We start from the raw sequence: 55,463 nt of genomic DNA on the forward strand, positions 1-55,463 counted from the left end.
CGTCTGGCAGGTCCGCGGCGCGCCGTCGAGCACCGTGCTCAGCTGGGCGCAGGTCGCCGAGACGGCGTCCGGCGGCAAGCTCACCGCCGACGTCTGGTTCGGCGGCGGCAAGCCGACGTTCCCGTTCGGCGCGCACCTGGCCGTGGTCGAGGTCGACACCGAGACCGGCAAGGTCGAGCTGCGCCGGATCATCGCCGTCGACGACGCCGGCCCGATCGTCAACCCGCTGACCTTCCGCGGTCAGCGGCACGGCGGGCTGGGCCAGGGTGCGGCGCAGGCGCTGATGGAAGTCGTCACCTACGACGATGACGGCAACCCGACGACCGCGACGCTGGCGGACTACTCGTTCGTCACCGCCGCCGAGCTGCCGGACTTCGAGCTGGTCGACATGGCCACCCCGACCGACCGGAACCTGCTGGGCGTCAAGGGGATCGGCGAAGCGGCGACGATCGGCTCGACGCCCGCGGTGCACAACGCCGTGGTGGACGCGCTGGCCGAGCGCGGCGTCAAGCACCTGGACATGCCCACGACCCCGATCCGGGTCTGGGCCGCACTCGAAGAAGCTCGGAAGGGAAACGCGCGGTGAAGGTTTCGATCGAGGTCAACGGGCAGCCGGTGGCCGAGGAGGTGCCGGACCGGACGTTGCTGGTGCACTTCCTGCGCGACACCGCCGGGCTGACCGGCACGAACATCGGGTGCGACACGACGTCCTGCGGCGCCTGCACGGTGCTGCTCGACGGCGAGTCGGTCAAGTCCTGCACGGTGCTGGCCGCGCAGGCCGACGGCCACGCCGTCACGACCGTCGAGGGACTGTCCGAACCGGACGGTTCGCTGCACCCCGTGCAGCGGGCGTTCCGCGAGCAGCACGGCCTGCAGTGCGGGTTCTGCACGCCGGGGATGATCATGGCGTCGGTGTCGCTGCTGGCCGACAACCCGAAGCCGACCCGCGACGAGGTGCGGGCCGGGCTCGAGGGGAACCTCTGCCGCTGCACCGGATACCACAACATCGTGAGCGCCGTGATCGACGCGTCGGGACAGGAGGTGGACCGGTGATCCCCGCCGAGTTCCGCTACGAGCGCGTGTCCACAGTGGACGAAGCGGTGGCCCGGCTCGCGGCGCTGGGCGACGAGGCGAAGGTCCTCGCCGGCGGCCATTCCCTGCTGCCGCTGATGAAGCTCCGGCTGGCGGCACCGGAGTACCTGATCGACATCGGACCGGTCGACGAGCTGCGTTTCGTCCGCCTCGACGGCGACGACGTCGTGATCGGCGCGTTGTCCCGGTACGGCGACCTCGCGCGCGACCCGGTGCTGCGGGAACACGCGCCGCTGCTGGCGCACGTGTCCGGCGAGGTCGGCGACCGGCAGGTCCGCCACCGCGGCACGATCGGCGGCTCGCTGGTCCACGCGGACTCCGCGGCGGACCTGCCCGCGGCGGTGCTGGCGTCGGACGCGGTGCTGGTCGCGCGCGGCTCGGCGGGGGAGCGGCGGATCCCGGCGGCGGAGTTCTTCCTCGGCCCGTTCACGACGCCGCTGGAGCCGGACGAGCTGCTGACGGAGATCCGCCTGCCGGCGCAGACCGGCCAGGACTGGGGCTTCGAGAAGTTCACCCGCCGCGCGATCGACTGGGCGATGGTGGGCGTGGCCGTGGCGGGCGGCCGCGTCGGGCTGGTGAACATGGGCGGAGTCCCGCTGCGGGCCACGGCGACCGAAGCGGCGCTGGCGTCCGGATCGTCCGTCGCCGAGGCCGCGGCTCTGGCGGCGGAAGGCACGTCGCCACCGGACGAACCCCACGCGACGGCCGAGTACCGCCGTCACCTGGCCCGGGTCCTGACCCGGCGGGCCTTGACGCACTGATGGCGTTGCGGTCCTGACTTCCGGGGGAGGGTGGCCACCCTCCCCCGGATAGTCCGGCGCGCCCTCGCTCGTCGGCTACCGTTGACGTCGGCAAGTCGTGCGAGGTCGGCGAATCGGGAGCGTCCGGTGAAGCGCAGTTCCGTGAGTCTGCAGGACCTGATCCGCCGTCGGCAGGCGGGTGGGTTCGTCGGCCGTCAGGAGGAACTGGGGCAGTTCCAGGACAACCTCCGCCTCGAGGTCGACGACGTCCGGCGCCGGTTCCTCTACAGCATCCACGGCGACGCCGGCATCGGAAAGACGTTCCTGGTGCGGCAGTTCGCGAGGCTGGCCCGGGAGCACGGCTGCTTGACCGCCTACATCGACGAATCCGTTTACGACATCCCCGCCGCCCTCGAGGCGATTTCGGTGGCGCTCGCCCAGCAGGACGCGCCGTGCAAGGAGCTGGTGAAGCGGGCGGAGACCTACCGGAAACACCAGTACGAGCTCGATGCGGATCCGGCGGCGCCGGAAGGCCTTTCGTCGGCCTTGACGCGTTCGGCGGTGCGCATCGGTCTCCGGGCCGCCGAGGACATCCCGCTGGTCGGGCCGTTCGCCAAGGAGCTGAACACGGACGCGGTCGCCGGGCAGGCCGACCGGCTCCGGTCCTACCTCACCAGCAAGTTGCGCAACCACCTCGACGTGCGCCTCATGCTGTCGCCCGTCGAGGTGCTCACGCCGTTGTTCGTCGCCGACCTCGGCGAGATCGCGGCGGAGCGGCCGATCGTCCTCTTCTTCGATACCTACGAACGGACGGGCGTCTTCCTCGACGCCTGGCTGCGCACGCTGTTGTCCGGCCGCTACGGCGACCTGCCGGCGAACCTGGTCCTGGTCGTGGCCGGCCAGCACCCCCTGGACGTGAACACCTGGGGCGACTACCTGAGCATCCGGTCGAACATCGCCATGCAGCTCTTCACCGAGGCAGAAGCGGTCGAGCTCCTGGCCGCGCGAGGTGTGACGGACAAGGGCGTCATCGACGTCGTACTCGGCCTCACCGGGCGGTTGCCCGTGCTGGTCGCGATGCTCGCCGAAGCGCGGCCCGGCAACGTGGAGGACGTCAGTGACCCGAGCGACAACGCTGTCGAGCGGTTCCTGAAATGGGAGAGTGATCCCCGGCGGCGGACAGCGGCCGTGCTCGGTGCGCTGCCGCGCCGGCTGGACAAGGAGACCTACGCGGCGGTGACCGGTTCGGCCGCGGTCGAGGAAGACTTCGCTTGGCTGCTGGGCCTGCCGTTCGTCGCCGAACGCTCCGGCGGCTACCGATACCACGACGTGGTCCGCAACGCCATGCTTCGGGTCCAGCGGCGGCGTTCCTCGGCTGACTGGCGCACGCATCACGAGACGCTGGCCGCGCACTACCGCGTGGTTGCCGAGTCCTTGGAGTCCGCGGACGACGGGCAGGACGAACGGGTGCAGGCGCTGTTCCTCGAGGAGACCTACCACCGGCTTTGCGCCCAGCCGTCCGCCGCCCTTCCCGCCGCCCTCATGAGCCTCGTCGACGCCGTCGACGGCAATCCCGAACTCGTGCCACCGTGGACGGCGATGATCCGGCAGGCCGGCGAAGACAGCGGAACGCCTGCGCTCTCACGCCGTGGTGAAGAGCTGACGGGCCTGTATGCCGATGAGGCAGGCGACCGGCTGGGCTTCTACACGAACCTCGCGGAGGACACGTCGCTCGATGACGAGCACCGTGCGCTCGCGTACGAGAAGCGCGGCAGCCTCCACTTCGGCCGCCAGGAACACGAGAAGGCGCTGGAAGCCTTGGCCCGGGCGATCGACCTCGATGGAAGCCGGCTGTGGGCGAGAGCTTTCCGGGGTGACACCTACCGGGTGATGGGCAGGTTCGACGAGGCGGTGGCCGACTTCGACCACGTCATCGACCAGGACCCGGAAAACGACTGGGCACTGGCTTGCCGCGGCGCCGCTTACCAGGAGGCGGGCCGGTTCGACGAGGCTATCGCGGACCTCGACTCCGCACTGCGCATCGATCCCGAGGACACTTGGGACATCGCCATGCGGGGTGAGACGTATCGCCTGATGGGGAAGCTGGACGAAGCGCGTGCCGACTTCGACCGTGCACTCGAGGCCAGCCCCGATTACCGCTGGGTTTTGGGCAGCCGCGGTGTCCTGCACCGCGACGCGGGCCGGGTCGCCGAGGCGCTCGCCGACTTCGACCGCGCCCTCCAGCTCGAGCCGGAGTACCTCTGGGCCATCGCACATCGGGGCGAGACCCACAGGGTGATGGGACACCGGGACGAGGCATTGGCCGATTTCGGGCGAGCTCTCGCGATCAGGCCGGAGTATGAATTCGTGCTGGCCTGCCGCGCCCAGGTGCACTTGTCCTTCGAGCGCCACGAAGCCGCTCTCGCGGATCTGGACCGGGCGATCGAGCTGAGTCCCGACTACGGCTGGGCGCTGACCGAACGCGGGAGCCTGCAGACGTTCCTGGGCCGCCACGAGGCGGCGCTGGCCGACTACGGCCGGGTCCGCGAGCTCCACCCGGACGGCACTTCGGTGCTCGACAAGCGTGCGGCAACTTACCGGGAGATGGGGCGATACGACGATGCTCTCGCCGATCTCCAGGACGTGCTCCGGCGTGAGCCGAAGGACGCCTGGGTCCGTTACCAGGTCGGGTTGGTGCGGTGGCGGCAAGGCGACCGGAATGCCGCGACCGCCGATTTCGCCGCGGCCGTCGAGCTCGAACGGGAACTCGTCGACGCGGCTCCGCGCGACGCGTGGCGTGCGTTCAACGTGGCCGTATACCTGGCCGCGGCCGGCAGCCATGACGAAGCCACGGCGCAGCTCCGGACAGCACTCGAGGGCGAGCACGACGCGGATGACGTCCAGTCGGCGATCGACGACCTGGAAGAGCTGAGCAGGACGACCGGACGCGACGTCGGAGAGGGCGTGTCGATGCTGCGGGCCGAGCAGCGCCGGCGCCGGTGATCGCGACGGCCGATTCCCGCGAGTCTTCTCCTCGCGGCCGCGGCAGGATCGTCGGTGTGAAGACGGAAACCCTTGCGCACACGGCCATCGAGCCCGGCATCCTGTACTTCGGCACCCCGGTCGTCCTGATCTCCAGCGAGAACGAGGACGGATCGGCGAACCTCGCCCCGATGTCGTCGGCGTTCTGGCTCGGCTGGCGTGCGATGCTCGGGCTCGGCGCCCGCTCCAAGACGGCCCAGAACCTGCTGCGCACGCGCGAATGCGTGCTGAACCTGCCTTCGGACGCGCTCGCCGCGGCGGTCGACCGGCTGGCGATGACGACGGGTTCGGATCCGGTGCCGGCGGGGAAGGTGGCGCGTGGGTACTTCCACGTAGCGGACAAGTTTTCGCGGGCGGGCTTGACTTCCGTTCCGTCGGAGACCGTTGTCCCGCCCCGGGTCGCGGAGTGCCCGGTCGCGATGGAGGCCGTCGTCGAGGCGGTGCACCCCGTCGCCGACGACGATTCTTCGCAGCGTGGGGGAATCGTCGCCGTCGAAGTCCGGATCCAGCGGGTGTTCGTGCACGAGGACATCCGGGTGCCGGGGAGCCCGGACCACATCGACCCGGATGCCTGGCGGCCGTTGATCATGAGCTTCCAGAAGCTCTACGGGCTGGGGCCGCAGGTTCATCCGTCCACTCTGGCCCGGATTCCCGAGCGGCTCTACCGCGGGCCGGACATCGACCGGGCCCGGGCGGTCACGTCGCGTCGAGCCGGGTGAGCAGCGGCGCCAGCGTCCGGATCCCCGCCGTCACCGCGGCGCGGCCCTTCGCCGAGCTCACCGGCGGCTGCTGCGTCATCAGCACCACCACGTACCGGCCACCCACCACCCCGGTCGTGTTCAGCACCAGCGCGTTCCGCAGGATCATCCACCCCTGCTTGATCTGCCACGAACGCCCCGGCAAGCCGTCCGGGATCCCGAAGTACTGGTCCCACCCGTCGTCGGCCGGGTTGCGCGCGTCGCCCAGCGCCGCCAGCAACGGCGCCGCCACGTCGTCGGGCACCTCGTCCAGCAGGTACTCGTACGTCGCCACCACGTCGTTCGCCGTCGTCTTCGCCATTCCCCACTGGGTCGGATCGGCCGGCGGCGTCGTGTGGGAGAGCCCGATCAGCGCCGCCGTGCGGGTCACGATGGCGTTGCCGCCGTTCTGCTCCCAGAACGCCGACGCGATCGCGTCGTTGCTGCCCTCCAGCATGTCGGTCAGGTCCTCGACGGCGTCCGCGTCCGGCAGCGCCCAGCCGCCGTCCGAGCGGACCTCGTCGATCGCGATCAGGAGCTTGACCACCGAGGCCGTGTAGTACGGCCGGTCCGCGTCGAGGGAGGCCAGTTCCTTGCCGGATTCGCGGTCGTACAGGACGAACCCGACACTGGTGCCACGGGACGCCGCCGTCACCGCGTCGCTCACCTCGCGAGCGACCGACGACAGGTCGGGGTACGGGACCTCGGACGTCGAGGCCACCGGGCTGACCTCCGTGTCGTCGGGGGTATCGGGAGCGTCCGGGGCACGCGGAGAGGTCGCCGCCACCGTCGCCGCCCGGTGCCCGTCGACGACGACCACCACCCCGGTCGTCAGGACGGCCGCCGCCAGCCCCGCGCTCGCCACGATCCACCGGATCCGTCTTCCCATGCCTGGTCAACGCCCGGCGGTCCCGGATCGACCTGTCGTTTCGCTGTGTCTTGCTGTGGGAATACTGTGGCCGCCGCCGGGCGTAGGTCATGGTGTGAGCGACTTGAAGATTCTCGTGGTGGGCGCCGGCGCGACCGGTGGGTACTTCGGTGGACGGCTGCTGCAGGCGGGCCGCGACGTCACCTTCCTGGTGCGGCCGGGCCGGGCGAAGCTGCTGCGGGACCGCGGCTTGCGCATCACCGGACTCGGTGAGGACACCGTCCTCGAACCGGCGCTCGTGGAGACCGGATCCCTCGACGGGACCTACGACCTCGTGCTGCTGGCCGTCAAGGCGACCGGTCTCACCTCGGCCATCGACGATTTCGCTCCCGCGGTCGGCCCCGGCACGCTGATCCTCCCGTTCCTCAACGGGCTCGCGCACCTCGACGCGCTCGACGCGCGGTTCGGCGAGGACGCCGTGCTCGGCGGGGTCGCCAAGGTGCAGACGACCATCGACGACGACGGCGCGATCCGGCGGCTCGGCCCGCTGCAGAGCCTGGACTACGGCGCTCGCACGGAACCCGCGCCCGGAAAGCTCGCCGACGTCGACGCCGCGCTGAAGAACGCCGGGTTCGCCGCCGCCCTGGACGAGCGGATCACCGAGTCGATGTGGGCGAAGTGGGTGTTCATCGCCGCGATCGGCGCGGTGAACAGCCTGATGCGCGGCACGATCGGCGACGTCGTCGCCGTGCCCGGCGGCACGGAGTTCGCCGAAGCCGTCGTGGCCGAAGCGGCCGCGGTCGCCGAGGCGGCCGGATACCCGGTGCCCGAAGCGGGTCTCGCGGCGACGCGCCGGGCCGTCACCGACCCCGGGACGGGTGGATCTTCGCTCTACCGGGATCTGCTCGGGGGTCACTCGGTCGAGGGCGACCAGATCTTCGGGGATCTCACCGCGCGTGCCCGTGAGCTGGGCGTTGCCGTGCCGCTGCTCGATCTCGTCACCCTCCAGCTGCGCGTGCACCAGCACCGCATCGGGTGATCCGGTCACCGAGTGCGCTTTGCCCGCGCAGGCCGGTGATCGTGGTCTTTCGGGCACCCGCGTGGCGGCGCCGACGCGGGGTCCGCGGGCACTGATAACCTTCGGCAGGAAAGTTGCTTGAGGGTTTGACGGCTTGGATTCCACAAGAAGCAGCGAGGGGAAATGGCGGACAGGTTCGAGTTCGTCCTCGAGGTCGTCGAAGCCCTCGTCGTCGGCCGGGCGACCGGTGGCGACGTCCGGCGCTACCCGTTGCGCGCGGGCAACCTCCCGACGGACCCGGTGCGGTTCGTGCGGGTCGCGCGCCAGGTCTACGACGCGCTCGAGGAGCGACGGCTTTCGGTGTCGGGCGAACTGCACCCCGGGGTGCGGACGGCGTTCGAGCTGCTGGCCGAGCCACGCGTTTCGGTTGCGGTGAGCGGGATCGACGGCCTCGGCGCCGACGTCGCCGTGCTGGTGGTCACCGACGGCGCCCAGGCGCTCGGCATCACCCAGGCCCCGGACACCGACGAGCTGCTGTTTTCGCTGTTCGCCGACGAAGAGCTGGTCGAGGTCGTCACCGGCGTGCTGCCCCCGGCCCCGGCCGCGACGACCGGCAAGCACGTCGTGCACCGCGCCGCCGGGCGCGAGGTCTCGGCGATGACGGCGAAGCGGCTCGCGGACGCCGAGTTCGACGAGGAAGAGACCGACGCCTTCGGCATGATCGAGGTCAAGGCCGTGGTGCGACCCGGCCGGCGGCCGCCGTCGCCGAAGCCGTCGGACGTCGCGGTGCTCGAGCGGGTGCTGGCCGAGCCGCGGCTGGGCGGCGGCCACATCGCCGTCACCGCGCAGAGCCGGCGCGGCGAGCGGCTCGCGGGCGAACCGCTGAGCTGGCTGGACACCGCCGACGGCCGCTACCTCGTGCACACCAAGACCGGCGAAGCGGGCGAACTGACGGCCGAGTACGTACCGGCCGGCCGCGCCGACCTCGCGCGCGCGATCCGCGAAGCGATCGCCGCCGTCTACTGACCGGGAAGGAACAGCTTCTGATGACGGAAGAGACCGAGGCGACGGCCCAGGCTCTCCAGGCGACGATGCAGCTGCAGTCCGCCACGACGCCCGAGACCAAGGCGCTGGCCGCCGTCCGCGTCGGCCTGGCGGGTGCCCAGCTGAAGCGGCTCGCGCAGTCCGGCGGCTTCGCCATCGACGACACCACGGGCAACCAGCTGATCGAGGCCCTCGAAGGCGTGCTCGAGTCCCTGGAGCAGCGCTGGGCGAACCTCCAGCGGCTGCACGACGCGCCCGCGATGAGCCGGACCGCGACCGGCCAGTGGGTTTCCGCGCACATGGTCAGCACTGCGGCCGACGAGCACGGCCTGGTGACCCAGCTGCAGGCCGCGCGGCAGGAGTTCCCGACCTACATCGAAGCCATCAAGCTGGCGAAGCAGAACTACAAGTCCCGGGAAGAGACCACGCGCACGACGCTGACCTCGCTCCCGACCGCCGACCAGAGCTGAGGGAGACCGAGACCGTGGCACCCACCGCCGAGTCCGTCTCGGACCCGTCGTCGCCGGACTACGACAAACGCAGTCCGCTCTACGACGTGACGGCCGATCCGTCGTCGAAGTACTACGTCGGGCCGCTGAAGACGGACAACACACCCTCGGGTGACGAGATCCGCGAGATGGCCACCCAGCAGATCGACGACGAGATCCGGGCCGGCTGGCTCGGCCCGGCCGTCGACCCCGTGCTGCGCGACAAGAAGATCCAGGAGCTGTACCAGCAGCACCTGGACAACGCCAAGCACGGCCTCGACGAGGGCCTGACCATGCGCGAGAACGGCGGGGCGCCGCGCACGCTGTGGGCCAACGCGAGCCACGAGCAGATGAACGACGCCATCACGCAGGACGCCAACCCGGCGACCGTCGCGGAGACGTCGGAGGAGTGGGTGGCGGTCGGCAACGACCTGGGTACCCACCAGAAGACCCTCGGCGACGCGATCAACGCGAGCACCAGCAACTGGCAGGGCGACGCCGGTGACGCCGTCCGCGAGCACCTCGCCGGCGTCGGCAAGTGGCTGGGCGCGACCGCGCAGGGTGCCACGCTCGCCGGCCGCCAGCAGGAGATCCACTCGCAGGCGCTCAACGAGACCCAGCGGCAGATGGTGGCCAATCCGCCGGTCCAGTTCGACCTGCAGTCCACCAACCAGAAGCTGATGTCGATGACGGACCCGGTGCAGTACGCCGCGGCCGCCGGCGAAGCGATGCAGACCTACCGGGCGCAGACGGCCGCGCGGGACCACGCGGCGCAGATCATGACGCAGTACGACGACACCATCGGCGGCGCGGTCGCGACGCCGCGGTTCCCGGCTCCGCCGAAGCTGCCGTCCGCGACGGCGCGTTCGGCGACCAGCCCGGCTTCGGGTGGCGCCGGTGCCGGAGCGAACGCTTCCCCGTTCCTGACGGCGCGCTCGGCGACGGATCCGGCGCTGGACCCCGAGGCGGCGGCCCGGCAGCGGGCCGGTCTCGACGCGGCCGCGCTCGATGGCTCGGGCGGCGCCGGGGGCGGCGGCGCGGGCGGCAGCGGCGCCTTCGGCGGCGCGGGCATCCCCGGTGGCGGCTCGGGGGCCGGTGGCTCCGGCTTCTCCGGCAGTGGCATTCCCGGTGCCGGCGGCTCCGGCCCGGGCGGTTCCGGGTTCTCCGGCGCGGGCATCCCCGCCGCGTCGGGCGGCGGTGGCGCGGGCGGCGGCAGCTTCACCCCGCCGAACTTCGACGTCCCCGGCGGCACGCCCGGCGGTGGCAGCTTCACCGGCGCGGGCATCCCCGGCTCGTCGATCCCGATCGGCGGCGACTCGACCACGTCGTCCGGCTTCACGCCGTCCGGGATCGGCGGCGGTGGCGGGGGCACCGGCGGCAGCGGCTTCAACCCGGGATCGATCCCCGGGATCCCGGACACCTCGGGCGGGGGCGGCGGCGGTATCCGCGGCGGCGGCGGTATCCCCGGGTTCACCCCGCCGGGCATCGACCCGATCACCGGCCTGCCCACCGGCACCGGCCCGGGCGGCATCCCCGGCGGCGGTAGCGGCATCGGCAAGATGCCGACCATCGGCCGCGGGGGCGGGATCAACGGCGAGAGCATCGCGAGCCGGCTCGGCGGCATCGGTGGCGGCGGCGCCGGCGGCGGTTCACTGGGCGGGATCGGCGGCGGTGGCGCGGGTGCCGGTGGTGCCGGCGGCGGCGTGCGGGGCACGGGCGCGGGCAGCCTGGGCGGCGGTGCCGCGTCCGGCGCGGCCGCGGAGGCCGAAGCGGCGGCCATGCGGAACGCGGGTGCGGCGGGCGGCAAGGCCGGTGCGGCCGGCAGCCCGGGCATGGGCGGCATGGGAGCCGGCCGCGGTGGCAAGAAGGAAGACGACAAGGAACACAAGTCGGCCGACTACCTCGAGAGCGACGACCCGAACTTCTTCGCGGGCGAAGAAGCGGTGGCGCCTCCGGTGATCGGCGACTGGAAGAACCAGGATTGGAAGTGACCGCATGACGGCCGGCGGCTTCGAAGTCGAGCCCGACGAGCTCGTCGCGCACGCGAGCCACGTCGAGGGCCTGGTGGATCGGCTCAGCACGGCGGCTTCGGCGGCGGACTCGGCGATGTCGGATCACGCCTACGGGTTGCTGTGCGCGTTCCTCCCGCCGATCATCCGGCCGACGGGTGAGAAGGCGAAGGAAGCGCTGGACGCGTCGTCCGAAGGCGTGCGCGGCCTGGCCGACAACGTCAAGACGGCGGCGCAGTCCTACCGCGACGGCGAAGAGGGCAACGCCCAGCCGTTCGAACGGCAGCTCACGGCCGCGCCGCGCGCGGTGGAAGCGAAGGTGCGGACATGACGGGCCCGAACAACGGCCTGGGGGACCTGATCCGGGACCCCGACGAGGCGATCCGCCGGATGGACGACTGGGCGGCCGGGTTCGCGGCGAAGGCGGAGCGCTACCAGGCCGCGCAGGAGGAGACCGAACGGCTGCGGCTGACCGCGAGCAGCGGCGACGGCGCGGTCAGCGTCACCGTCGGCGCCGACGGCACGGTCACCGACCTGACGTTCAGCAACAAGATCAAGTCGTTCCCGCTGGACGAGCTGTCCCGGACGATCCTCACGACGATGCGCCGGGCCCAGTCCGGCATCGCCGAGAAGGTGGCGGGCGTGATGTCCGAGCGGCTCGGCGACGAAGACCGCGAGACGCGGACACTGCTGCTGGACAACCTGCGCGGCCGGTTCCCCGACCCGGACGAGCCGGACGAGCCGCAGCCGCCCGTCGAGCCGCCGCCCGCGCCGCCGCAGCCGCCGTCCCCGGCCGGTGGTGCCGGAGCGCCTCCGGGGGCGTCGCCGCGCCGGAGGGCCACCGACCCGGACGAACAGGACAACAACCCGTGGTGACCCCCGGAGCCTGAAGACGCGGCCGGCCGGGCGGCATTGCTCGACAGACGGCGTCCGGGGGTCGACACTGGGCCGATGACCGGCCTGATCACCGGCAGCCGTGTCCGCCTGCGCCCCGCCGCAGCCGCGGACGCCGCCCGGTTCGAGGAGATCCTGTCGCACCCGGACGTCGCCCGGTGGTGGGCGGACGCCGAGGAACCGGTGGCCACCCAGGTTTCGTACCTGCTGGACCCCGATGACGGCACCACGACGTACGCCATCGAGCACGAGGGCGTCGTCGTGGGCATCGTGCTGGCCTTCGAGGAAGCCGACCCCCAGTACCGGCACGCCGGGATCGACATCGCGGTCCACCCGGACTGGCAGGGCCGCGGCCTCGGCTCGGACGCGATCCGGACGCTGGCCGGGCACCTGTTCTCCGTGCGCGGGCACCACCGGGTGGTGATCGATCCCGCGGCGGACAACAAGTCCGCGATCCAGCTCTACCAGTCACTCGGCTTCCAGCCGGTCGGCACGATGCGCTCCTACGAGCGCGGTCCGGACGGCAGCTGGCACGACGGGTTGCTGATGGACCTGCTGGCCGAAGACCTCGTCCCCGCACTAGCCGGCTCATGAGCGCGGCTCCGGCCGAGGCGACTCGGCAGCTGCGGCGGGTCGCCGTCGCGAGCGCGATCGGGACCACGATCGAGTGGTACGACTACTTCATCTACAGCACGGCGACGGCGCTCGTGTTCGGCAAGCTCTTCTTCACGACGCTCTCCCCGGCCTCCGGCACCCTCGCCGCGTTCGCGACGCTCGGCGTCGGGTTCCTGGCCCGCCCGGTCGGCGGGATCCTGTGGGGCCACTTCGGCGACCGCGTGGGCCGCAAGGCGATGCTGGTGCTGTCCCTGCTGCTGATGGGCGTGGCGACGGTCGGCGTCGGCCTGCTGCCCACGTACTCCGCGATCGGTGTCTGGGCCCCGATCCTGCTGTTGGTCCTGCGGCTGCTGCAGGGCCTGAGCGCGGGTGGCGAGTGGGGTGGCGCGGCGCTGATGGCGGTCGAGCACGCGCCGGAGGGACACCGCGGCCGGTACGGCGCGTTCTCCCAGATCGGCGTCCCGGCCGGGCTGATCCTGGCGCAGCTGATGTTCTTCATCCTCGGCCGGTCCCTGACCGACGCGCAGTTCGCGGCGTGGGGCTGGCGGGTGCCGTTCCTGGCGAGCATCGTGCTCGTCGGCGTCGGCCTGGTGATCCGGTTGCGCATCGAGGAGTCACCGGTGTTCGCGCGGCTGCGGGAAGAAGGGGCGCGCAGCAGCCGGCCGATAGTCGACGTCTTCCGCGAACGGCCCCGGGCGCTGCTGGTGGCGTCGGGCAGCTTCATCGCCAACACCGCGATCGGGTACATCTTCCTGGCGTACCTGCTGTCCTACGGCACGTCGGTGCTGAAGATCGACCGCACGACGCTGCTGGTCGTGGTCATCGTCGGCAGCGTCACGTGGTTGGTGAGCATCCTGGTGACCGCGGCGTGGTCGGACCGGGTCGGCCGCAAACCGGTGTACCTGGCCGGGTCGATCCTGCTGGTCGTCTGGCCGATCCCGTTCTTCCTGCTGGTCGACACCAAGGCCACCGGCTGGCTGATCGTGGCCGTCGTGGTGCTGAACATCGGCCTGGGCGCGACGTACGGGCCGCAGTCGGCGTTGTTCGCGGAGCTGTTCGAGCCGCGGTACCGCTACAGCGGCGCGTCGTTCTCCTACGCGGTCGGCGCGGTGCTGGGCGGTGCCTTCGCGCCGTTGATCGCGACGAAGTTGCAGGCTGTCACGGGGACTTCGTTCTCGGTGGCGCTCTACCTCGTCGGGGTGGCGGTGCTCAGCCTGGTCGCGGTGCTGTTCATCCCGCGCTCACAACCGGTCTAGGCGGACCGCGGCGGCCATCCGCTCGTAGCCCGCGTCGCCCGGGTGGAGGTGGTCACCGGAGTCGTACGCCGGGAGCATCCGCAGCGGGTCGGCCGGGTCGCGGACGGCGGCGTCGAAGTCGACCACGCCGTCGAAGACGCCGCCGGTGCGGATGAACGTGTTCACCGCGGTGCGGGTCGCTTCGAGCGTTTCGTCGTAGACGCGCCAGCCCTTGAACGGCGTGAGCGTGCCGCCGAGGACGCGGATGCCGCGGGCGTGCGCCTGCGTCACCAGCTGGCGGTAGGCCGAGGTGATCGCGGCCGGGTCGGTCTGGTGCGGATCCTGCTGGATGTCGTTGATACCTTCCAGCACGATCAGCGTCCGCACGCCGCCGACGCTCAGCACGTCGCGGTCGAAGCGGGACAACGCGTTCTGGCCGGCGCCCGACCCCGGCACGTCGAGCAGCAGCCGGTTGGCGCTGATGCCCGCGTTGAGGACGCCGAACCGGCCGTGCAGCCGGTCGGCGAGGTAGTCCGGCCAGCGGTGGTTGGCCCCGGCGGCCGAGCCGACGCCGTCGGTGATCGAATCGCCGAGCGTCACGATCGAGGCCTCGGCCCCGCCCTGGACGTCGACGCCGGAGACGTAGTGCCACACCGACGTCTGCTCGGTGTAGGGCGCGCCCGACTCGCTGCCGGCGAAGTCGCCCGCGCGGGTGAAGTACGACGTCTGCGACGCGGCCGGGTGGTAGGTGACGGGCCCGGACTTCGTGGGCACGTAGGTGGTCACGAGCAGGTTGGCGTCGGCCGGGATCCGGACGCTCACCGGGTCGCTCAACGCTTCGGCGCCGGCCGGCACGACGACGCTCGCCGCGCCGCCGAAGGTGAGGGACCGGAGCGTGCCGGGCACGGCGTCCGGCCCGGTGCCCTGGACGGCGATCGTGACGTGGCCGAAAGTCAGGGGAGAGGCGCCGAAGGCGTTCGAGAGGTGCACGCGCGCCCGGCCGCCACCGGCGCTGCTGTGCACGACGTTGCGGATCGAGAAACCCGGGTAGCCGTCGGGGGTGTTGGCGACGCCCGACGCGGGTGACGCGGCCCACGTGCCGACCCAGCCGCCGACGGCGTGCTCGGCGACCGCCTGGACAGCGCTTTCCGGGTTCGCACTCCCGGACGTCGTGAGGATGCCCAACCCCGCCAGAAGTGCCGCGCTCACGGCCAGAAAGCGTCGCATGCACTCACAGTGGCGCGACTGCTCCGGACCAGGGACCGCTGATCAGGTGACCGAATCGGACAAGATCCCGGACAGTGCGGGGCGGGCCCGTCCGGGATTCTGGGGATGCCGGACGGGCCCGCGCGAGGTGGCCGTTGCCGCGACGGCCGCTCGCCGGAGTGGCCCGGTTCCGATCGGGCGGAGGCTGGCCCGGATCGGTGCGTCGTAGCGACTCCGGAGGGCGTGTGCGAGACGCCCTCACCCAGAGCACGGCCACCGGCCCGGGGCGGTTCAGTCCCTTCGCGAGGTTTCTCGCCCGGTCACCGCCAGGGAACGCCCAAAACCGTGAATGGCCCACGGAGGGACTTCAAGTCCCTCCGTGGGCCATTCACGGCTTTCGCGCGGGCGGCTCAGGCCGCGGCCGGAAAGCCTCCGCCGAGTGCGCGGTGCCCGGCGTCGGTGAGTTCGGCGGGGGCCCACTGCCCGACGGCGGTGACGCCGACCGCGCGGATCAGCCCGGCGCGGGCCAGGTCGTGGGCGGTGTTCTGGTCGCAGCACGACAGCCCGTCCACGCGGAGGTCGGGTTCACAGCTGCAGCGGAGCTCGGCGCGCCCGTCGCCGACCGCCTTGAGCATGGCGATCGCGCGGCGGCTCAGCGCGTTCGGGTAGGGGGACATCGGTCTGGCCTTTCGGTGCGCGGCTGGGTTCTGGCGGCGAGCGCTGCAGCTCTCACCGATGACTACGCGCCGGACGTGAGCGAGGTTCACTTCGATCGCCTCTTGACAGCGGAAGGCGCAGCGAGCAGGGTCATTCATCGGATGAATCAGCTCCGCCACCGACAGAATGCCCTAACAGGGCGGAACTCTGTCGCCATTCCGCCGTAGTCATCCGATCCCTGGAGGTTCAGTGACGACCTTCCCTCGCCGTCAAGCCCTCGGCATCGCCCTGGGTGGTGCCGTCGCCCTCGGCGCGGCCGGCCTCACCCCGGCCGGTGCCGCCGTGCCCGTGGACGCCGCCCCCGACAGCCCCGGCACCCCGATCGTGCCGCCCCCGCCACCCGTCCCGGTCGCGCTCGACGCCTGGTTCTCCAACGACGGCATCGACAGCGCTTCGGCCGCCGGCGGTGATTTCGACGGCTCCGGCTACACCTTCCCGGCCGAGCACCTCCCGGTCGGGCGGACGGCGACCGTCGGCGGCGTCCCGTTCACGCTCGGCTCCGCCGCGGCGGGCGCGAAGAACAACATCGCCGCCACCGGCCAGACGATCGACCTGCCGAAGGGCCGGTACTTCGTCGCCTACTTCCTCGTCGCCGCCAGCTACGGCACCACCGGCGGCACGGCGACCGTGCACTACGCCGACGGCAGCACGAGCACCGGCTCCCTGTCCGGTCCCGACTGGTACACCGGCACCGGAGCCCTCGTTTCGCCGTTCCGCTACGCGCCCGGCGGGGTCGTCGACACCAACCCGGTTTCCCTGGCCACCGGCCAGGTCTGGGTCGACCCGGCCCGCGACGCCGTCGCGCTGACCCTGCCCACCACGGCCACGCCGGCGCCGAACGTCTCCAGCCTGCACGTCTTCGCGCTCACCCTGCAGCCGGTCGCCGCCGGCCGCTCGGCGCTGATCCTCGACGGGCGCTCGACGGCCAACCTCCTGACCGACGGCGGTCCGCAGGCCGCCGAGGCGACCGTCGTGAACGCCGGAACGGTGTGGCTCGGGGCGCGCGACAAGATCACCGTCACGGTCGACGTCCCCGGTGGCCGCACGACCGTGCCGGCGACCATCCGCGCGCTGGCGCCGGGGGAGCAGGCGACGGTCCGGCTGGGGCTCGCGCCGAACGCCTCCGTGCCGCCCGGGACCACCACGAACGGCCAGGTCCGCGTGACGGCCGGGCGCGGCACGCTCGCCACCCAGCAGGTCCCGATCACCCTCGGCGTCCCGGACTTCCGGCCCACCGACGCGTCCCTGTCGACGCACCGCGCGCCCTACTGGTTCACCGACAGCAAGTTCGGCATCTTCATCCACTGGGGCGTGTACGCCGTGCCCGCGTGGGCGCCGGTCGGCCAGCAGTACGCGGAGTGGTACTGGCAGAACCAGCAGGACCCGAACGGCGCGACCTACGCCTACCACAAGGAAAAGTACGGCGAGGACTTCGGCTACGACGACTTCATCCCGATGTTCACCGCGAAGAAGTTCGACCCGCGCACCTGGCTGAACCTGATCGCCGACGCGGGCGCCGAGTACTACGTCCTCACGTCCAAGCACCACGACGGCTTCGCGTTGTGGGACACCAAGGTCAGCGACCGCAACTCCGTCAAGCTCGGCCCTCGCCGGAACATCATCGCCGAGCTGTTCGCGGCGTCCCGGAAGTACACCCCCCAGCTGCGCAACGGCCTGTACTTCTCGCTGCCGGAGTGGTTCAACCCGGACAACCCGTGGATGGGCCACGCGCCGCGCAACCCGTACACCGGCGCGGCGCTGCCCTACACCGGGTACACCGCCGGGAAGGACTTCGTCCGCGACTACCAGGCGCCGCAGGTGCTCGAGCTGATTTCGGAGTTCGACCCGGACGTCCTGTGGTTCGACATCGGCGGCGTCAACGACAGCCGGACCGTGCTCACCGAGTACTTCAACCACGCGAAGAACCGCAAGCGCCCCAAGGACGTCACCTACAACGACCGCGGCGGCATCCCCGACCACGACTTCACGACGCCGGAGTACACGACGTACCCGAATACCGTGGTGGCCAAGTGGGAGGCGAGCCGCGGCCTCGACCCGTTCTCCTACGGCTACAACCGCGCGACCCCCGACGACCGGTACATGACGGCGGAGGAGGTCGTCCGGACGCTCGTCGACATCGTGTCGAAGAACGGCAACTTCCTGCTGGACATCGGCCCGGACTTCGACGGCACCATCCCCGACGTCATGCAGAAGCACCTGCGGGACGCGGGTGCGTGGCTGAAGGTCAACGGCGAGGCGATCTACGGCACGACGTACTGGTCGCGGATGGCCCAGCTCGGCGACCTGCGGTTCACGGTGAAGCAGAACGAGGCGTTCTACGTGCACTCGCTGGTGGCGCCGGGCAGCCGGCTGGTCGTCGACGCGCCGGTGCCGATCCGCTCGGGTGACCGCGTCACGCTCCTGGGCTACCGCGGGACCCTGCACTGGACGGTCGAAAACGGCTCGCTGGTGATCGACGTCCCGGCCGCGGCCCGGCAGGCGGGCCGGTTCGCCTGGACGTTCAAGATCGCCTGGAGCTAAAGATCCGCGTTCTTGCCGATGTACAGCTCCGCGAACGCCGCCGCGGCCGCGGGCGAACCCAGCAGGCGACGCATCCGGGCCTCCGCGATGCGCGCCGCGAACGGGTTGTCGCCCGTGGCCGCGGTGTGGTGGAAGATGTCGGACAGCCACAGGGAAAACTCCTGGTACTGCCACACCAGCGGCAGGCACGCGGCGGAGTACCCGGCCAGCCCGGTGGGGTCGCCGGCGTACTGCGCCTGGTAGGCCTCGGCGAGCAGGAACGCGTCGTGCAGGGCGAGGTTCATGCCCTTCGCCGCGATCGGTGCGACCAGGTGCGCCGACTCGCCCGCCAGGTGCAGCCGGCCGTGCGCCATCGGCTCCACGACGTAGTTGTGCATGCCGAGGATCCGCTTCTCGATCAGCTTTCCTTCGGTGATCGGGCCGTCGGGCACGGCCAGGCGGGCCCGCAGCTCCGTCCAGACGCGCTCGTCGGGCCAGTCCGCTTCGGTTTCGCCCGCCGCGGTCTGGAGGTAGAACCGCGTCACCGCGGGCGTGCGGGCCATGTGCGCGCCGAAGCCGCGCGGGTGGATGCCGAACAGCACGCCGTCGGCCGACGGCGGCGCCTCCGCGAGCAGCGCCAGCCAGCCGATTCCGTAGTCGTGGTGGGACTTCACGGTGGATTCCGGGGGCAGGTAGCCCTGTGATACCCCGCGCGCGCCGTCGCAGCCGGCGACGAAGTCGCAGTCGAGCCGGTGCTCGCCGTCCGCGGTCCGGAACGTCACGGCGGGGGAATCCGACGTCAGGTCGTGCAGCCGGACGTCGGAGACTTCGAAGACCGCGTCGCCGCCCGCGTCGGTGTACTGCGCGAGCAGGTCGGTGACCAGGAGTTGTTGCGGGTAGACGAAATGCCGTTGCCCGGTGACGTCGCCGTAGTGGAAGGTGTGCCGCCGCCCGGCGAACCGGAACTCGAACTTCTCGTGCCGCGGTGCCGTCGCGACGAGCTGCTCGCCGAGCCCGCGCTGTTCGAGCCCGCGGACGGCCCACTCCTCGATGAACCCGGCGCGCGGCCGCTGTTCGATGAACGCCCGGCTCTCCCGTTCGAGGAGCACGCAGCCGATTCCCGCCCGCCGCAAGAGGTTCGCCACCGTGAGTCCGGCCGGGCCCGCCCCCACCACGGCCACCGCCGTGCGCCTCGCCACCATGTGCCCGAGGGTAGCGCGAACCGGGGTCAGTAGAACTGCCGCAGCTTCGGCCAGGCAGTCGACCACGGCTCGGTCAGCGTGCACAGCGAGAGAAGGGTGCCGTTCTCGTCGTTGTCGACGCCTTCGACCGTGCGGTTCTTGGCCACCGCGCGGCATCCGGTGATCAGGTGGGCCGCGGGCGAGTCGCGCTCGTGGCCTCCGACGAGCAGTACCGGGCCGACCAGCCGGTCCGGCGGCGGACCCCAGTCGGCGTAGGACATGTGCGGCGAATAGGGCTGGGGCAGCCCGCGCGCGGGTCCGTAGTGCTCGAGCGCGCCGGCCTCGCCGTAGTTCGAGGTGACGATCACGGCCGTGTCCCGCTCGGTGGCCGGGATGCTCGCCCACGCGCGGGCGACGGCGTCGGTGAACTCCGGCCAGCCGACCTGCTCGCCGGGCTCCTTGTTGACCGCCAGCACCGGGCCCAGCGCGGTGGCCGGCAGCACCGGGAGTCCGATGAGGACGGACACCGCGACGCACACCGCCGTGGCCACGCCGGTCAGGGCCCGCGCCACCGTGCCGACCCGGGCCAGCCACGCCAGTGCGGGCTCGGCACCGAGTGCCACCTGCGGCAGCAGCAGCGGCACCGAGTAGTACGGCTTCCCGCCCAGCGCCAGCAGCACGACGCAGACCACGGGGTAGGCGATCGTGAGGGCGCGGGCCCAGCGCACGCGGTCGTCGGACAACGTCCGCCGGAGCCCGGCGATCCACACCGGCACCAGCACCGGCGACAGGTAGACCAGCTGCATCGGCACGAACAGCACGCGGTTCTCCACGCCGTCGTCCTCGCTGATCCCGCCCGCGACCGTGAGCATCGGCCAGCCGTGCGAGGCCTGCCAGAGCACCGTCGGCGCGGCCAGCACGACGGCGACACCGATGCCGGCGGCGAGCCACCAGGTCCGGAACACCCGGCGCGGCCCGGCGACGGCCACTCCCACGCCGAGCCCGGCCAGCAGGAGCAGCACCAGCCACTTGTTCGCGAGGCCGACCCCGGCCGCGGCGCCGACGGCGAGCCACCACCGGCCGTCCCCGGTGCGCAGCAGCCGGAGCCCGAAGAAGGTGACGAGCGACCACAGGAACGTGTCCGCGGTGTTCGTCGCGAGCATGTGCGTCACGGCCAGCACGTACGTCGAGAGCGCGGTCGCGACCGCCGTGAACAGCTGCGCGCGGCGACCGCCGCCGAACTCGCGCGCCATCAGCGCGACGACCACCACCGTCGCCATGCCGAGCAGGGTCGCGACGACCCGCAGTCCCATCGGGGTTTCGCCGAACAGCGCCGTCGACGCGCGCGCGAGCCACGGCGTGATCGGCGGGTTGTCGACGTAGCCCCAGTCCGGCCGTTTGCCGGCGGCGACGAAATACAGCTCGTCGCGGTGGAAGCCGTAACGTCCGGACAGGACGGTCAGCACCACCGCCTGGACGATGACGACGACGCCCACCGGCAGCGCGGCGAACCGCGGCAGCGCGGACCACCGGGCCTCCGGCCCGGGCCGGGGGCTCCGCCACCCGGACCCCCGAAAAGCTCGTTGTCGACCAGCCCCCATGGCAATCCCCCTCGGCGTGCCCGGATGCTACGCCGGTGATCACGCCCGCGGGAGCGCTCCGACGTATTCGCCGCCGGCGTCGGCGACCAGCTCGGCGATCGACTGCGCGCGCCGGATCGGGGTGAACTCCACGTGTCCGCGTGCGGACACGGTGAAGCCGTGGACGGCCGGGCGCGGCAGCGTGTTGTAGGCGTAGTGCGCGCCGAAGTAGTAGGCGCCGGTGTCGTGGGCGACGACGAGGTCGCCCGGTTCCAGCAGCGGCAGCGGTCGTTCCTTCGCCAGGAGGTCGCCCGCGAAGCACAGCGGCCCGGCGATGTCCTGTGCGACGTCCGGCCCGGTCTTCGGCCGGCCCGCGGCGTCGAGCGCGGTCAGCCGCAGCGGCCAGTGCTCCGGCTGGAGCACCGTGCGGGCCGCGACCTGCGCACCCGCGTGCGTCACGGCGATGGGCCTGCCACCCGCGACCTTCGTGTACTCGACGGTGCTGACGAGGAAGCCGTTCTTGGCCAGCAGCGACCGGCCGAACTCGGTGACGAAGGTGTAGCGCCCGTCGGCGAGGGCCGGGACCTTCGCCAGCAGCGTCGCGACGTACTCGGCGTAGGTCGGGCCGGGGTCCTCGGAGGCGAAGTTCACCGGCAGCCCGCCGCCGAGGTCGAGGCTGGTGACCTGCCGGCGCCCGGCTCGGGCGTTGATCTCCTCGGCCAGCCCGTGCACGGCGGCGACGCCGTCGGCCATCAGCTCCGGCGGGCAGCCCTGCGAGCCGACGTGGACGTGCAGCCGGGTCAGCCACGGCCGCCGCGCGAAGGCCTCGACGACGCGGGTCCGGTTGTCCCGCAAGGGGATGCCGAACTTCGACGTCGTCGTCGCGGTGCTGGTGTCGCCGATCCGGCCCGCGCCGACCTGGGGGTTGATCCGCAGGCCGAGCACCGAGCGCGGACTGTCCCCCACGAGGTCGTCGAGCCGGGCCAGCTCCTGGAAGTTGTCGGCGTTGACCGCCGTGCCTTCGGCGAGGGCGTGCGCGAGCTCGGCGACGGTCTTGGCGGGGGAGTCGAGGACGAGCCGCGGACCGCGGATGCCGGCGGCTTCGGCGACGGCCGTCTCGCCCGGGCTCGCGACCTCGGCGTCGACCCCGAGGTCGGCGAGGTACCGCAGGACCGGCGCGAGTCCGCACGCCTTGGCGGCGACGGTGTGCTGGACGCGCCCGAGCGGCGCGAACGCCTTGGCCAGGTCTTCGACGGCTTCGCGGATCCCGGCCAGGTCGACGAAGCCGGCCATCGGGTCGAGGAGGTGCTGGTCCGCCGCGGCGGCGAGGGCGTGGAGCTTGCGGTCGGTGCGGTTCACCTCCCCAGTCTTGGGCCGGATCCGGCGGGCGGTCCAAGACTTCGTCCTTCCCGATCTATAGGCCGGTCCTATAGTGGCTGGGTGGACCTGCGCCGATGGCACTACTTCGCCGTGCTCGCCGAGGAGATGCACTTCACGCGGGCGGCCGCGCGGCTGTTCGTTTCGCAGCCTTCGCTGAGCCAGCAGATCCGGGCGTTCGAGGCGGAGCTGGGGGTGGCGCTGCTCGACCGTTCGGGCCCGCGGTTCGCACTGACGGAGGCGGGCCGGGTGGCGGCGGAGGAAGCGCGGGAGCTGCTCTCCCGGCTGGACCGGGCCCGCGGCGTGATCGCGGCGGCGGGCCGCGGCGACGCCGGACGGCTGCGGATCGCGTACACGCGTTCGGCACCGGGCCCGCTGGCCGGCGACCTGGTGGCGGCGTACCGCGCTGCTTACCCGGACGTCTCGCTGGCGTTGGAGACGGGGTGGACGAGCTTGAACCTGGCCCGCCTGTCGGCGGGCGAGATCGACGTGGGGTTCGTCCGGCCGCCGGTGGTGGCGCCGGGCATCGAGGTGGCGGTGGTGGGGTCGGAGGAGGTGCTGATCGCGGTGCCGTCGGACCACGCGCTGACCCGGCGGCGCGGCCGGCTGCGGCGGGAGTGGATCGCCGAGGAGCCGGTGGTGTTCTGGCCGCGCGAGAACGGCCCTGGCCAGTACGACGCGATCAGCGCGCAGGTCTGGCCGGGCGGGGTGCCGCGGATCGTCCGGGAGGAGCCGGAGGACGAGCAGCTGATGCGCGCGGTCGCGGAGGGAGCGGGGATCGCGGCGGTGCCGGAGCACCGCGCGCGCGGGTTGAAGCGGCGCGGAGTGGTCCTGCGGCGGGTGGCGGAGCCGGTGCCGGTGATCGACCTGGGGGTGGCTTGGCGGGCCGGGACGGCGGCGCCGGTGGTGCGGGCGTTCGTGGAAATGGCGCGCGGCGCGCAGGGGTAGGCGCGGCCAGGACTGCTCAGCGCCGGTCCGGACGACAACTCCTCCGCGCGCCGACCGCGAAGCCGCGCGGGCCCCTCTCGGCGACCCGGATCACCCGGGCAGGGGTACCCGCGCGGCGTATGATCGCGGGCGGACAGGAGGGTTTCGCATGCCAGGCCACGAAGTCACCGACCGCATCGCCGACCTGATCGACGAGGAGCACCGCCTGCGCACGGGCGCCCTCCACCACGGTGGGCTCACGCCCGCCGAACGCCTCCGGCTCAAGGACCTCGAACGCCAGCTCGACGAGGCCGTCGACCTCCTCCACCGCCGCCAGGCCCTATCCGCCTTCGACGACGACTGACGGCGACCGGACGACTGACCGCGCCCATCGGCAACCGCCAACGCTCGTCGACCGGACAAGTCGGCTCAGCTGTGCCGCAGCAAGGCTCCGAAGCCCTCCCAGAGATCCAGGCGCTCGTCCAGCACCACGACCTCCGCACCGGTGGCGACCGCCGCGAACGGGATCGCCTCGTCCGCCCGGCGCTGCTCCGGATCGGCGACGCCGAGCGCCTGCAACCCGGCCTTGCCCACCGCCACCTGCGTGGGCTCCGGCCCGGCGAACACCGACGTGGCGCCGGGGGAGCCGACGAGCAGGGTGGCCACGTTGGCCTCGGCCAGCGCCGTCGTCACGGCTTCGAGGCCGCTGACCGCCAATCCCGACTCACGGCCCGACTCCGCCCGGAACTTCTCGGCCACGTCGTCCAGGCTCGCCAGCCGGCGGCCGGCCAGCAGCTCGTGGACCCGGCGGTCCAGCTCCTCGCGGGACGAGCCCGGCGCGCGGCTGCCGCCCTCGACCTCGGTGGTGATCCGGCGGACCGGCTCCGGCAGCCGTTCGTGCAACGCCGTGCGCGCCTGTACCTCGCCGGCCAGGACGACCAGCTCGGCTCGGGAGCGCTCGGCTGCCTTCGCGACGTGTCGCGCGATCTCCTCGAAGTTCTGCCGGGCCGTCTCGCCGGTCTGCTTGTCGCGGTGCGCCGGACCGCTGCCGCCCTGGACCTCGAGCGGGTCCACGCCTTCGACCGTCTCGGTGCGCGGCGTGCCCCGGCCGTGCTCGGTGACTTCGGCGCCGACCTGGTCGGTCACGACGACGAGGTACGGCAGCGTCTCCGCCTCGTGCGTCGCGAGCGGGAGCAGGTACGGCAGCGCCGAGAACCGGACGATCTGCTCCGGCGGCGGCGCGGCCAGGCGCCGGTCGAGCAGCACCGAGCCGTGCGCGGCGACGATGCTGCGGCCAGCCTTGCCGACCGGCGGCTCGCTGCCGACGACGGCCTGCAGGACGGCGTGCACCGTCTCGGCGTCGGCCCGTTGGTCGCTCAAAGCCGCTTCGATCTCCTTCAGCCGGATCGTGAGCTGCTTGGCGGCGTCTTCGGTGTCGTGCGACTCGTCGAAGTGCACGGATGCGAACGGCCCGCCGGCCGTGGTGAGGTCGCGCAACGCGGATGTGTCCACAAGGGACTCCCTTCAGCGTTTGGTGGGCAACAGCTCCTGGAGCTTGGTCTTCATGCCCTGGGTGAACAGGTGCCAGGCGTTCGGGTCGCCCTTCAGCACCGCTTCGGTCATCGACTTCAGCTGCTCGGCCGTGGCGTGCGGCGGGATCGGCGGGACCTCGGGGTCGCACCGCACGTCGAGCACCGTCGGCACGCCGGCGCCGAACGCGGCCGACCACGCGTCGCCGAGCTGGTCCGGGTCGTCGACGGCGATGCCGCGCAGCCCGATGCCGCGCGCGAAGTCCGCATAGGACACTTCGGGCAGCGACTGCGACGCCTCGAACTTGGGTGCGCCGCCCATCGCCCGCAGCTCCCAGGTGACCTGGTTGAGGTCGCCGTTGTGGAACACGCAGATCACCAGCCGCTGGTCGGCCCAGAGCTCCCGGTAACGGGCGATGGTCAGCAGCTCCGCCATGCCGTTCATCTGCATGGCGCCGTCCCCGGTCAGTGCGACGACGGGCCGGTCGGGATGGGCGAACTTGGCGCCGATCGCGTACGGCACCGCCGGGCCCATGGTCGCCAGCGTTCCGGACAGTGAAGAGCGCATCCGGCCGCGGATCCGCAGGTTGCGGGCGTACCAGTTGGTGGCCGAGCCGGAGTCGGCGGTGACGATCGCGTCGTCGGGGATCCGCTCGGACAGCTCGTGCACGATCCGCATCGGGTTGACCGGGTCGGCTTCCAGCATCGCCTGCCGCACCACGGTCTCGTGCCACTCGGCGACGTTGTGCGCCACCTTGCCCTGCCACGACGTGTCGCTCTTGCGCTCCAGCAGCGGCAGGAGCCGTTCGAGGGTGCTCTTGGCGTCGCCGAGCAGGTTCACCTCGGTGGGGTAGCGCAGGCCGAGGAACCGCGCGTCGACGTCGATCTGGACCGCCCGCGCCCGCCCGAACTCGGGCAGGAACTGGGAGTACGGGAAGCCGGACCCGACGATGACCAGCGTGTCGCAGTCGCGCATCAGCTCGTAGCTGGGCCGGGTGCCGAGCAGCCCGATCGCCCCGGTCACGTACGGCAGGTCGTCGGGCAGGACGTCCTTGCCCAGCAACGCCTTCGCGATCCCGGCGCCGGTCAGCTCGGCGAACTCGCGCAGCTCGGTGACGGCGTTGCGGCCGCCCTGGCCGACGAGCACCGCGACGCGCTCGCCCGCGTTGATCACTTCGGCGGCCCGCGCCAGCTCGTCCGCGGGCGGCACGACGCTCGCCCGCGGGTGGAACGGCGGGCTGGACGGCACCTGCTTGAACGCGTGCTGCGGCGCCGAGTATGTCTCCTCCTGCAGGTCGGCGGGGATGATCACCGCCGTCGGCGCGCGCTGCGCGATCGCGGTGCGCATCGCCCGGTCGAGCGCGTTGGGCAGCTGCTCGGGCACGTTGACCTCGACGAGGTACTCGCTCGCGACGTCCTTGAACAGCGCCTGCAGGTCGACTTCCTGCTGGTAGCTGCCGCCCATCGCGCTGCGCGCGGTCTGCCCGACGATCGCCACCACCGGGACGTGGTCCAGCTTCGCGTCGTAGAGGCCGTTGAGCAGGTGGATCGCGCCGGGACCGGACGTCGCCATGCAGACGCCCGGCTTGCCGCTGAACTTCGCGTACCCGACCGCGGCCAGGGCCGCCATCTCTTCGTGGCGCGCCTGGACGAACCGGGGTGCGTCATCCGCCTTGCCGAACGCGGTGACGAGTCCGTTGATCCCGTCACCGGGATAGGCGAAGACCTGGTCGACGTCCCATTCTCGTAATCGGGCCAGTAGGTGGTCGGCAACGGTTTCGCTCATGCGCGGCGGTTACCGCCCGTGTCGCGCGGCTAAACGTCGCCCAGCGCCGCCCGGACGGCCGCCACGACGTCCGGGTGGCCGAGCGGCAGCGGGTCTTCGGCGTCCGCCGAGAGCACCTGCACATCCGTGCCCGCTTCGCGCACCTTCGTCACGACGTCGTCGCGCCCGGCCGGCGCGGCTGAGTCCGAGTCCGGGTCGACCAGCAGCAGGAACGTGGCCGCGCCCGGGTGGCGCTCGATGAACTGCAGCGCGGTGGCCGCGGACGAACCGCCGGCCACGACGGCGATCTCCGGATCGCCCGGCCCGTGGTCGCCGAGCAGGTCGTCTGCCTCGCCGAGGGCACCGCCGGCGGGCACCCGGCACCAGAAGACGCCACGCCGCTCGGCCAGCGGCCGCCAGGTCGCGGGCAGCCCGTCGTGCTTCCCGGCGCCCGCCGGGTCGAGGACGATCACCTTCGGCCCGGACGGGTCGCCGGCGGTGACGACGGACGGGCCTTCGGCGCGGGCGGAATCCGATGCGGCGGTCATGGGTTTTCCCTTCAGCGCCGGGGGAGTTCGGGGGAGTCGGTGTCGAGCGGCACCGCGCCGGAGCGGACCAGTCCCAGCTGGACGGTCTGGCGGCCGGTCAGCCGGTCCAAGATCCAGTCGACGGCCGTGCGCACGCGGTTCCCGGGCATCGCCATCAGGTGGTAGGCGCGGGTCACGACCTTCGCCGGCAGCCCGGAGAGCGGGATGTGCAGCGGGTTCGCCGCGGCGGCGCCGGCACCGAGGTCGACGACGAAACCGAGGTCGTGGTGCCGGTAGGTACCGGTCCGGCCATAGCCGAGTGAGGCCGCGACGTTGCGCCCGGCGAGCTTCCCCTGCCGCTCGGCGTGCTGCGCGGTCATCGCGGTGTACTGGCCGGGCCGGGTGAGGTCGGGCACGGCGGCCGCGTCACCGCAGGCGAAGACGTCGTCGTGGCCGGGGACGACGAGCTGTTCGTTCACGCAGAGGCGGCCCTTCGCCGTCTCGAGCCCGATGTCGGCCACCAGCGGGTCCGGCCGCACGCCGACGCACCACACGAGGGTCCGGGTCGGCACCGGCTCGCCGTTCGTCAGCGTGACGCCCTTGGCGTCGGCGTGGTCCACCGAGGTTTTCATCAGCACCTCGACGCCGCGGGCGCGCAGCACCTCGTCGGCGGTCTTCCCCAGCCGCTTGCCGAGCTCGGGGAGCACCCGCTCGGCGACGTCGAGCAGCAGCCAGCGGATCTTCTGCCCGGCCAGCTCGGGGTGGCGCGCGGCGAGGGCGTCGGTGAACGCCGGGCCCTGCGCGGCGACCTCGGTCCCGGTGTAGCCGGCACCGACGACGACGAATGTGCAGCGCGCGTCGCGTTCGGCGGGGTCCTCGGCCGCGGCGGCGAGCTCGATCTGGCGCGTGATGTGGTCGCGCAGGTACAGCGCCTCGGGCACACCGCGGAACCCGTGCGCGTACTCCGGGACGCCCGGGATCGGCAGGAGCTTGTTGACGCTGCCCGCGGCGAGCACCAACCGGTCGTACCCGATCCGGTGATCCTGGTCCTCCGGATCCGTGTAGGTGACTTGGCGAGCGTCGAAGTCGACGCCGGTGGCGGTACCGAGCACCAGGCGGACACCGGGCAGGGTCTCGGGGAGCGAAACCGTCACGCGCCGCGGGTCGAGGATCCCGGCCGCCACCTCCGGCAGGAGCGGCAGGTAGAGGAAGTAGTCCGTGGGGTTGAGCACGACCACTTCGACGTCCTCACCGGCCGTCTTGCGCAGGCTCTTGGCCGCGTGGTAGCCGGCGAATCCACCGCCGACGATGACGACTCGCATGGAGCTCCTTCCAGGCCGGATTGCGGTCTTCCGGCGATTACCCGAGGTCAGCGCGGGGAAACCCGCGGGGTTGACCTGGGGGCCCAGGGGCGTACGGTCAGAGGCGTTGGCTGTTGTTCAGAATCACGTGCTCCGGTCAGCGCCCCTGCACGCTGCGTTAGGGAGCGCCATGTACTGCTTTCGCACGATCGACGAACCGTCCGGCCTGACCTACACCACCACAGAGCGACCGGGCGGCGTCCGCGTGGTCACCATAGTCGGTGACGTCGACGCCGCCACTGTCGAAACCTTCGACGAAGCCCTCGCCACCGGCGAGCGGCTGGTCGTCGATCTGACCCGCGTCGCCTTCCTCGGCTGCGCCGGTGTCCGGTCCCTGCTCGCGGCGAACAACCGCGCGCGCCTTGCCGTCGTCCTCGGCGGCCACGCCGTCACCCGCTCGCTGGAGGCCACCGGCGCGGACGTGCTGCTGGAGATCCACCCCCGGGTCGGCGCCGCGCTCGCGGACCTGACCCCGGTCGCCGAGCCCGGCCGGGAGGCGTGACCGCCCGCCGGTCCCGCCTCCCGCCGTCCACTGTGGACAGTAAAGACCCTGTGGTCAGTCGTCCGGCCAGTCGCCCGTGGCTTTCTCGTAGCCGATGGCGCCGGCCCGCTCGGTCGCGGCCTTGACCGCGGCGAAGATCGCGCCCTGCACCGCCGCCGCGATGATCACCTGTCGCCAGGTGTAGTCGCGGTCGGTGGCGTCGGGCGCGTCTTCCTCGCCCGCGACGCGCTTCCAGACCTGCTTGAACGCCTGGCCGGCGAGGATGCCGCCGAGCGCGCCCACCACCCAGCTCAGCGGCTTGTACAGCACCTTGTTCACGAGTCGCTCCTCCGTCGCAGGATCAGCCGGATCACGATCACCAGGCCCAGCACCCCGGCGAAGATCGGTACCGGGTTGCTGCGCACGACGTCGGCGCCCTGGCGGAACTTGACCGCGGTGGGCTCGTTCGTCACGTCGGCGACCTTCGCGGTCGCCTGGTCGAGCTTCTCGTCGACGTTTTCCTTGACCCGGGTCTTCACGTCGAGCTTCTGCCCGAGCGCTTCCAGCGTTTCGGTCAGCTCTTCGCGGGTGGTGTCCCGGTCGAGCCGCGCCTCTTCGGCGTTCTTCGGGAAGTCCCCGCTCATGTGTGCACTCCCTGTTTCACGGTTTCCACGTCTTCGCGGACGCCGCTGATGGCTTCTTCGGGCACCGGTGGCACGCCCTGCGTGACTTCCTTCTTGCCGACCAGCGCGGCGATCCCGGCGACCAGGAACAACGCGACCGCGACGATCACCGCGGCCAGCCAGCCGGGTACGACGAGCGCGAGCGCCAGCACGGCGGCCGCGACCAGCGTGGCGGCGCCGAACAGCGCGAACAGGCCCGCCGCGCCGAACAGCCCGGCACCGAGGCCCATCTTCTTGCCCTTGCGCTGCAGTTCGAAGACCGCGAGCCGCATCTCGTCCCGGACGAGCCGCTTGACCTCGCCGGTCAGGTCCGTCACCAGCTCGCCGACCGAGCGGTCGGCCGCCGGCTGCTTGTTGACTTCTTCGATCACGGAACACCTCCTTGCCTGGCCGCCGTGTACCCACTGGGCCCGGGGTCAACCACGCCGGGTTTGACCGGTGCGGCACCGGGTAGGCGGTTTCCCGGTCGCCGGCCCCGGTCCGGGAGCACGCCGGCGCACCCCCCAGCGCCACACGAACGGGTGACGCGGCGAGGCGGGAACGCACCGCGGTGTTTCGCGTCCGGGGGCCTCGGGTAGGCGGCAAGCATGACTTCCCCCGACGTCCCGGCCGTGGAACTGAACAACGGCGTGCGGATCCCGCAGTTCGGGTTCGGCGTGTTCCAGATCCCGCCCGAGGAGACCGCCCAGGCCGTGCGGACCGCGCTGGAGGCCGGCTACCGCCACATCGACACGGCGCAGATGTACCGCAACGAACAGGGAGTCGGCGCCGGCATCGCGGAGTCGGGGATCCCGCGCGAAGACGTGTTCGTCACGACGAAGCTGGCGAACGACGCGCACGGCCACGACAACGCCATCACCGCGCTCGAGGGCAGCCTGCAGCGCCTGGGCTTCGACTACGTCGACCTCTACCTGATCCACTGGCCGTTGCCCCACAAGAACAACTACGTCGCGACGTGGCGGGGCTTCGAGGACATCCTGCGGGCGGGCAAGGCCTGCGCCATCGGCGTCTCGAACTTCCAGCCCGCGCACCTCGACCGGCTCGCCGAGGAGACCGGCACCGTGCCCGCGGTCAACCAGATCGAGCTGCACCCGGCGTTGCAGCAGACCGAACTGCGCGCCTACCACCGGGAGCACGGCATCGCCACCGAAGCCTGGAGTCCCTTGGCCCAGGCCGAAGTCCTCTCGGACCCGGTGCTCACCGACCTGGCCGAGAAGCACGGCCGGACCGCCGCGCAGGTGGTGCTGCGCTGGCACATCCAGCTCGGGAACATCGTCTTCCCCAAGTCGTCTTCGCCGGAGCGGATCAAGCAGAACATCGACGTCTTCGGCTTCGAGCTCGACGACGAGGACATGACGGCGATCGGCAAGCTCGACGCCGGCCGGCGCACCGGGCCGGACCCGGAGACCTTCACGGGGTGACCGCGGCGTTTCCCTCCGCAACCGCCCGGGTACCTCACCCGGAGAGGTCCCCCTGGAAGGAGCATCCGGCATGAGCACCAACGCGTACCTGTCGTTTCTCGTGATCGGGGTGGTGCTGGTCCTGGTCGACGGGCAGATCATCTACCGCAGCGGACGCCGTTACCTGGAGAACTCCTACGGCGACCCGGCGGCGGGTGCGTCGATGACCCGGCTGGTCACAGTGCTGTTCCACCTCGCGACGCTGGGCATCCTGGCCCTCATGTCGACCATCGACCTCGGCGACGGCATCCCCGGCGTCGTCAAGCGCGTCGGCGTTCTGCTGCTGATCCTGGCCATCGCCCACGCGATCACGCTCGCCGTTCTGTCCCGCATCCGCGGCGAGCAGGAGGTGGAGGCGGTCGTCCAGCGCGGCCCCCGGCCGCAGCAGCGGGTGGAACCCGAGCCGCAGCGCCCGACCGTGACGCCGGCGCCGGGTCAGCCGGGTACCTACCCGGACGTCAGCCCGTCGCTGGAGAACCGGTCCCCGTACTCGGCTTCGTAACCGGATTCCGGTCCGAGGGCGGCTCTTTCCCGGGAAAGTGCCGCCCTTGTCCGTGCCCGGGGCCTCAGCGGTCCGCCGGCAGCTCCACCTCGGTGTGGCGGGTGGCGAGCGTCCGGGCCAGGTCGGCCAGCTTGACGTTCAGGTCCTGGGACGCGCGGCGCAGCACATCGAACGCTTCGTCGGCGGTGATGCCGCGGCGCTGCATCAGGATGCCCTTCGCCTGGCCGATCACGTCCCGGCTCTCGACCGCGCGGCGCAGGTGCTCCGCCTCCAGTTCGGCCGCCACGACGGCCTCCGTGTGCGCCAGCGCCAGGGACGCGTGGGTCGCCAGCAGGAGCGCGAGGTCGATCGCCGCGCCGTCGAACGCACCCGGCCGGCTCGAGTAGATGTTGAGCGCACCCGAGCGCCGCGGCGGACGGGCGTCGGGGAGCAAGGCCGTCGCCAGCACCGAGTGGTACCCGTGGCCGGCCGTGGCCGGACCGAACGACGGCCAGCGCGGGTCGCGGCCGACGTCCTGCGACCAGGCGATGGCCGGCCCGTCCGGGCGCGCCGACTCGACGCACGGCCCCTCGCCGTGGTCGTACTGCACCTGGTCCAGCCGCACCGCGACCGGGTCGGTCTCCACCGGCGTGTGGTACCGGCCGTCGGGTTCCCGCAGGGTGACGCTGACCAGGTCGGCGTCCGGGACGAGCGCGCTCGCGGCGCCGACGACGAGCCGGAGCACGCCCCCGACGGTCGGGGTCACGTCGAGCAGCGTGCGCGTGAGATCGGCGAACTGCCGCGCCAGCGGCCCGGCCGGTTCGATACCGTCCTGCGCGAACCCGGCGCGTTCCCGCGCCCACTCGTCTTCGTCGATGCTCATGCGTCTCCGTCGTCTTCGAGATGTACCCCCATTCAACCCGATGCCGATGCTCAACCGGGCGAGCCGGCCGCGTGGCGCAGCGCGGCTCGCGCCCGGTCGACGAAGCCCGGGCCCGGCCACAGCTGGTCGGCCTGAGGCATGCGGTCGGACAGGTCCGGGTGCGGCAGCGTCGCCGCGGCGTCCCGGGCCGCCGTGACCTCCTTGCCCAGCTCGGCGCGCCGCTCCGGCGAACACGTGAGCCGGACCTGCCGCACCGCCTCCGGGCCCTCTTCCCGGACGTGCCGGCGCACGGCGCGGATCAGCCCGCCCAGGAGGCGCTCGAACCGGGTCTCCTGCGGTCCGACGCCCTCCAGCTCGCGCATCAGGCCGTCCGCCTCCGCGAGGTCGCCTTCGCCATCGACAAAGGACTCTTCGGCGACGGCGTGGCGGACGACCTCCGCGATCAGGTGGTCGGCGAGGTCCTTGCGGTTCTCGGGGCTGCCCTGGCCGAGCTCGAGCTCGGTGCACAGCCGGTCCAGTCTCCGGTGGTCGCCGGCGAGGACGGTGGTCAGGTCGGTTGCGGGCTGGCTGCCGTTCATGCACGCTCCTGGTCCGGACTCGGGTTTTCCCGGACCGGATACCCGCTGCCCGGCGGCCGAATCCCGTGTCGGCCCGGTGCCCGCCGGGTACCCGCCGGGGGAATCGGCCCCGAAGGAGGATGACCATGGCAGCGCCGTCGTCGGTGATCGAGCGCGAACGCAAGTACGAGATCGTGGCGGGCAGTGGAGTGCCCCGGCTCGTCGGCGTCGCGGGCGTCGAGACGCAGGACGACCCGGTCGAACAGATCCTCGACGCATCCTACTACGACACCGAAACCTTCCGGCTGGCGCGCGGCGGCATCACGCTGCGGCGCCGCGTCGGCGGGCACGACGCGGGCTGGCACCTCAAGCTGCCGGTCTCCGCCGACGAGCGGCAGGAGATCCAGCTGCCGCTGGGCGGCGACCCGAACAAGGTCCCCGGACGGCTGCGCCGGCTCGTGCGCGCCTACACGCTGGGGGAGAAGCTGGTGCCGATCGCGCACCTGCGCACCGACCGGTTCGCCCACCGGCTGGCCGACGGCGACGGCCGGACCGTCGCGACCCTCACCGACGACCACGTGACGGGCGAAGCCGGTGGCGAGAGCGCGCGGCTCGACGAGTGGCGCGAGCTGGAGCTGGAACTCGATCCCGCGACCGACCCGGGCCGGCTCGAGGACTTCGACCGGGCCCTCGGGGAAGCCGGCGCCTCGGCCTCGCCGTGGCCGTCGAAGCTGCGGCGCCTGATCGGCGACCGCGTCCCCGCGCCGCCCCGCGGCCGCAAGAAGCCGACGGCGGGCGACGTCGTGCTGACGTCGCTGCGCGAGCACTACGCCCGGCTGCGCCGCGCCGACGTCGGGGTGCGCCTGGACGTCGAGGACTCCGTCCACCAGATGCGCGTCGCGACCCGGAAGCTGCGCAGCTCGCTGAAGACGTTCGGGTCCGTCGTGGACGAGGACGAGACGCTCACGGCCGAGTTGAAGTGGCTCGGGCAGCAGCTGGCGCCGGCCCGCGACGCGGAGGTCAGCGAGCGGCGGCTGCGCGAGCAGCTCGACGAGATCCCGTCCGAGCTGGTGTTCGGGCCCCTGCGGCAGTACCTCACCCGCTACTTCGCCCGCGAGGCCGAGGAGGGGCGAACCCGGGCGATGGCGGCGCTGACCGGCAAGCGGTACCGGACCCTGCTGCGCACGCTGGACACCCTGGTGGAGAACCCGCCGCTCACCCGCCGGGCGCGCAAGCCGGCGAAGTCCGCCTTGCGCAAGCCCGTGCGCAAAGCCGCCGCGAAGCTGCGCCGGGCCGAAGCGGCGACGCGCGGGCTGACCGGCCACGAGCTCGAGACCGCACTGCACGAGGTCCGCAAGAAGGCGAAGCGGGCCCGCTACGCCGCCGACACCGTCAAGCCGGTCTACGGCAAGAAGCTGCGGCAGTGGCGCAAGAACGTCAAGACCGTCCAGGGCACGCTGGGCGAGCACCAGGACACCGCGGTCGGCCGGGACGTCCTGCACCACCTCACCATCGCCGGACACGGCGAAGGGCAGAACACGTTCACGTTCGGGCTGCTCTACGAGCGGGACGCCGAGAGGGCGGAGAAGCTGCGCCGGCGGTTCGCGGGGGAGTGGCGGCGGCTCCGGAAGGGCGAGCGGCCGGGCTGGCTGCGCTGACGCCGTCCGGGAGGCCGGGAACGACCTGGTCAGGACGCCGGATGTCATGAACGAGCCCGTTCATGACATCCGGGTCTAGCCTTCGCCGGTGAGCTTCCCGCGGAGCTGCTCCAGGGTCTGCGACAGCAGCCGGGAGACGTGCATCTGGGAGATGCCGACGCGGTCGGCGATCTGCGTCTGGGTCAGCCCGCCGAAGAACCGCATCACGAGGATCGCGCGCTCGCGCGGCGGCAGCTCCTGGAGCAGCGGCTGGAGGGCCTCGTGGTTCTCGACCATGGTCATCTCGTGGTCGGGTTCCCCCATGGTGTCCGCCAGCGACAGCGCCTCGGCGTCGTCGTGCACCGGCTTGTCGACGGACAGGGCCTGGTAGGCGTTGCCGGCCAGCAGCCCTTCGCGGACCTCGTCGACGTCCAGGCCGAGGTGCTCGGCCAGCTCGGTCGGGGTGGGCGCGCGACCCAGGCGCTGGGACAGCGCGGCCGAACCCTGGCTCAGGGACAGGTGCAGCTCCTTGAGCCGGCGCGGGACCCGCACCGACCAGCCGGTGTCCCGGAAGTGCCGCCGCACCTCGCCCATGATCGTCGGCACCGCGAAGGACAGGAAGTCGTGGCCGCGGGCGGGGTCGAACCGGTCGACCGCGTTGATCAGGCCGATCCGGGCCACCTGCACCAGGTCTTCGCGGGGCTCGCCGCGGCCCGAGAACCGGGTGGCGATGTGCTCGGCGAGCGGCAGCAGCTCGGTCACCAGCCTGCTGCGGACGACCTCGCGCCGCGGGTCGTCGGGGCCGAGGGAGCCCAGCTCCTCGAACAGCGGTTCGCAGTGGGCGTATTCATCCGGGCGGTGCAGGACGGTTTTGCGTTCGGTGCTCACGCGCTCGTTCCCGCGTTGAGCACCAGCTCGATCGTGACGATGCCCGCACCCCCGCCGGGGAGGACGTCGCAGTGCGCGGTCACCGAACCACTCAGCGTGGTCAGCACGTGCCAGCCGAAGGTGCGGTCGCTCGGCGGTCGCGGGTCGCTGGAGCGCGTCGAGATCGTCACGTGCAGGCCGTCGGGGCCCTGCCGGAAGCGGCAGTGCAGCTGGGAGCCCAGCTCGGCCAGCTGCACGAGCTGGGCGCAGGCCTCGTCGACGGCCATCTTGGCGTCGGCGATGGCGTCCAGCCCGAAGTCGGCGCGCGAGACCACGCCGTGGGTGAGCATGCGGACGAGGGGGATCTGCTCGGCCATCGCGGGCAGCCGCAGCTCCACCAGTTCCTCGAGCAGCTCTTCCAGCGTCGGCTTGCCGCCGTGCGAGCTACCGCTTCGTGTTTCTTCCATGCCGGAGGTACTACCCATCTGGGCGAATGACGACACTTCGTGGCCAGGGATTTCCGGTTTCGTCACCGGCCCAGCGCCCGTTCGAGTTCCTTCTTGGTCATTTTCGAGCGCCCATCGATGTTCTTCTTCTTCGCCTCGTTGTAGAGCTGGTCCTTGGTCGGGCCCCCGGGACCCTTGCGGTTGCCGGACCGTTCGCCGCCGCGCTGCTGGGGCGACTTGTCCTCGATCGACGTCCGGCTGGCCTCGCGAGACTCGCCCGCCTGCGCACGGTTCTTGTTCACCGTGCGGGCCGCGATCTCCTTGGCCCGTTCCGGGCCGGCCCCACGGTCCTCGGCCGAGTCCTTGACGTGCTCGTACTGGCGCTCGCGCTTCTTGCTCCACGACTGAGGCATGACCGCTCCCTTCGACTGCGTGGACGGGGTACCCGGTTGATCATCGGGTAAACGCCACTTCCGGGCGGTGGGCGGCCGGTTACCCGACCGGGGAGCGGGTACGCGGGGTGGGAGCGAAAGGAGGCGCCGATGCGGATCGGGTACACGCTGATGACCGAGCAGGCCGGGCCGAACGAACTGGTCCGGTTCGCCGCCGGTGCGGAACAGGCCGGTTTCGACTTCGAGGTCATGAGCGACCACTACTCGCCCTGGCTGGCCGAGCAGGGGCATTCGCCCTACGCCTGGAGCGTGCTGGGCGCCGTCACGCAGGTCACCGACCGCGCCGAGCTGATGACGTTCGTGACCTGCCCGACCATGCGCTACCACCCGGCGGTGGTCGCGCAGAAGGCGGCGACCGTGCAGGCGCTCTCGGGTGGCCGGTTCACCCTCGGGCTCGGGGCGGGGGAGAACCTCAACGAGCACGTCGTCGGCCGCGGCTGGCCGCCGGCGAACGTCCGGCACGACATGCTCGCCGAAGCCCTGCAGATCATCGGCGGCCTGTTCGACGGCGGGTACTTCGACTACGAGGGCAAGCACTTCCGCGTCGACTCGGCGAAGCTGTGGGACCTGCCGGAGCAGCGGACGCCGATCGGCGTCGCGGTGTCCGGCTCGCAGTCGATCCGGCGGTTCGCCCCGGTGGCCGACGCCATGGTCGCCGTCGAGCCGAAGGCCGAGCTGGTGAGCGAATGGGACGCGACGAAGCCGGGTCCCCCGACCCGCAAGATCGCCCAGCTGCCGGTGTCGTGGGGCACCGACCGCGACGCCGCCGTGAAGCGCGCGCACGAGCAGTTCCGCTGGTTCGCCGGGGGCTGGAAGGTCAACGCCGAGCTGCCCGGCCCGGCCGGGTTCGCCGGGGCCACGCAGTTCGTCCGCGAGGACGACGTCGCCGGCTCGATCGCCTGCGGCCCGGACGTCGAGCCGATCGTCGCAGGCGTCCGCGAGTTCGAGAAGGCGGGCTTCACCGACGTCGCCCTGATCCAGATCGGTGGCGACCAGCAGGAAGGCTTCCTGGACTTCGCCGAAAAGGAGCTGCTCCCGGCGTTGCGGGAGTAGCTCCACCCGTTCGGGGTAACGCGGATCTATGCCGGCAGGAGTAAGACGCGCAGTACGGACAGTCCGGCGACGGGAGTTGCGGATGACCGACGTGAAGCCGACCCTCCAGGCGGTACCGCTGGCGGTGGCGCGGCGGGGCCCCAAGGGCGGGACCCTCCTGGCCCTGCTGCGCACCACCGACCCGAAGCAGATCGGGTTGCTGTACCTGACGACGTCGTTCGCCTTCTTCATGGCGGGCGGCGCGATGGCGCTGCTGATGCGCGGCGAGCTGGCCCGGCCGGGGCTGCAGTTCCTGTCGCCGGAGCAGTACAACCAGCTGTTCACCATGCACGGCACGATCATGCTGCTGCTCTACGCCACCCCGAATCTCTTCGGGTTCGCGAACTACATCCTGCCGCTGCAGATCGGCGCGCCGGACGTCGCGTTCCCGCGGCTCAACGGCTTCGCTTACTGGCTCTACCTGTTCGGCGGGCTGATCGTCATCAGCTCGTTCCTCACCCCGGGCGGCGCGCCCGACTTCGGCTGGACGGCCTACACCCCGCTGTCCAACGCCATCCACTCGCCGGGCATCGGCGGCGACCTGTGGATCATGGGCCTGATCGTGTCCGGGCTCGGCACCATCCTGGGTGCGGTCAACATGGTCACCACGATCGTGTGCCTGCGCGCGCCCGGGATGACGATGTGGCGGATGCCGATCTTCACCTGGAACATCCTGTTCACCGCGGTCCTGATCATGCTGGCGTTCCCGATCCTCACCGCGGCGCTGTTCGGCCTCGAAGCGGACCGCCGGCTCGGGGCGCACGTGTTCGACCCCGAAAACGGCGGGGCGATCATGTTCCAGCACCTGTTCTGGTTCTTCGGCCACCCCGAGGTCTACATCGTGGCGCTGCCCTACTTCGGGATCGTCACCGAGATCGTGCCGGTGTTCAGCCGGAAACCGCTCTACGGCTATCGGCTGATGGTGTTCGCGACCGTCGCGATCACCGGCCTGTCGGCGGTGGTGTGGGCGCACCACATGTTCGCCACCGGCGCGGTGCTGCTGCCGTTCTTCTCGATCATGACCTTCCTCATCGCGGTGCCGACCGGGATCAAGTTCTTCAACTGGATCGGCACGATGTGGAAGGGGCACCTGACCTTCGAGACGCCGATGCTGTGGTCGGTCGGCTTCATGGTCACCTTCCTGTTCGGCGGCCTCACCGGCGTGATCCTGGCGTCGCCGCCGCTGGACTTCCACGTCACCGACTCGTACTTCGTCGTCGCGCACTTCCACTACGTGCTGTTCGGCACGATCGTGTTCGCGACGTTCGCCGGGATCTACTTCTGGTTCCCGAAGATGACCGGCCGGATGCTCGACGAGGGGCTCGGCAAGTGGCACTTCTGGACGACGTTCATCGGCTTCCACACCACGTTCCTCATCCAGCACTGGCTGGGTGACGAGGGCATGCCCCGCCGGTACGCGGACTACCTGACCTCGGACGGTTTCACGACCCTGAACACGATCTCGACGATCGGCGCGTTCATCCTCGGCGCGTCGACGCTGCCGTTCATCTGGAACGTCGTGAAGAGCTACCGCTACGGCGAGCGGGTCCTGGTCGACGACCCGTGGGGCTTCGGCAACAGCCTCGAATGGGCGACGACGTGCCCGCCGCCGCGGCACAACTTCCTGGACCTGCCGCGCATCCGGTCGGAGCGGCCCGCGTTCGAGCTGCACCACCCGGAGGCGGTCGAGCGGATGGCGGAGGAGCGGCACGTGCGCTCCAAGCGGGCCCAGGCCCGGGCACTGGACCGGGCCGCGAGTCCGTCCGGAGCGCGGGAGGGGCACGCGGGCGCGGCGGGTTCGTCGCGCTGACGCGCCGGTCGCTCAGGCCGGCGCGGGCTCCGGACGCAGCGCGGCGACGGTGAGGCGCCGGTCGGCCTCCGTCACCCGCAAGGCCCGGCGGACCATCGGGTTCGGTCCGGTGACGACCAGCAGGTCCGTGCCGCTCTGCTCGGCCTGCAGCGCCGCGTGCAGCAGCATCCGGACGCCCGCCACGCCGAGGAAGTCCACTTCGGACAGATCGAGGGTCAGCCGCTCCGGCGTCGCCCACAGGCGGTCCGAAACGAGGGCGGCCAGATCGCCGGCCGTCGCGGTGTCGAGGGCGCCACGGGCGGTGATCAGCACCGCGTGCGGAGCGGGCCACGACGTGCGTAGCCGCAGGGCGGGATTTCGTGGTCGGGGAAGCATCATGCGGTTCGCCGCCGTCCTGGTGTGGCGCGGGGCCGCAGCGCCGCGCCCGAGGGGTTTCCGAGCCGGCTGCTGTGCTGAACCGATACCCGAGCCCAACCGTGGGCGAGCGGCCCGCAACCGTCGTTGCTCCGAACGGGCGTGTGGCGCGCCGCGGCGGTGACCGCTTGTGCCCGTGCCGACGAGGATGCAGTAATCTCGCGCTGGACCCGTTAAAGCGCTAGCGGCCCACTAGTGGCGCGCGCCCGGGTCCTCCCTGGTTCTTAGCGCCCTGAGCACAAGAAGAGGGGCGTCACCAGGATGACGGGCGGCGATGAGCAGCTCACCGCGCGGTTGGACGAAGTCACGGTAGCGATGGAATCGCTGACCGCGATGCTGGACTCGGAGCTCGATCTGGGCCAGATGCTGCAGGCGGTCTGCGACCACGCGGTGCAGGTGGTGCCGGGAGCCGACATGGCGAGCATCACCCTGGTGCGTGAAGGCGAGCCGGAGACGGTGGCCAGCACGGACCAGCGGGCGGTGAACTTCGATCGCGAGCAGTACCGGATCGGGGACGGCCCGTGCCTGCGCGCGGCCGAGACCGGGCAGCCGGTGCGCGTCGGCGTCGGGGCTGTGGGCGACGTGTGGCCGCAGTTCGTGTCGAAGGCGGAACAGCTGGGCGTCGCGAGCTTCCTGGCCGCGCCGCTGACGGTGGACGACGACATGTCCGGCGCGGTGAACCTGTTCGGCTTCGGCGAGCACGGCTTCAGCGAGCTGGGCACGAAGATCCTCGAGCTGTACACGGCGACGGTGGTGATCGGCCTGCGCAGCGCGCGCCGGTACTTCGCGGCGCGCGAGCTGATCGACCAGCTGAACCGCGCGCTCGAGACGCGCGCGGTGATCGACCAGGCCAAGGGCATCCTCATGGCCGCGCACCGGATCAGCGCGGAGGAAGCGTTCCAGCGGCTCGTGAAGCGCTCCCAGGACGGCAACCGCAAGCTCCACGAGGTGGCGGCGGAGTTCGTGGAGGCGGTCGCGACCACGACGGCGTGACGTCCGGCTAGCTGGTCGGTACCTCGTCCGGCGGTGCCTCGGCTTCGGCGATCGGGTCGGGCCGGTGCCTGCTGCGCTGGCACGTCGTGCAGACCAGCGTCCGGCCGAGCACGGTCCCGTCGTCGGCGACGACCTGGGCGACGTGCATCGTCGGGAAGCCGCAGACTTCGCAGGGCAGCGACCCGTCCTCACGGCTGATGCGGATCTGGGTGCCCATCCGGCCTCCTGTGTGACGTGGGTCTCACACACCTTGCCGGTTTCCCGGTCGGAACCGGCCGAATTCACTCGTTCGGCCTAGCGTCGGCTGTCTCCGGGAACCCGTTCGGTGCCTCTTGTGTTCAGGGGGATGAGACGGGGTAATCGCCCGGCGAAGGGTGACCGGGGATAGCCGGAGGGGAGCGAACATGCGAGACAAGCGGAACGACCTGCGACCGGTGGCGGACCTGCTCTTGGAGGGCGGGGACACGCCGGCCCAGGCGTCGACGCGGCGCAAGGCCGCGCTGGCCGTCGCGGCGAACGCGAAGGACCCTGAAGACTGCGCGCAGCTGCTCGACATGCTGGGCCTGCACCGGGCCGGCAGTCGCAGCAGCGAAGTCGCCTGACGCACGCCTGAGCCCGCTGTGACCACCCGGTCGCGGCGGGCTCCGGCGCGTCACCCTCCGTGTTTCGCGCTCCGGGCCCGCGGGTATCGCTGGCGGTGAGGAGGTCGAGACATGGCGAGACCGGTGTGGAGCGGGGCGCTGAGCCTGGGGCTGGTCACCGTTCCGGTGGAGCTGTACCCGGCGGTGGCGGACCACACGATCCACTTCCACCAGTTCGAACGCGGCACGTCGGACCGGATCCGCAACCGCCGGGTCAACGAGCGGACCGGCGACGAGGTGACCCAGGACGAGATCGTCAAGGGCTACGACCTCGGCGGCGGCGACCACGTGCTGGTCGAGCCGGACGAGCTGGACGAGATCGCCCCCGAGCGGTCCCGGCGGATCGACATCGAGCAGTTCGTCGAGCTGGACGAGATCGACCCGTGGTTCTTCGATCGCACGTACTGGCTCAAGCCGGCGAAGGAGGACTTCGCCAAGGCGTACGGCTTGCTGCTGCAGGCGATGGACCGCAGCGAGAAGGCCGGCGTCGCGAAGTTCGTGCTGCGCGGCAAGGAGTACCTCTGCGCGGTCCGCGCCGGCGAAGGCGTGATGGTCCTCAACACCCTGCACTTCGTCGCGGACCTGCGGAAGCCGGAGGACGTCATGGGCGGGCTGCCCAGCCTGCCGAAGCCGCGGCCCAAGGAGCTCGACATGGCGCTCGCGCTCGTCGACCAGATGACCGCGCCGTGGAAGCCGGATGACTACCGTGACGAGTACTCCGAGCGCGTCGAAAAGCTGATCAAGGCCAAGGAACAGGGCAAGGAGATCGCCCACGAAGAGGAGCCGGAGCCGTCGGCCGACGTCGTCGACCTCTTCGAGGCGCTGGCGCGCAGCGTGAAGAACCGCAAGGGCGGCCGAAAGCAGGGCGGCAAGCAGGACCTGTCCGGCTTGACCAAGTCCGACCTGGAGAAGCTGGCGCGCGAGCAGGGCGTGAAGGGCCGTTCGAAGATGACGCGCGCGCAGCTGGAGAAGGCGCTGAAGGCGTCGTGAGCGTGGGCCGGCGCGAGCCGACCCCGGCCCACGCTCACCGCTCGGCGGGTTCTCCGACGAGGGCGACGGCCTGAAGTACGCCGGTAAGGTCGGCGCCGGGTTCGGCGAGAAGCTCCTGGCGTCCGTGCACGTCGAGCTGCGAACGTGTGGGGTCCCGCGCGCTGGCCGACGCCGTCGCCGCGGGCGACCCGGACCGCCTGACCACGGCGCAGCGCAAGGACAAGCGCGGCGACCGGATCTTCCTGGACGCCAACCGCGACGGCTACGCGCAGACGTTCGTCGCGCCGTACTCCCTGCGGGCCCGCCCGGGCGCGGCGGCCGCGACCCCGCTGGACTGGCGCGAGCTGGGCAAGGCCGAGCCGGACGGGCGGAGCCTGGCCAAGGAGAAGCAGCGCTTGGCGTTCAAGGACGACCCGTGGCGAGACCTGGACGACCACGCGGGATCAGCGGAAGCGGCGCGGAAGCAGCTCACTTGAGTGTCTTGCCGGCCGCCTTCAGATCGGCGACGAAGGCGGCGTAAGCCTCGTCGCGGTCCGGTGCGCGCAGGACGGCCGACGGGTGCACCGTCGCGACCGCCGACGGCACCAGCTCGGCCACGTCGTCGGGTGCTTCGACGGGTTCGCCGCGGTGGGCCGTCAGCCGGAACTTCGGGCCCAGCAACGACTGCGCGGCGGTCGCCCCCAGCAGCAGCACCAGCTCGGGGCGCACCGCGCGCAGCTCCGCCAGCAGCCACGGCCGGCAGGCGACCACCTCGGTGCGGCCCGGCTTCTGGTGGATGCGCCGCTTCCCGCGTTCGTCCCGCTTGAACTTGAAGTGCTTGACCGCGTTGGTGACGTACAGTGTCTTCCGGTCGAAGCCCGCCTCGGCGAAGGCCCGGTCGAGGAGCTGCCCGGCGGGTCCGACGAACGGCTCGCCCGCGAGGTCCTCCTTGTCGCCCGGCTGTTCGCCGACGACCAGGATCTTCGCCTTCTCGGGCCCTTCGCCGAACACGGTCTGCGTGGCGTCCTGGTGGAGGGCGCACCCGCGGCAGTCCGACGCGGCCGAACGCAGGCGGTCGAGGTCGGTGGTGTCCGGCGGCTCCGCGCCGCGGGTGTCCGGCATGTGCCGGGCATTCCCCGGGCGGTGGGTGCGTAAACCCGCCGGTCACGGGTAGCGCGAGCTGCCCATCCGCGGCGAGGACAACCGGCTCGGAGGAACGTCACCGACCGCGCTGGCCGAGGCGGTCATATTTGCGGCGAAAGCTCAGTGCGAGCCGGCGGCCGGGGTGGTTCCGTCCGGCGCGGGCTCGCGGGTCGTCTCGGCGCGGGCGATGTGCCACGCCACGAGCGCGCCGGCGCCGACCGTGCCCCAGAGCACGAGGCCGGCGTCGCGGGCGAACAGGCCGACGAGCAGCATGAGTGCCGCGGTGACGTCGCACAGCGCGAGGAGCAGGGTCCAGCGCTGCTTCTCGCGCAGGGTGCGGCCGGCGAAGGCGGCCGCGAACGCGGGATCGCTCGCCTGCAGCTCCAGCTCGATTTCGCGCAGGGCGTGGCGTTCGCGATCCGGCAGCATCAGGGGCCTCCTCGCCTCGGCTACCGCTGGAATACCCCCTCGGGGCCCGTTCGAAGCGGCACTTTCCGGTGGGAATCAGTGGTTGTCGCGGGGGATGCCCTTCGTCGTCGCGATCCGCTGGTACGCCACCGCCGGGCGCAGCACCATGCCGTCGCAGAGCTGGTCGACCAGCGACCGCTGGATCTCCTGCCACGGCGTCTGCGCGTCCGGGACCGGGTACCCGCCCGCCTCGGCCAGCTCCTTGTGGCGCAGCGCCAGCTCCTCGTCCGGGATCAGGACGTCCGCGGTGCCGGCGGCGAGGTCGATCCGCACGCGGTCGCCGGTCCGCAGCACGGCGAGCCCGCCGCCCGCCGCGGCTTCGGGGGAGGCGTTGAGGATCGAGGGCGAGCCGGACGTACCGGACTGACGGCCGTCGCCGAGGCACGGCAGCTCGCGGATCCCCCGCTTGATCAGCTCCGCCGGCGGCCGCATGTTCACCACCTCGGCCGCGCCGGGGTAGCCGAGCGGCCCGGTGCCGCGCATGACGAGCAGCGAGTGCTCGTCGACGCCGAGGTCCGGTTCGTCGATGCGGGCGTGGTAGTCCTCCGGGCCGTCGAACACGACCGCGGTGCCCTCGTAGACGCCGCCGGCGAGGTACCGGCGCCGGAACTCCGGCGAGATCACGCTGGACTTCATGATCGCCGCGTCGAAGAGGTTCCCCTTGAAGACCAGGAACCCCGCGTCTTCGGTGAGGGCCGTGTCGAAGGTGCGGATGACGTCGCGGTCGCCGGCCTCGCTCTCGCGGCAGTTGTCGCCGAGCGTGCGGCCGTTGACCGTGGGCGCGTCCTCGTGGATCAGGCCGTGCCGCATCAGCTCGTGCACCACCGCCGGCACGCCGCCCGCGCGGTGGAACTCCTCGCCGAGGTACTTCCCGGCCGGCTGGAGGTCGACCAGCAGCGGGACGTGGTGGCCGAGCCGCTGCCAGTCGTCGAGGGGCAGGTCGACGCCGACGTGCCGGGCGATCGCGCCGATGTGGATGGGCGCGTTGGTCGAGCCGCCGATCGCCGAGCTCACGACGATGGCGTTCTCGAACGCTTCGCGCGTCAGGATGTCCGACGGCTTGAGGTCCTCGCGCACCATCTCGACGATCCGCAGCCCGGTGCGGTAGGCCATCCGCGCCCGGTCGCGGTGCGGCGCCGGGATGGCCGCGCAGCCGGGCAGGCTCATCCCGAGCGCCTCGGCCAGCGCGTTCATCGTGGAGGCGGTGCCCATGGTGTTGCAGTGCCCCGGCGACGGCGCGGACGACGCGACGAGCTCCATGAACCCGGCGTCGTCGATCTCCCCGGCGGCGAGCAGTTCACGGGCCTTCCAGACGATCGTCCCGGAGCCGGTGCGCTCGCCGTTGTACCAGCCGTTGAGCATCGGACCGCCGGACAGGACGATGGCGGGGATGTCGACGGTCGCGGCGGCCATCAGGCACGCCGGGGTGGTCTTGTCGCAGCCGGTGGTGAGGACGACGCCGTCGATGGGGTAGCCGTAGAGCGTCTCGACCAGGCCGAGGTAGGCGAGGTTCCGGTCCAGGGCGGCGGTCGGGCGCTTGCCGGTCTCCTGGATGGGGTGCACGGGGAACTCGATGGCGATCCCCCCGGCCTCGCGGATGCCTTCGCGGGTGCGGTCGGCGAGCTGCAAGTGGTGCCGGTTGCAGGGGGACAGGTCGGAGCCGGTCTGCGCGATGCCGATGATCGGCCGGCCGGACTGCAGCTCCTCCCGGGTGAGACCCCAGTTCATGTACCGCTCGAGGTAGAGGGCGGTCATCCCGGGGTCGGCGGGGTTGTTGAACCAAGCTTCGCTGCGCAGTCCCATACCGGCCAGTCTGGCAACGGCGGTCGCGGAATGCACGCCCCGGCCGGTCGTGAGTGAGAAACAGGGTTAGAACACAGTTTCTCACTCACGACCGGTCCTGCTCAGCCGAGGCCGTTGAGCCCGACCACCCGGGAGTACCAGTGGGCGCTGCGCTTCAGCGTCCGGACCTGGGTCTCGTAGTCGACGTGGATCAGCCCGAACCGCTTCGCGTACCCCTCGGCCCACTCGAAGTTGTCCAGCAGCGACCAGTAGAAGTACCCGCGCAGGTCGACTCCCGCCGCCAGGGCGTCGTGCGCCGCCCGCAGGTGGGAGTCCAGGAACGCGATCCGGTCGGTGTCGACGATGTCACCGCCGTCGGAGACGACGTCCGGGTAGGCCGCGCCGTTCTCCGTGATGTACAGCGGCACCGGGCGGTAGCCGCGGTGGACCTGCAGCAGCGACTCGGTCAGCCCGGCCGGCTGGACCTCCCAGCCGGAGTCCGTGCGGGGCGCCGCCGGGTCCGGGACGAAGTGGACGTCGCCCGCGCCGACCCACTCCGGGCCCGCCGGCTCGCTGCCCGCCACCGGGCGGCCCGCGACGCGGTAGTCGCGGTAGTAGTTCACGCCCATCCAGTCGATGTGCGCGGCGATGATCGCCGCGTCCTCCGGCCGGACCACGTCTCCGAGCCCGAACGGCGCGAGATCGGCGACGAGGTCGTCCGGGTAGCCGCCGCGCAGCACCGGGTCGAGGAACAGCCGGTTCTGCAGGCCGTCGATCCGCCGGGCCGCCGAAACGTCGGAGACGTTCGCCGGGTCGTGCGGCACGACGGGGTAGAGGTTGAGCGTGATCCCGGCCGGGACGCCCGGCGCGTGCCGCCGGATGACGTCCATCGCCAGCCCGTGCCCCAGCAGCAGGTGGTGCGTGGCGGCGACGGCGGCCGGGTGGTCGGTGCGGCCGGGTGCGTGGATGCCGCCCGCGTAGCCGAGCATCGCCGCGCACCACGGCTCGTTGAGCGTCGACCAGCTGGCGACGCGGTCACCGAGGCGCTCCAGCACCGTCTCGGCGTACTCGGCGAACCGGTACGCGGTGTCCCGCGAGGTCCAGCCGCCCTTGTCCTCCAGCGCCTGCGGCAGGTCCCAGTGGTAGAGCGTCGCCCACGGCTGGATCCCGGCTTCCAGCAGGCAGTCGACCAGCCGGTCGTAGAACGCGAGCCCGTCGGCGTTGGGGGCGCCGCCGTCCGGGCGCACCCGGGGCCACGCCAGCGAGAAGCGGTAGGCGCCGAGGCCGAGCCGGCGCATCAGGCCGACGTCCTCGGAGTACCGGCGGTAGTGGTCGGCGGCCGGGTCGCCGGTGTCGCCGCCCACGACCGCGCCCGGACGGCGTGCGAAGACGTCCCAGACCGAGTCGGTGCGACCGTCGGCCGTGGTGGCTCCTTCCACCTGGAACGCCGCGGTGGCGGCGCCCCAGACGAAGCCGGGCGGGAACATCTGCGCTGTCTCCGCCCGAACGCTGTCGGGATGTACGGACATGGTCACCCTTTCACGGCACCTTGCATGATCCCGGCCACGATCTGGCGGCCGAGGAGGACGAAGACGATGAGGATCGGGATGGTGGCCAGGGTCGTGCCGGCCAGCACCAGCGAATAGTCGACGTAGTAGCCGCTCTGGAGCTTCTCCAGCGCGACCTGGACGGTCGGGTTGCCCGCGTCCAGTACCACCAGCGGCCACAGGAAGTCGTTCCAGGACATCATGAACGTGAACATCGCCAGGATCGCCGCGGCCGGCCGGACCGCGGGCAGGCAGACGTTCCAGAAGATCCGGATCATGCTGCAGCCGTCGACGCGCGCGGCCTCGATCAGCTCGTACGGCAGTGCGTCCACTGTGTACTGCCGCATCCAGAACACGCCGAACGCGGTGACCAGGTTGGGCACGATCACCGCCGTCAGGCTCCCGGTCCAGCCCAGTTCGGACATCGCGATGAACAGCGGGATGATGCCCAGCTGGGTGGGCACGGCGAGCGTGACGACGATGAACACGAACAGCTTGTTGCGACCCCGGAACCGCAGCTTCGCGAAGGCGAACCCCGCCAGCGACGAGAACAGCACCGTCGTCAGCGTCACCGTGCCGGACACGATGACGCTGTTGGCCAGTGCCTTCCAGAACGGCACGGTGTCGAACACCCGCGCGGCGTTGGCGAAGAAGTTGCCGCCGGGCACGAACGGCGGGATGCGCTCGGTGAGCATCCCGTTGTCGCGGCTGGCCACCAGGAACGACCAGTAGAACGGGAACAGCGAACCGAGCACGAAGATCGCCAGCACGACGTAGGTCGCCTTGCGTGGCTTGCCGAGCGTGGCGACCTTCTGGCGCAGTCCACTTTGGAGTGTCGTCATTTCTTCTTCACCGCCTGGGGACGCGCGAGCCGGCCGGTGAGGAAGAAGTTCCCCAGCGCGATCAGCACGATGATCACGAACAGCACCCAGGCGATCGCCGAGGCGTAGCCGAGATCGGCGTTCTGGAACGCCGTCTGGTAGAGGTACAGCGTCACGGTCTGGAACTGGTTGGTGGAACCGCCGTTGTTCGACCCGGGCATGGCGTCGAACAGCTTCGGCTCGGTGAAGATCTGCAGGCCGCCGATCGTCGAGGTGATGGTGACGAAGATCAGCGTCGGCCGGAGCAGCGGCAGGGTGACGTTCCAGAAGCGGCGCCACGTGCCGGCGCCGTCGATCAGCGCCGCCTCGTGCAGCTCCTTCGGGATGGCCTGCATGGCCGCCAGCACGATCAGGGCGTTGTAGCCGGTCCAGCGCCAGTTGACCATGATCGCGATCGCGACGTGGCTGCCGAAGCGGCTGGCCTGCCAGTCGACCGGGTCCAGCCCGATGGTCTGCAGCACGCCGTTGATCAGCCCGTACTTGGGGCCGAACAGGTTGGCGAAGATGATGCCGATGGCGACGAGGCTGGCCGCGTACGGCAGCAGGATGCCCACCCGCCAGCCGGTGGCACCGCGCAGCCGGGCGCCGAGCATGGCCGCCAGCAGCACGGCGATGATGATCTGCGGGACGCTGGAGAGCAGGAAGATGCTGATCGTGTTCGTCAGCGCGTTCCAGAACTGCGCGTCGGCGAAGAGCTCCTTGAAGTTGTCGAGGCCGATGAAGTCGGGGTCGTCGCTCCCGGCTTCCCACTTGAACAGCGAGACGTACGCGGTGTAGAGCAGCGGAAACAGCCCGACGATCCCGAAGAGGATGAAGAACGGCGCGATGTAGAGGTACGGCGAGACCTTGACGTCCCACCGGCTCAACCGGTGACGGAAGGTGGGCCGGGGAGACGTGCGCTCCCCGGCCTTGCTCCCTTCCGGCGCGACCTTGTCGAGGACGGTCATCGGCTCAGCGCGTGATCTTCTTCGCGGCGTCGACCATCTGGTTCCAGCCGTCCGCCGCCGACTTGCCCTGTTCGACCGCCTGCAGGGCCGGGCTGGACGCGTTCTCCTGGATCTGTCCGTCGCCCGGGCCCTTGTACTGCGGCTTCTGGACCTTCTTGGCCTGCTCGGCGAACAGCTCGCCGACCTTCGCGCCGCCGAAGTAGGCGTCGGTCTGGCTCAGCAGCGCCGGGTCCGACAGGGCCTTGACCTGGCTCGGGAAGGTGCCCTTGGCCTGGAACGCCTTGATCTGCTGCTCCGGCGCGGTCAGCCAGGCCGCGAGCTCGGCGGCCTCCTTCGGGTGCTTCGACTGCGTCGGCACGGTCAGGTACGAGCCGCCCCAGTTGCCGCCGCCGCCGGGGAAGGCCGCGGTGACGGCCCACTTGTTCGCGTTCTCCGGGCCGGCCTGCTCCTTGATCACTCCGAGCATCCACGCCGGGCACACCTTCGTGGCGAACGCGCCCTGCTTGAAGCCGGTGTTCCACTCGTTGCTGAACGCGGTCAGCTTGGCCGACTCGCCCTTGGCGACGGCGTCGGTGACCTTCGTCCAGGCGTCCTTGATGCCCTGGTTGCCCTCGACGGCGAGCTTGTCGTCGTTGCCGATGTAGCCCTGGGGGAGCTGGTTGACCATCGCGTTGAAGTTCTGCGCGGCCGAGTCGAACCAGGCCTTGCCCTTCGTCTTGGAGACGTAGTCGGCGCCGGCGGCGAAGTAGCTGTCCCAGGTGGCGAACAGCGGCTTGACCTGCTCGGGGTCGGTCGGCAGGCCGGCGGCCTGGAACATGTCCTTGCGGTAGCACATGGCGAGCGGGCCGATGTCGGTGCCGTAGCCGATGAGCTTGCCGTCCTTGGTCTTGGCGGCGTCGTACTTCCAGCTCAGCCAGCGGTCGGGGGAGGCGTCGGCCGGCCCGATCTTGCTCAGGTCGTTGAACTTCGAGCCCTTGTCGAGGAAGTCGGACAGGTGGCCCTCTTCCAGCGCCGTGACGTCGGCGAGGCCCGAGCCGGCGGCGAGCTTGGTGACGAGCTCTTCGTGGTACGGGCCGCCCTGGCCGGTCTTGCGGTGGGTGATCTTGATGTTCGGGTGCAGCCGCTCGTACTCCGGGATGAGGGCCTCGTAGCCGAACTCGGTGAACGTCGCCAGCGTCAGGTCGACGTGCTCGTTCGGACCGGCGGCGGGGGGCGTTGCGTCACCGCCGCCACCACAGGCCGTGGCGCCGAGCGCCGTCATCGTGATGCCCAGTGCCAGGACCAGGCCGTTCCGGATCGTTCTCACGTGTCCAACCACCTTGTTGACGGGAATGAGCGCTCTCACTGCTGGGAGCCCGATCAATCTGGGAGCGCTCCCAGGTGTCGCAGAGTCTGCTTGGGGGTCTCACCGGTGTCAAGGGGTCGTAACCGGAGCGTTTCCTGCGAGGAGCGCTCCCGGACATCGCCCTGCGTGACCGTTAAGCTGTCGGCGTCAGGGTGGTTGTGGTGAGTGAGGGCGGTGCCCGTGGGGCCTCGAGCAGGGGATGAAGAGCGGCCGACGCTGGAGGACGTCGCGGCGTTCGCCGGCGTGTCGCGGTCTACGGCGTCACGTGCGCTGAACGACGACGCGTACGTCAGCGCGGCGGCGCGCGAGAAGGTCCTCGCCGCCGCCCGTGACCTGGGCTATTCCCCGAACCAGGCGGCTCGCTCCCTGGTCACCCGGCGCACCGGGGCCGTCGCCGTGGTCCTCTCGGAGCCCGAGGCCCGCCTCCTCGACGACCCGTACCGGACCGCCGTCATGCGGGCCGGCTACCGCGAGCTCGCCGACGTCGGCCGCCAGATGGTGCTCATCTTCAGCGACACGCGCGAGGACCTGAGCAAGACCGTCCGGTTCCTCGAGGGCGGCCACGTCGACGGCGCGCTGGTGTTCGCGCCGCACCGGGCCGATCCGCTGCCCAAGGCGCTGCGGCTGCTGCGCATCCCGGTGGTGTTCGGCGGGCAGGCGGCCGGCATCCGCCGCGGCGTGCACGTCGTCGACTTCGACAACGAGAGCGGCGCCCGGCTGGCGGTGGAGCACCTGGTCGCGTCCGGGCGGCGGCGGATCGGCACGATCGCCGGGCCGCAGGACCAGAGCGCCCCGATCGACCGGCTCGCCGGCTGGCGCAAGACCCTCCTGGACGCCGGGCTCGACCCCGCCGACCTGGCCGAAGAGGCCGACTTCACGCTGTCCGGCGGCGCGAACGCGATGTCCGCCCTGCTGGCCAGGCACCCGGACCTCGACGCGGTGTTCGTCGCGAGCGACATGATGGCGGTGGGCGCGCTGCGCACGCTGGACTCGGCCGGCCGCCGCATCCCCGAAGACGTCGCGGTGGTCAGCTTCGACGACAACGCCACGCTCGCCCCGGCGATGGACCCGCCCCTGACGTCGGTCCACCAGGACCCCCGCGAGCAGGTCCACGCGATGGTCGAGACGTTGATGCAGCTGCTCGACGACCAGAGCCTCAAGCCGCGCCAGCAGATCCTCCCGGTCTCCCTGGCGGTCCGCGCCTCGAGCTGACCCCCGTGTCGACTCCCCAATCACGCGTGTCGACCTCCTGATCACGCGTGTCGACCCTTGCCGCACGGACCGGTCGGCGAACTCGCGTGTCCCGAGGGTCGGCTCGCGTGATCGGGGAGTCGACACGCGTGACTGAAGGGTCGACACGCGTGATTGCGGGGTCGACACGGCGTCAGGCACCGGTGGCTGGGAGCGATCCCGGCTGAGGTGCACGCCTTTGGCGCTAAACGGCGTTTCCTCGACACGGCGCGTGACCGTTCCGCTGGGCCGTTCGAGTGATGTGGCGACCATTGGCCGCGGCTGTTCAGGAGTGTTCAGTGGGCCGGGCCGAGCCGGGAGCGTAGGTGTGACGTCTTCGTCCGCGGTGTCCTTCTGACTCGATTCTTTACATCCACGTTTCCGGCTGGCTACCGTCTGCGCCTGGAAGCGCTCCCAGATCGCTGGCTCCCTACGGACAAAGGAGTTCCGAAGCCATGCGTTCCTCTCCTCGATGGCGCCCTGTGCGCCGAACGCGCTGGTTACGCGGCCGCGCGCTGAGCATGGCCTCGGCCGTGGTCGCGTTCACCGCGGCGCTGGTCGTCCCCTCCTCGGCGCTCGCCGCCGACGTCGCCTGTTCCGTCACCTACACCACCAACGACTGGGACACCGGGTTCACCGCCAATGTCTCGCTGCGCAACGACGGCGCGCCGCTCGACAGCTGGAAGGTCGGCTGGACGTTCCTCGACGGCCAGAAGGTCCAGCAGGGCTGGAGCGCCACCTTCGCCCAGACCGGCGCCGCGGTCACCGCGACGAACCTCTCCTACAACGGCCACCTCGACACCGGTGCCAGCACGAGCTTCGGCTTCAACGGCTCGAAGGGCTCCGCCAACCGTCCGCCCACCGACTTCTCCGTCAACGGCACCGCGTGCACCGGCGCCAACAAGGCCCCCACCGTCAGCCTGACGGCGCCGACGTCCTCCGGCACCTACTACGCCCCGGCCACCATCCCGCTCGCCGCCACGGCCGCCGACGCCGACGGCACGGTGAGCAAGGTCGAGTTCTACGCCGGCGACACCCTCCTGGCCACCGACACGGCCGCACCGTTCGAGGGCAGCTGGGGCAGCGTCCCGGCCGGGACGTACTCGATCACGGCCAAGGCCTACGACAACAAGAACGCCTCCACGACGTCCAGCCCGGTGAGCGTGAAGGTCCTTTCCGGACCGACGATCGTCGCCACGCCGGCGACCGCGCAGGTCAAGCAGGGCGGGACGACGACGTTCGCCGTCAGCCTCGCCGGCGCGCCCACCGCGGCGGTCACCGTCGCGGTGGCCAGGACGGCGGGCAGCACCGACCTGACCGCGGGCCCCGCGAGCCTCACCTTCACGACGGCGAACTGGAGCACTCCGCAGAACGTCACCGTGCAGAGCGCCGACAACGGGGGAGCGCTGGGCAGCGCCACCTTCACCGCGAGCAGCAGCGGCTACACCGCGGCGACGGTGACGGTCAACGAGATCTCGTCGTCCACTTCGGACTACCAGCTCGCGTTCCTGACCCAGTACAACAAGATCAAGGACCCGAACAACGGCTACTTCCGCAAGTTCGGGAACATCCTGGTGCCCTACCACTCGATCGAGACGCTGATCGTCGAGGCGCCGGACCACGGCCACGAGACGACGTCGGAGGCGTTCAGCTACTACCTGTGGCTGGAAGCGTCCTACGGGCGGGTCACCGGTGACTGGGCCCCGTTCAACCAGGCCTGGACGTCGATCGAGACGTACGCGATCCCGTCCGCGGCCGACCAGCCGGGCAACTCCGGCTACAACGCGAGCAAGCCGGCCACCTACGCGGCCGAGTACCCGAGCCCGAAGCAGTACCCGTCACAGCTGCAGTCCGGCGTGTCGGTCGGCGCCGACCCGATCGCGGCGGAGCTCAAGGCGGCCTACGGCTCGGCGGACGTCTACGGCATGCACTGGCTGCTCGACGTCGACAACATCTACAAGTTCGGCCACTGCGAGGACGGCACGAACACCGCGCCGGCGTTCATCAACACCTTCCAGCGCGGTTCGCAGGAGTCGGTCTGGGAGACGGTCACCCAGCCCAGCTGCGACATCCTGAAGTTCGGCGGCAAGAACGGCTACCTCGACCTGTTCACCGGCGACTCGTCCTACGCCAAGCAGTGGAAGTACACCGACGCGCCCGACGCGGACGCCCGCGCCGTGCAGGTGGCCTTCCAGGCCGAGAAGTGGGCCGGCGCGCAGGGCAAGAGCGCCGACGTCGCGGCCGTCGTGAAGAAGGCGTCGAAGATGGGCGACTACCTGCGGTACTCGCTGTTCGACAAGTACTTCAAGAAGATCGGCAACTGCGTCGGAGCGTCCACCTGCGCGGCGGGCACCGGCAAGGACAGCGAGCACTACCTCGTCTCCTGGTACTACGCCTGGGGCGGCTCGATGGACTCGTCCAGCGCCTGGGCCTGGCGCATCGGTGACGGTGCGGCCCACCAGGGCTACCAGAACCCGCTGGCCGCGTACGCGCTGTCGGCGGACCCGGGGCTGAAAGTCACCTCGGCGACCGGCGCGCAGGACTGGGCGACCAGCCTCGGCCGGCAGATGGAGTTCCTGCAGTGGCTGCAGTCGTCCGAAGGCGGGCTCGCCGGCGGCGCGACCAACAGCTGGGAAGGCCAGTACGGCACCCCGCCGTCCGGCACGCCGACCTTCTACGGGATGTTCTACGACCAGCAACCGGTCTGGCACGACCCGCCGAGCAACCAGTGGTTCGGCTTCCAGACCTGGGGCATGGAACGCATCGCCGAGTACTACCAGGCGACCGGCGACGCCCGCGCGAAGAAGATCCTCGACAAGTGGGTCCCGTGGGCGATCGCGAACACCACGGTCGGCGCCGGCGGGAGCTTCCAGATCCCGGCCGACCTGACCTGGAGCGGCGCGCCGGACACCTGGAACGCCACCAGCCCGGGGGCGAACACCGGCCTGCACGTCACGGTGAAGAACTACAGCAACGACGTCGGGGTCGCGGCCTCGCTGGCCAAGACGCTGCTCTACTACGCGTCGGGGTCGAGCAACGCCCAGGCGAAGACGGTCGGGGAGCAGCTGCTCACCGCGCTGTCGGCCAACACCGACACCAAGGGCATCGCGGTGCCGGAGACCCGGACGGACTACAACCGGTTCGACGACGCCTACAACGCCACCACCGACCAGGGCCTGTACGTGCCCACCGGGTGGACCGGCACGATGCCGAACGGCGACGCGATCAACTCCAGCTCCACGTTCGAGTCGATCCGGTCGTTCTACAAGAGCGACCCGCAGTGGCCGAAGGTCCAGTCCTACCTGGACGGTGGCGCCGCGCCGACGTTCACCTACCACCGGTTCTGGGCGCAGTCGGAGATCGCCACGGCGTTCGCCGCGCACGTCGCCCTGTTCGGCTGAAAGGCACTCGATGAAGCGACTGCTCGCCCTCGCGGTCGCCGCACTGGTCGGGGGCGCCGTTCTCACGGCGTCCCCGGCCACCGCGGCCCCGCAGGCAACCGGGACCGGCACCGGGTACTGGCACGCGTCGGGCTCCCAGCTCGTCGACGCCACCGGCGCGCCGGTCCGGATGACCGGCGTCAACTGGTTCGGCGCCGAGACCGGCAACTACTCGCCGCACGGCCTGTGGAGCCGCAACTACAAGGACATGCTCGACCAGATGGCGGGCCTCGGCTACAACACGCTGCGGCTCCCGTACTCCAACCAGCTCTTCGACGCCGGCGTCAAGCCGAACAGCATCGACGCCGTCCAGAACCCGGACCTGCAAGGGCTTTCCGGGCT

General features: G+C 71.4%; 56 protein-coding genes (2 of these 56 running past the window's edge). 29 read left to right on the top strand and 27 right to left on the bottom strand.

The annotated features are described in order from the left end of the window. From AA23TX_RS47765 to AA23TX_RS47785, 5 genes are all read left to right on the top strand, one after another. Window positions 1-586, top strand: the end of a protein-coding gene (locus AA23TX_RS47765) for a xanthine dehydrogenase family protein molybdopterin-binding subunit (RefSeq protein WP_155549668.1). It extends 1,679 nt beyond the left edge of the window; 586 of the gene's 2,265 nt are visible here — the last part of the coding sequence; its start codon lies off the left edge, out of view; the stop codon is at window positions 584-586. Beyond that, on the top strand, window positions 583-1,053 hold the full coding sequence (locus AA23TX_RS47770) for a (2Fe-2S)-binding protein (RefSeq protein ID WP_155549669.1): 471 nt from the start codon (window positions 583-585) through the stop codon (window positions 1,051-1,053). The genes AA23TX_RS47765 and AA23TX_RS47770 overlap by 4 nt, the downstream gene beginning before the upstream one ends. Beyond that, window positions 1,050-1,853 (top strand): FAD binding domain-containing protein, encoded by an 804-nt coding sequence (locus tag AA23TX_RS47775; RefSeq protein ID WP_155549670.1) that lies wholly within the window; start codon window positions 1,050-1,052, stop codon window positions 1,851-1,853. Before AA23TX_RS47770 ends, AA23TX_RS47775 begins: the two co-directional genes overlap by 4 nt. Before the next feature lie 126 nt (window positions 1,854-1,979). After that, the gene (locus tag AA23TX_RS47780; RefSeq protein WP_196425953.1) at window positions 1,980-4,835 is read left to right on the top strand and encodes a tetratricopeptide repeat protein; all 2,856 of its coding nucleotides are present in this window, start codon (window positions 1,980-1,982) and stop codon (window positions 4,833-4,835) included. Between the two features lie 56 nt (window positions 4,836-4,891). Next, window positions 4,892-5,593 carry a flavin reductase family protein gene (locus AA23TX_RS47785; protein WP_196425954.1) on the top strand — a complete coding sequence of 234 codons (702 nt, stop codon included), beginning with the start codon at window positions 4,892-4,894 and terminating at the stop codon, window positions 5,591-5,593. Here AA23TX_RS47785 and AA23TX_RS47790 read toward each other — a convergent pair. After that, entirely contained in the window at window positions 5,571-6,500 is a 930-nt protein-coding gene (locus AA23TX_RS47790; protein WP_155549672.1) for a hypothetical protein, read from the bottom strand. The two genes, AA23TX_RS47785 and AA23TX_RS47790, sit on opposite strands and share 23 nt — an antisense overlap. A 94-nt stretch (window positions 6,501-6,594) precedes the next feature. Here AA23TX_RS47790 and AA23TX_RS47795 point away from each other — a divergent pair, with 94 nt between their 5' ends. From AA23TX_RS47795 to AA23TX_RS47830, 8 genes are all read left to right on the top strand, one after another. Then, complete coding sequence (locus AA23TX_RS47795) at window positions 6,595-7,518, top strand: 2-dehydropantoate 2-reductase (RefSeq protein ID WP_230863124.1); 924 nt, start codon at window positions 6,595-6,597, stop codon at window positions 7,516-7,518. 162 nt (window positions 7,519-7,680) lie between these two features. Further along, entirely contained in the window at window positions 7,681-8,523 is an 843-nt protein-coding gene (locus AA23TX_RS47800; RefSeq protein ID WP_155549673.1) for an ESX secretion-associated protein EspG, read from the top strand. A gap of 20 nt (window positions 8,524-8,543) precedes the next feature. Then, window positions 8,544-9,011: a hypothetical protein gene (locus AA23TX_RS47805; RefSeq protein WP_155549674.1), complete on the top strand. Its 468-nt coding sequence runs from the start codon at window positions 8,544-8,546 to the stop codon at window positions 9,009-9,011. 14 nt (window positions 9,012-9,025) lie between these two features. Beyond that, complete coding sequence (locus AA23TX_RS47810) at window positions 9,026-11,020, top strand: hypothetical protein (protein ID WP_155549675.1); 1,995 nt, start codon at window positions 9,026-9,028, stop codon at window positions 11,018-11,020. A gap of 4 nt (window positions 11,021-11,024) precedes the next feature. Continuing rightward, complete coding sequence (locus AA23TX_RS47815; protein WP_155549676.1) at window positions 11,025-11,369, top strand: type VII secretion target; 345 nt, start codon at window positions 11,025-11,027, stop codon at window positions 11,367-11,369. Further along, window positions 11,366-11,914: a YbaB/EbfC family nucleoid-associated protein gene (locus tag AA23TX_RS47820; RefSeq protein ID WP_155549677.1), complete on the top strand. Its 549-nt coding sequence runs from the start codon at window positions 11,366-11,368 to the stop codon at window positions 11,912-11,914. Before AA23TX_RS47815 ends, AA23TX_RS47820 begins: the two co-directional genes overlap by 4 nt. Before the next feature lie 75 nt (window positions 11,915-11,989). Beyond that, window positions 11,990-12,526: a GNAT family N-acetyltransferase gene (locus AA23TX_RS47825; RefSeq protein ID WP_155549678.1), complete on the top strand. Its 537-nt coding sequence runs from the start codon at window positions 11,990-11,992 to the stop codon at window positions 12,524-12,526. Beyond that, entirely contained in the window at window positions 12,523-13,803 is a 1,281-nt protein-coding gene (locus AA23TX_RS47830) for an MFS transporter (protein ID WP_155549679.1), read from the top strand. Before AA23TX_RS47825 ends, AA23TX_RS47830 begins: the two co-directional genes overlap by 4 nt. Here AA23TX_RS47830 and AA23TX_RS47835 read toward each other — a convergent pair. Then, entirely contained in the window at window positions 13,789-15,009 is a 1,221-nt protein-coding gene (locus tag AA23TX_RS47835; protein WP_155549680.1) for an SGNH/GDSL hydrolase family protein, read from the bottom strand. The two genes, AA23TX_RS47830 and AA23TX_RS47835, sit on opposite strands and share 15 nt — an antisense overlap. A gap of 389 nt (window positions 15,010-15,398) precedes the next feature. Beyond that, complete coding sequence (locus tag AA23TX_RS47840; RefSeq protein ID WP_155549681.1) at window positions 15,399-15,665, bottom strand: hypothetical protein; 267 nt, start codon at window positions 15,663-15,665, stop codon at window positions 15,399-15,401. A 229-nt stretch (window positions 15,666-15,894) separates the two neighbouring features. On the opposite strand from AA23TX_RS47840, the gene AA23TX_RS47845 reads away from it, so the two are divergent. Next, window positions 15,895-18,246 (top strand): alpha-L-fucosidase, encoded by a 2,352-nt coding sequence (locus tag AA23TX_RS47845; protein WP_155549682.1) that lies wholly within the window; start codon window positions 15,895-15,897, stop codon window positions 18,244-18,246. Here AA23TX_RS47845 and AA23TX_RS47850 read toward each other — a convergent pair. The 3 genes from AA23TX_RS47850 to AA23TX_RS47860 are packed head-to-tail and all read right to left on the bottom strand — an operon-like array spanning window position 18,243 to window position 22,345. Further along, window positions 18,243-19,427, bottom strand: a complete 1,185-nt coding sequence (locus tag AA23TX_RS47850; RefSeq protein ID WP_155549683.1) for a 4-hydroxybenzoate 3-monooxygenase — start codon at window positions 19,425-19,427, stop codon at window positions 18,243-18,245. The genes AA23TX_RS47845 and AA23TX_RS47850 overlap by 4 nt on opposite strands. Before the next feature lie 26 nt (window positions 19,428-19,453). Further along, the gene (locus tag AA23TX_RS47855; protein ID WP_155549684.1) at window positions 19,454-21,007 is read right to left on the bottom strand and encodes an ArnT family glycosyltransferase; all 1,554 of its coding nucleotides are present in this window, start codon (window positions 21,005-21,007) and stop codon (window positions 19,454-19,456) included. A gap of 39 nt (window positions 21,008-21,046) precedes the next feature. Further along, window positions 21,047-22,345, bottom strand: coding sequence for a type III PLP-dependent enzyme domain-containing protein (locus tag AA23TX_RS47860; protein WP_230863125.1), 1,299 nt, complete (start codon window positions 22,343-22,345; stop codon window positions 21,047-21,049). 81 nt (window positions 22,346-22,426) lie between these two features. Here AA23TX_RS47860 and AA23TX_RS47865 point away from each other — a divergent pair, with 81 nt between their 5' ends. Continuing rightward, entirely contained in the window at window positions 22,427-23,311 is an 885-nt protein-coding gene (locus AA23TX_RS47865; protein ID WP_155549685.1) for a LysR family transcriptional regulator, read from the top strand. Between the two features lie 148 nt (window positions 23,312-23,459). Further along, complete coding sequence (locus tag AA23TX_RS47870) at window positions 23,460-23,654, top strand: DUF2630 family protein (protein ID WP_155549686.1); 195 nt, start codon at window positions 23,460-23,462, stop codon at window positions 23,652-23,654. Window positions 23,655-23,719: 65 nt separating this feature from the next. Here the strand turns inward: AA23TX_RS47870 and AA23TX_RS47875 are convergent, their stop codons facing one another. The 4 genes from AA23TX_RS47875 to AA23TX_RS47890 are packed head-to-tail and all read right to left on the bottom strand — an operon-like array spanning window position 23,720 to window position 28,433. After that, window positions 23,720-24,802 carry an Rv2629 family ribosome hibernation factor gene (locus AA23TX_RS47875; RefSeq protein WP_155549687.1) on the bottom strand — a complete coding sequence of 361 codons (1,083 nt, stop codon included), beginning with the start codon at window positions 24,800-24,802 and terminating at the stop codon, window positions 23,720-23,722. 12 nt (window positions 24,803-24,814) lie between these two features. After that, window positions 24,815-26,605: a thiamine pyrophosphate-requiring protein gene (locus tag AA23TX_RS47880; protein ID WP_155549688.1), complete on the bottom strand. Its 1,791-nt coding sequence runs from the start codon at window positions 26,603-26,605 to the stop codon at window positions 24,815-24,817. A 29-nt stretch (window positions 26,606-26,634) separates the two neighbouring features. After that, window positions 26,635-27,132 (bottom strand): hypothetical protein, encoded by a 498-nt coding sequence (locus AA23TX_RS47885; RefSeq protein ID WP_155549689.1) that lies wholly within the window; start codon window positions 27,130-27,132, stop codon window positions 26,635-26,637. An 11-nt stretch (window positions 27,133-27,143) separates the two neighbouring features. Further along, window positions 27,144-28,433, bottom strand: a complete 1,290-nt coding sequence (locus tag AA23TX_RS47890) for an NAD(P)/FAD-dependent oxidoreductase (protein WP_155549690.1) — start codon at window positions 28,431-28,433, stop codon at window positions 27,144-27,146. A gap of 169 nt (window positions 28,434-28,602) precedes the next feature. Between AA23TX_RS47890 and AA23TX_RS47895 the strand changes: the two genes are divergently transcribed. Further along, window positions 28,603-28,974, top strand: a complete 372-nt coding sequence (locus AA23TX_RS47895; RefSeq protein WP_155549691.1) for an STAS domain-containing protein — start codon at window positions 28,603-28,605, stop codon at window positions 28,972-28,974. Window positions 28,975-29,028: 54 nt separating this feature from the next. Here AA23TX_RS47895 and AA23TX_RS47900 read toward each other — a convergent pair whose 3' ends face one another. From AA23TX_RS47900 to AA23TX_RS47910, 3 genes are read right to left on the bottom strand one after another with little or no spacing between them, the layout of a single operon-like run. Next, window positions 29,029-29,292, bottom strand: a complete 264-nt coding sequence (locus AA23TX_RS47900; protein ID WP_155549692.1) for a DUF4235 domain-containing protein — start codon at window positions 29,290-29,292, stop codon at window positions 29,029-29,031. Next, a complete protein-coding gene (locus AA23TX_RS47905; protein WP_155549693.1) occupies window positions 29,289-29,597 on the bottom strand; it encodes a DUF3618 domain-containing protein in 309 nt (102 codons plus the stop codon). Before AA23TX_RS47905 ends, AA23TX_RS47900 begins: the two co-directional genes overlap by 4 nt. Further along, window positions 29,594-30,007, bottom strand: coding sequence for a phage holin family protein (locus AA23TX_RS47910; RefSeq protein ID WP_155549694.1), 414 nt, complete (start codon window positions 30,005-30,007; stop codon window positions 29,594-29,596). Before AA23TX_RS47910 ends, AA23TX_RS47905 begins: the two co-directional genes overlap by 4 nt. 216 nt (window positions 30,008-30,223) lie before the next feature. Here AA23TX_RS47910 and AA23TX_RS47915 point away from each other — a divergent pair, with 216 nt between their 5' ends. Further along, window positions 30,224-31,057 carry an aldo/keto reductase gene (locus AA23TX_RS47915; protein WP_155549695.1) on the top strand — a complete coding sequence of 278 codons (834 nt, stop codon included), beginning with the start codon at window positions 30,224-30,226 and terminating at the stop codon, window positions 31,055-31,057. A gap of 70 nt (window positions 31,058-31,127) precedes the next feature. Then, window positions 31,128-31,598, top strand: coding sequence for a hypothetical protein (locus tag AA23TX_RS47920; protein WP_155549696.1), 471 nt, complete (start codon window positions 31,128-31,130; stop codon window positions 31,596-31,598). Window positions 31,599-31,662: 64 nt separating this feature from the next. On the opposite strand, the gene AA23TX_RS47925 is transcribed toward AA23TX_RS47920, so the two are convergent. Beyond that, window positions 31,663-32,460, bottom strand: a complete 798-nt coding sequence (locus tag AA23TX_RS47925) for an ANTAR domain-containing protein (protein WP_155549697.1) — start codon at window positions 32,458-32,460, stop codon at window positions 31,663-31,665. A 50-nt stretch (window positions 32,461-32,510) separates the two neighbouring features. Beyond that, window positions 32,511-33,038: a hemerythrin domain-containing protein gene (locus tag AA23TX_RS47930; RefSeq protein ID WP_155549698.1), complete on the bottom strand. Its 528-nt coding sequence runs from the start codon at window positions 33,036-33,038 to the stop codon at window positions 32,511-32,513. A 125-nt stretch (window positions 33,039-33,163) separates the two neighbouring features. On the opposite strand from AA23TX_RS47930, the gene AA23TX_RS47935 reads away from it, so the two are divergent. Then, on the top strand, window positions 33,164-34,675 hold the full coding sequence (locus AA23TX_RS47935; RefSeq protein WP_155549699.1) for a CYTH and CHAD domain-containing protein: 1,512 nt from the start codon (window positions 33,164-33,166) through the stop codon (window positions 34,673-34,675). Window positions 34,676-34,750: 75 nt separating this feature from the next. Here the strand turns inward: AA23TX_RS47935 and AA23TX_RS47940 are convergent, their stop codons facing one another. The 3 genes from AA23TX_RS47940 to AA23TX_RS47950 all read right to left on the bottom strand — a co-directional run bounded on the left by AA23TX_RS47940 (window position 34,751) and on the right by AA23TX_RS47950 (window position 36,380). Next, a complete protein-coding gene (locus AA23TX_RS47940; protein WP_155549700.1) occupies window positions 34,751-35,542 on the bottom strand; it encodes a SigB/SigF/SigG family RNA polymerase sigma factor in 792 nt (263 codons plus the stop codon). Continuing rightward, a complete protein-coding gene (locus tag AA23TX_RS47945) occupies window positions 35,539-35,988 on the bottom strand; it encodes an ATP-binding protein (protein WP_155549701.1) in 450 nt (149 codons plus the stop codon). Before AA23TX_RS47945 ends, AA23TX_RS47940 begins: the two co-directional genes overlap by 4 nt. A 62-nt stretch (window positions 35,989-36,050) precedes the next feature. Next, window positions 36,051-36,380, bottom strand: coding sequence for a plasmid stabilization protein (locus AA23TX_RS47950; RefSeq protein WP_155549702.1), 330 nt, complete (start codon window positions 36,378-36,380; stop codon window positions 36,051-36,053). 129 nt (window positions 36,381-36,509) lie between these two features. On the opposite strand from AA23TX_RS47950, the gene AA23TX_RS47955 reads away from it, so the two are divergent. Further along, on the top strand, window positions 36,510-37,472 hold the full coding sequence (locus AA23TX_RS47955; protein ID WP_155549703.1) for a TIGR03557 family F420-dependent LLM class oxidoreductase: 963 nt from the start codon (window positions 36,510-36,512) through the stop codon (window positions 37,470-37,472). Between the two features lie 82 nt (window positions 37,473-37,554). Then, complete coding sequence (ctaD, locus tag AA23TX_RS47960; protein ID WP_155549704.1) at window positions 37,555-39,321, top strand: aa3-type cytochrome oxidase subunit I; 1,767 nt, start codon at window positions 37,555-37,557, stop codon at window positions 39,319-39,321. Window positions 39,322-39,333: 12 nt separating this feature from the next. On the opposite strand, the gene AA23TX_RS47965 is transcribed toward ctaD, so the two are convergent. Continuing rightward, entirely contained in the window at window positions 39,334-39,699 is a 366-nt protein-coding gene (locus AA23TX_RS47965; protein ID WP_155549705.1) for an STAS domain-containing protein, read from the bottom strand. 297 nt (window positions 39,700-39,996) lie between these two features. Between AA23TX_RS47965 and AA23TX_RS47970 the strand changes: the two genes are divergently transcribed. After that, window positions 39,997-40,728, top strand: coding sequence for a GAF and ANTAR domain-containing protein (locus tag AA23TX_RS47970; RefSeq protein WP_155549706.1), 732 nt, complete (start codon window positions 39,997-39,999; stop codon window positions 40,726-40,728). A gap of 7 nt (window positions 40,729-40,735) precedes the next feature. On the opposite strand, the gene AA23TX_RS47975 is transcribed toward AA23TX_RS47970, so the two are convergent. After that, a complete protein-coding gene (locus tag AA23TX_RS47975; RefSeq protein WP_155549707.1) occupies window positions 40,736-40,945 on the bottom strand; it encodes a hypothetical protein in 210 nt (69 codons plus the stop codon). 187 nt (window positions 40,946-41,132) lie between these two features. Here AA23TX_RS47975 and AA23TX_RS47980 point away from each other — a divergent pair, with 187 nt between their 5' ends. The 3 genes from AA23TX_RS47980 (at window position 41,133) to ligD (ending at window position 42,835) form a co-directional block, all read left to right on the top strand. Beyond that, a complete protein-coding gene (locus AA23TX_RS47980; protein ID WP_155549708.1) occupies window positions 41,133-41,330 on the top strand; it encodes a hypothetical protein in 198 nt (65 codons plus the stop codon). A gap of 111 nt (window positions 41,331-41,441) precedes the next feature. Then, entirely contained in the window at window positions 41,442-42,359 is a 918-nt protein-coding gene (ku, locus tag AA23TX_RS47985) for a non-homologous end joining protein Ku (RefSeq protein ID WP_155549709.1), read from the top strand. 146 nt (window positions 42,360-42,505) lie between these two features. Then, complete coding sequence (gene ligD, locus AA23TX_RS47990) at window positions 42,506-42,835, top strand: non-homologous end-joining DNA ligase LigD (protein ID WP_230863126.1); 330 nt, start codon at window positions 42,506-42,508, stop codon at window positions 42,833-42,835. Here ligD and AA23TX_RS47995 read toward each other — a convergent pair. The 7 genes from AA23TX_RS47995 to AA23TX_RS48025 all read right to left on the bottom strand — a co-directional run bounded on the left by AA23TX_RS47995 (window position 42,828) and on the right by AA23TX_RS48025 (window position 50,412). Then, on the bottom strand, window positions 42,828-43,460 hold the full coding sequence (locus tag AA23TX_RS47995) for a UdgX family uracil-DNA binding protein (protein ID WP_155549710.1): 633 nt from the start codon (window positions 43,458-43,460) through the stop codon (window positions 42,828-42,830). The genes ligD and AA23TX_RS47995 overlap by 8 nt on opposite strands. 141 nt (window positions 43,461-43,601) lie before the next feature. Next, complete coding sequence (locus AA23TX_RS48000; RefSeq protein ID WP_155549711.1) at window positions 43,602-43,910, bottom strand: DUF3040 domain-containing protein; 309 nt, start codon at window positions 43,908-43,910, stop codon at window positions 43,602-43,604. Between the two features lie 75 nt (window positions 43,911-43,985). Continuing rightward, window positions 43,986-45,752 (bottom strand): IlvD/Edd family dehydratase, encoded by a 1,767-nt coding sequence (locus AA23TX_RS48005; protein WP_155549712.1) that lies wholly within the window; start codon window positions 45,750-45,752, stop codon window positions 43,986-43,988. 101 nt (window positions 45,753-45,853) lie between these two features. Further along, complete coding sequence (locus AA23TX_RS48010) at window positions 45,854-47,266, bottom strand: GH1 family beta-glucosidase (protein WP_439328817.1); 1,413 nt, start codon at window positions 47,264-47,266, stop codon at window positions 45,854-45,856. After that, entirely contained in the window at window positions 47,263-48,120 is an 858-nt protein-coding gene (locus tag AA23TX_RS48015; RefSeq protein WP_086860516.1) for a carbohydrate ABC transporter permease, read from the bottom strand. The genes AA23TX_RS48010 and AA23TX_RS48015 overlap by 4 nt, the downstream gene beginning before the upstream one ends. Further along, window positions 48,117-49,106, bottom strand: coding sequence for a carbohydrate ABC transporter permease (locus AA23TX_RS48020; protein ID WP_155549713.1), 990 nt, complete (start codon window positions 49,104-49,106; stop codon window positions 48,117-48,119). The genes AA23TX_RS48015 and AA23TX_RS48020 overlap by 4 nt, the downstream gene beginning before the upstream one ends. Window positions 49,107-49,110: 4 nt before the next feature. After that, entirely contained in the window at window positions 49,111-50,412 is a 1,302-nt protein-coding gene (locus tag AA23TX_RS48025; RefSeq protein WP_155549714.1) for an ABC transporter substrate-binding protein, read from the bottom strand. A 255-nt stretch (window positions 50,413-50,667) separates the two neighbouring features. Here AA23TX_RS48025 and AA23TX_RS48030 point away from each other — a divergent pair, with 255 nt between their 5' ends. From AA23TX_RS48030 to AA23TX_RS48040, 3 genes are all read left to right on the top strand, one after another. Beyond that, window positions 50,668-51,663 carry a LacI family DNA-binding transcriptional regulator gene (locus AA23TX_RS48030; protein ID WP_155549934.1) on the top strand — a complete coding sequence of 332 codons (996 nt, stop codon included), beginning with the start codon at window positions 50,668-50,670 and terminating at the stop codon, window positions 51,661-51,663. 539 nt (window positions 51,664-52,202) lie between these two features. Further along, window positions 52,203-55,082, top strand: a complete 2,880-nt coding sequence (locus AA23TX_RS48035) for a glycoside hydrolase family 48 protein (RefSeq protein ID WP_230863128.1) — start codon at window positions 52,203-52,205, stop codon at window positions 55,080-55,082. 10 nt (window positions 55,083-55,092) lie between these two features. Next, on the top strand, window positions 55,093-55,463 hold the 5' portion of the coding sequence (locus tag AA23TX_RS48040; RefSeq protein WP_155549716.1) for a cellulase family glycosylhydrolase. It continues 1,150 nt past the right edge of the window; 371 of the gene's 1,521 nt are visible here — the first part of the coding sequence; it begins with the start codon at window positions 55,093-55,095; the stop codon falls past the right edge of the window.

Origin of the sequence: Amycolatopsis camponoti (genome assembly GCF_902497555.1) — a bacterium.
GTDB classification, from domain to species: Bacteria; Actinomycetota; Actinomycetes; order Mycobacteriales; family Pseudonocardiaceae; genus Amycolatopsis; species Amycolatopsis camponoti.

Excerpts from the sequence above, each read along its gene's own strand:
- AA23TX_RS47790 (WP_155549672.1), bottom strand. The coding sequence starts at position 6,500 with ATGGGAAGACGGATCCGGTGGATCGTGGCGAGCGCGGGGCTGGCGGCG.
- AA23TX_RS47800 (WP_155549673.1), top strand. The coding sequence starts at position 7,681 with ATGGCGGACAGGTTCGAGTTCGTCCTCGAGGTCGTCGAAGCCCTCGTC.
- AA23TX_RS47805 (WP_155549674.1), top strand. The coding sequence starts at position 8,544 with ATGACGGAAGAGACCGAGGCGACGGCCCAGGCTCTCCAGGCGACGATG.
- AA23TX_RS47815 (WP_155549676.1), top strand. The coding sequence starts at position 11,025 with ATGACGGCCGGCGGCTTCGAAGTCGAGCCCGACGAGCTCGTCGCGCAC.
- AA23TX_RS47820 (WP_155549677.1), top strand. The coding sequence starts at position 11,366 with ATGACGGGCCCGAACAACGGCCTGGGGGACCTGATCCGGGACCCCGAC.
- AA23TX_RS47825 (WP_155549678.1), top strand. The coding sequence starts at position 11,990 with ATGACCGGCCTGATCACCGGCAGCCGTGTCCGCCTGCGCCCCGCCGCA.
- AA23TX_RS47830 (WP_155549679.1), top strand. The coding sequence starts at position 12,523 with ATGAGCGCGGCTCCGGCCGAGGCGACTCGGCAGCTGCGGCGGGTCGCC.
- AA23TX_RS47835 (WP_155549680.1), bottom strand. The coding sequence starts at position 15,009 with ATGCGACGCTTTCTGGCCGTGAGCGCGGCACTTCTGGCGGGGTTGGGC.
- AA23TX_RS47840 (WP_155549681.1), bottom strand. The coding sequence starts at position 15,665 with ATGTCCCCCTACCCGAACGCGCTGAGCCGCCGCGCGATCGCCATGCTC.
- AA23TX_RS47850 (WP_155549683.1), bottom strand. The coding sequence starts at position 19,427 with ATGGTGGCGAGGCGCACGGCGGTGGCCGTGGTGGGGGCGGGCCCGGCC.
- AA23TX_RS47855 (WP_155549684.1), bottom strand. The coding sequence starts at position 21,007 with ATGGGGGCTGGTCGACAACGAGCTTTTCGGGGGTCCGGGTGGCGGAGC.
- AA23TX_RS47870 (WP_155549686.1), top strand. The coding sequence starts at position 23,460 with ATGCCAGGCCACGAAGTCACCGACCGCATCGCCGACCTGATCGACGAG.
- AA23TX_RS47880 (WP_155549688.1), bottom strand. The coding sequence starts at position 26,605 with ATGAGCGAAACCGTTGCCGACCACCTACTGGCCCGATTACGAGAATGG.
- AA23TX_RS47885 (WP_155549689.1), bottom strand. The coding sequence starts at position 27,132 with ATGACCGCCGCATCGGATTCCGCCCGCGCCGAAGGCCCGTCCGTCGTC.
- AA23TX_RS47890 (WP_155549690.1), bottom strand. The coding sequence starts at position 28,433 with ATGCGAGTCGTCATCGTCGGCGGTGGATTCGCCGGCTACCACGCGGCC.
- AA23TX_RS47895 (WP_155549691.1), top strand. The coding sequence starts at position 28,603 with ATGTACTGCTTTCGCACGATCGACGAACCGTCCGGCCTGACCTACACC.
- AA23TX_RS47905 (WP_155549693.1), bottom strand. The coding sequence starts at position 29,597 with ATGAGCGGGGACTTCCCGAAGAACGCCGAAGAGGCGCGGCTCGACCGG.
- AA23TX_RS47915 (WP_155549695.1), top strand. The coding sequence starts at position 30,224 with ATGACTTCCCCCGACGTCCCGGCCGTGGAACTGAACAACGGCGTGCGG.
- AA23TX_RS47920 (WP_155549696.1), top strand. The coding sequence starts at position 31,128 with ATGAGCACCAACGCGTACCTGTCGTTTCTCGTGATCGGGGTGGTGCTG.
- AA23TX_RS47925 (WP_155549697.1), bottom strand. The coding sequence starts at position 32,460 with ATGAGCATCGACGAAGACGAGTGGGCGCGGGAACGCGCCGGGTTCGCG.
- AA23TX_RS47930 (WP_155549698.1), bottom strand. The coding sequence starts at position 33,038 with ATGAACGGCAGCCAGCCCGCAACCGACCTGACCACCGTCCTCGCCGGC.
- AA23TX_RS47935 (WP_155549699.1), top strand. The coding sequence starts at position 33,164 with ATGGCAGCGCCGTCGTCGGTGATCGAGCGCGAACGCAAGTACGAGATC.
- AA23TX_RS47945 (WP_155549701.1), bottom strand. The coding sequence starts at position 35,988 with ATGGAAGAAACACGAAGCGGTAGCTCGCACGGCGGCAAGCCGACGCTG.
- AA23TX_RS47950 (WP_155549702.1), bottom strand. The coding sequence starts at position 36,380 with ATGCCTCAGTCGTGGAGCAAGAAGCGCGAGCGCCAGTACGAGCACGTC.
- AA23TX_RS47955 (WP_155549703.1), top strand. The coding sequence starts at position 36,510 with ATGCGGATCGGGTACACGCTGATGACCGAGCAGGCCGGGCCGAACGAA.
- ctaD (WP_155549704.1), top strand. The coding sequence starts at position 37,555 with ATGACCGACGTGAAGCCGACCCTCCAGGCGGTACCGCTGGCGGTGGCG.
- AA23TX_RS47965 (WP_155549705.1), bottom strand. The coding sequence starts at position 39,699 with ATGATGCTTCCCCGACCACGAAATCCCGCCCTGCGGCTACGCACGTCG.
- AA23TX_RS47970 (WP_155549706.1), top strand. The coding sequence starts at position 39,997 with ATGACGGGCGGCGATGAGCAGCTCACCGCGCGGTTGGACGAAGTCACG.
- AA23TX_RS47975 (WP_155549707.1), bottom strand. The coding sequence starts at position 40,945 with ATGGGCACCCAGATCCGCATCAGCCGTGAGGACGGGTCGCTGCCCTGC.
- AA23TX_RS47980 (WP_155549708.1), top strand. The coding sequence starts at position 41,133 with ATGCGAGACAAGCGGAACGACCTGCGACCGGTGGCGGACCTGCTCTTG.
- ku (WP_155549709.1), top strand. The coding sequence starts at position 41,442 with ATGGCGAGACCGGTGTGGAGCGGGGCGCTGAGCCTGGGGCTGGTCACC.
- AA23TX_RS47995 (WP_155549710.1), bottom strand. The coding sequence starts at position 43,460 with ATGCCGGACACCCGCGGCGCGGAGCCGCCGGACACCACCGACCTCGAC.
- AA23TX_RS48000 (WP_155549711.1), bottom strand. The coding sequence starts at position 43,910 with ATGCTGCCGGATCGCGAACGCCACGCCCTGCGCGAAATCGAGCTGGAG.
- AA23TX_RS48005 (WP_155549712.1), bottom strand. The coding sequence starts at position 45,752 with ATGGGACTGCGCAGCGAAGCTTGGTTCAACAACCCCGCCGACCCCGGG.
- AA23TX_RS48015 (WP_086860516.1), bottom strand. The coding sequence starts at position 48,120 with ATGACGACACTCCAAAGTGGACTGCGCCAGAAGGTCGCCACGCTCGGC.
- AA23TX_RS48020 (WP_155549713.1), bottom strand. The coding sequence starts at position 49,106 with ATGACCGTCCTCGACAAGGTCGCGCCGGAAGGGAGCAAGGCCGGGGAG.
- AA23TX_RS48035 (WP_230863128.1), top strand. The coding sequence starts at position 52,203 with ATGGCCTCGGCCGTGGTCGCGTTCACCGCGGCGCTGGTCGTCCCCTCC.